Below are 46680 nucleotides of genomic sequence, written 5' to 3'. Positions count from 1 at the left end.
GGCATGACGGGGTTAATTCATCATGCACTGGCTTTTAGCACACTGTTGAGTTCTCAAGAAACGGACGCGTACACCAGACCACCAGCACCAACCGGCCCTGGCACCTGGGGCGCACCTCAGCGGTTCGACTCTACCAGACCTGTCCAGTCCGGGGCAAACCACCCCAACCGGGACACCTGCCACAAACCAGCCAAGATCCGGAAGAATCAGACCTACCTCCTTGGTAGGCAACCTCTAAACATACCCCGCTCGTGACCGAAATGCGAATCGATCAACGAATCGGGATCGTTCAAGAGGTTGGCCGGACCCGACCAGCGTCGTCCCAACTTGGATCTTGATCCAGGTGGTGGGATTCGCGCCGGTCCCTGCCGACGTCCAAAACAATATCAGTTCCCCGGATGGGCTCTCGCCAATCCAGGTAACGATCGAGACGCGTCTCCCGCGCATCTGAGGGATCGATCACCGTGGGGGTAGGAGAGGACCCGTGACTGAGCAGCGGATACCCCGTGCCCTGTCGGTCCTTGTGGGCGTGGCGGCGGCGATCGTGGTGCTCGCGGGCGTTCGCGAGACCTCTTCCATCGTGGGCCCCGTCGTGCTGGCGCTGGTCCTGGTGATCGCCGTGTCCCCGGTGCGCGAATGGCTCACCCGGCGGCGGGCCCCGACCTGGGTGATCGTCGCGGTTCCCCTCGCCCTGGTCATCGTGTTCCTGCTGGGCATGGTGGCGGTGCTCACGGTGTCGGTGGCGCAGCTGGCCGCCCTCATCCCGACGTACTCCGACCAGCTCGACCGGCTCGTCGCCGACGCGCAGGCGTTGGCGACGCGGCTGGGGTATGGCAATGCGGAGATCAATCGGGCTCTGGAGTCGCTGGACCCGGGACAGTTGCTGCAACTCGCCCAGCAGTTCCTGTCCGGTCTGCTCGGGGTGCTGTCGAGTCTGTTCCTCATCGTGGTGCTGCTGCTGGCGATGAGCCTGGACGCTCCGGTGTTCGCCCGGGCCCTCGCCGGCCTCGGAGGCAATCGGCCTCGCCTGATCGAGGCGCTCACGAACTTCACTTACAGGGTCCGGCGGTACTTGATCGTCTCGACGATCTTCGGCATCATCTGCGCGGTTTTGGACATCGGCGCGCTGTATCTGCTCGGTGTGCCCCTGCCGCTGTTGTGGGGCGTTCTCGCACTGATCACGAACTACATCCCCAACATCGGCTTCATCATCGGGCTGGTGCCTCCGGCGCTGCTGGGACTCCTGGAAGGCGGGCCGCGGACGATGATCCTCGCGATCGTCGCCTACATGGCGATCAACGTGGTCATCCAGTCCTTCATTCAGCCCAAGTTCCTCGGCGACGCCGTGGGGCTCTCCACGACGGTGACGTTCCTGTCGCTCATCCTGTGGACCTTCGTGCTCGGCCCGCTGGGGGCGCTCCTGGCCATTCCGCTCAGCCTGTTCACCCGCGCGCTGCTGGTGGACAGCGATCCGGCGGCGCTATGGGCCGGAGCCCTGATCTCCGGCGAATCGCCCGCCGAGGTCGCCGGGCCTCCCGTCACGCCGGAGGCGCGAGCCGACCGTTCGGAAGCGACGCCTTCGCCGTCCGCCGATCGCGGCGCGAGCGGCACGTCTTCTCCTCTAGAGGCGGAACGTCATCCAGAGGCGAAACGGCCGGACTGATCATCGGTGCGAAAACCTTGTGATCCGGGGACCCGCGTTCACGGACGACCTTGTTCACGGCGGTCGTCCTGGCGCCGGGCGACCCCGTCGCCCCGGGCGTGGACGACCGCGGCGACGCGGGCTCAGGCAGGTCTCGGCTCGCTGACGGCGTCCGGCTCCGCCAGGTCTTTGCCGTCGTCGCGGCGTGTCCGCTCCTCCCACGCCCGGGAGCCGGCGCGCATGCGCTCCCACGGCAGGGCCGCCGCCAGGATGGGCAGCAGGATGATCGAGCTCTTCGCCCATGGCGAGTGCAGGGCCGCCCAGTCCGCGCCGATGTACTGCGTCAGATATAGGTAGCCCGCTCCCGCCCACAACGAGCAGCCGATGATCGCCGGCCAGGCGAACCTCGTGGGCCGGGCGACGAGGAACGGCATGAACCACAGCAGGTACTGCGCGCCGAGGCGGGGCGTCACGACCATGAACGCCAGCAGCAGCGCGGTGGTGAGGTCGATCGGATCGGCCTTGCGCCACAGGAACAGGACCACGAGAAGCGTGCCGTAGATCAGGTACTGGCCGATGCGGGCCAGTCCGGCGTCGAGCGTCCACTGGCCGTCGACGGCGATGGCGGTCCAGCCCCACTCGCCGACGATCGGGCGCACGTCGCCGATGATCCTGATCACCTCGGGGATCTCCGACAACGCCGTGCCCGCGCCGATCGGCAACGTCACCAGGAAGAAGATCGGCGCCACGCCGGTGGCGACGAGCGCGTACGCGCGGGCCCGGGACGCGTAGGCGTACGCGTACGCGCGGCCGAGGAGCGTGGGCGAGCCGACGCGCGGGCCGGGCGAGGTGGGCAGGGTGGGCAGGAACAGGAGCATGCCGGGCACCAGCCAGATCGGCCAGCTCTTGGCGCACAGCGCCAGGCCCATGAGCAGCCCGGCGAGGATGGCGTTGCGCACGGGCCGCTCGGTGCGGGCGTTGCGGGCCACGACGAACGCCGCCACCCCGAACACCAGCGAGACCGGCTCGACCTGCCCGTGCACGGAGGCGACGAGGACGGCCAGCGGGTTGCAGGCGTACTGGAAGGCGCGCAGCGAGGCCTTCTCGCCGCCGGCGAGCTTGCCCACCAGCGGGATCAGGATGACATCGCAGACCACGGTGACCAGCCGACCGGCCCACTCCCACGGGATGCCGGTCCACAGCAGCAGCGCGTACACGTAGGGGATCGTCGGCAGGAAGTGCCAGCCGTGATTGCCTTCAAGCACCGGATCGCGCCGGGCGAGCACCGCCTCGCCGGCCGGTTGGAAACTCTGCACGAAGTCGACCGGTTGCCAGGTGTCGAGGGCCGACATGGCCATGACCAGCACACGCAGGCCGATGCCGACGCCCAGGATCACCACCCAGGAGGGGTTCCACCCCTTTCTCTGCGCGACGAGGGCGAGCACGACACCGGTGACGAGGAGGATCCCCGTGGGAATTGCGTAGTCCATGGCCCCACTAGCCTGCCGGATCTCGGGAGCGCTCAGCCACTCGACGCCCGGATTCACAGGGACGCCCCGCCCCGGCGCCGGTCGGCGGTGAGATGAGCGGCGAGATGAGCGGCGAGATGAGCGGTGAGATGACACGCGCGTAATCCCAAGGGCGTGGTGGCTGATTTCCCAGCGATTCACTGGTATTACAAAGGGTATGTGTGTGATCACGCACTGCTGATACCGGTCGGCCCGCAAGCGGGCCTGCGCGGCGGACTTTACGGGGGGCAGTGGTCATGGCCACGGAGACTCAGGTCAAACAACTCATCGGGTGCAAGATCATAGGTATAAACGGGGAAGAGATAGGAAAGGTCGGTCAGGTCTACCTGAACGACGCGTCGAGGCAACCCGAGTGGGTGACCGTGCGCACCGGGCTGTTCGGCATGCGGGAGAGCTTCGTCCCCCTGCGCAACGCCCGGCACGTCGGCGAGGAACTGCACGTGCCGTACGACAAGAACCTGGTGAAGGACGCGCCACACCTCGACGTCGGCCAGCACCTGTCGATCGAGGAGGAGTCCCAGCTCTACCGGCACTACGGCCTCGGGCAGCCCCGGGTGCCCGCCGCTGCGCCGCCGCGGCGGCGGGGCGACGCGCTGGACGCGGTGCGCGGCGAGGGCCTGCCCGGACTGCCGGGTACGGCTGACGCGCGCCACCCGCTCGCCGGGCTCGGCCGCCCGCGGGGAACCGGCCATGTGGTGCCCGACCTGGAGGTTTACGAACCCACGCCCGGCTACGACGCGACGACGGCCGGGCACGATCCGGCGCTCCGCTATGATCCCGCGCTGGGGTACGACCCGGCGCTCGGCTACGATCCGGCCCTGAGCGACGCCCGGCCGAGCGGCGACGCCCAGGGCGAGTTGACGATCACCCGCTTCGAGGAGCGGCTGCGCATCACCAAGGAGTGCCGGGAGGCCGGGCGGGTCCGCGTCCGGCGGTACGTCGAGACCGAGGAGTCCGAGGGCACGATCCAGCTCATCCGCGAGGAGATCGTCGTCGAGCGCGAGAAGATCACCGACCCCGCCCTCGACGAGGTCCGCGAGATCGGCGAGGACGAGCAGGAGATCATCCTGCGCGAGGAGCGGCCGGTCGTCACCGCCGAGGCGTATCCGGTGGAGCGCATTCGCGTCCGCGTCAAGCAGGTTCCGGTCGAGGAGACGGTGCGCGGCGAGGTCCGCAAGGAGCGGGTCGAGGTGGACGAGGACGACGTCACCTACGCCGGCTCCCCGCGCGGCGAACGCGAAACGCCGATGATCTGATTCGTCCAGGGCGGGGTTTCCCACGGCATGACGCGGTCGGCTGCCGTCAGGCCCGCTCGGCGGACGGCGTGTCCCGCAGCGGCACGGGGCGGGGCCGTTCGCACGCGGCGGAGACGGTGACCGCCTTGCCGGTGTGCGCCGAGGCGAGCAGCGACTCCATGACGTCGAGCACATGGAACGCGAGGACGCCGCCCGCCCGGGGCTCCTCTCCCTCCGGCGTCGCCGCGAGGTCGGCGAGGCCCACACCCCGCCCGGCCTCGGTGTAGCCCGCCGTCACGGGCAGGTCCCGCCACTCCCGCTCCCCCGCCGCCGCCAGGCGGACGGGCCCGTCGAACCGGTTCGGATCCGGTACGGCGAGCGACCCCTCGTCGCCGTGCACCTCGATGCTCGGCGCCCTGGTCGCCTCGCCCTCGAAGCTCATCACCAGCGTGGACAGCGCCCCCGAGGCGTGCACGAGGACTCCGGTGACGTGGGTCTCGACCATCACCGGGATCTGCTCGCCCTTGCGCGGACCGGACGCGATGGTACGCCGGTCCCTGCCGCGGGCGGCGGCGCCGAAGACCGTCGCCACCGGGCCGAGCAGCGTCACCAGGGCCGTGATGTGGTAGGGGCCCATGTCGAACAGCGGACCGCCGCCGGGCAGGTAGTAGAAGTCGGGGTCGGGGTGCCAGCGTTCGTGCCCCGGCGTCACCATCGTCGCGGTGGCCGCCATCGGCCTGCCGATGAGGCCGTCGTCGATCGCCTTGCGCGCCGTCTGCGTGCCGGTGCCCAGCACCGTGTCCGGCGCGCACCCCAGCCGTACCCCGGCGTCCTCGGCCTCCCGCAGCACCCGCGCCGCCTCGGTCGTGGTGGCGGCGAGCGGCTTCTCGCCGTAGACGCTCTTGCCGGCCTCGATCGCCCGCAGCGCGATCTCGGCGTGGGCGGCGGGAACGGTGAGGTTGAGGACGGCGTCGACGCGCGGGTCGGCGAGCAGCTCGTCCACACCCAGCGCCTCGGCCTCCGGGTGGGAGCGTGCGGCCGTGCGCGCACGGCCGGGGTCCAGGTCGGCGACGGCCACCAGCCGCAGCTCCGGCAGGCGTTCGATGGTGCGCAGGTACTGGGCGGAGATGGCGCCGCACCCCACCATGCCGACGTTCAGCGGGCGGCCCACAGCATGCCCCTTTCGATCACGGTGCGCACGCTGTCGTGCTCCAGGACGTCGAGGCTGTGCCCGGGGGTCGTGACGAAGATCCGCCCCTTTCCCCAGCGGCGGGTCCAGATGGCCGGGGAGGTGACCTCCCGGTGCCACGGGTCCCAGGGTCGGATCTTCTGCGTCGTGGTCGCGAGCACGTCGATGTAGTCGTCGGTGAGCACCCAGTACTGCTCGGTGACGAGGTCGAAGTCCGTGATGCCGGCCGTGATGGGGTGGTCGGCCGCCTCGGGGAGCATGGTGACCGTGTACGGGACGAAGTTGTGCTCCTGGGTGCCCGCGCCCGGCGCGGCCGGATCCTTGCCGGGGTGGCAGGCGAACTGGCCGCCGATCAGGTGCAGGTAGTCGGAGGAGTTGCGGAAGGAGTCGGCGATGCCGCCGTGCCAGCCCGCCATTCCGGTGCCGGCGCGGATCGCGGCCTCCAGGCCGGACAGTTCGTCCCGCTCGATCGTGCCCATCGTGTAGCACTGCACGACGAGGTCGACGCCGGCCATGAAGTCCGCGTCCGCGTACGGGGCCGGTGAGTCCGCCCGGTGCACTTCGAACCCGTGCTTTTCCAGGTGGGGTACGAAGAGCTCGGTGGCCGCCACCGGGGCGTGCCCCTCCCAGCCGCCTCGTACCACCAGTGCCCTCCGGCCGTGTTCTCGTGGTTCTCCTGCCATCCGCGCCTGCCAATCGTGAGAGGAACCCTTGACCTGATGTCCGCCGCGAAGGTGTGGAAAACGTCCCGCTTTGAACGATTTTGTGCCTCGGCGAGCCCTCGCCGCCTCACCGTGGGCCCTCACCGTGAACGGCCGGGCGACCGCTTCCGGCGTCGGCGACCCGTCCGGATGTGCCGCCCGCCGGACGTTCCCGGTCCGGGCGGGCGCGAGACCCTCCGCTCCCAGCCTTCAAGGATTCCGCGTACGGCCCCCATGACCGTCGAACACCCCGGCCCTAAATAAGTGGCGGGCGCACACGGCCATCGTTACCGTCATATTCGTGCCGGCGAGCGAACGGAAAGTCGCTTTACCGGTGCCTGGAGCAGGGCCCGGCGATCGACCGAAAAAATCGCTTGGCATCCCGGCGGGGATAACCTACTCTAGGAAATGTCAAGACCAACCGGCGAGACCGACCACGAGGAGCAGGCGATGCGCGCGTACGAAGCCGCCTGGCACGCGTCCGAGCGACGCGAGCCCGGTCTGCGGCGCGTCCGCTGTGGTGGCGGGCTCGCGCCCCCGGTGGCATCCGTGTAGTCACTCCGCGCACGGAAGCCGCCCCGGGAACCACCCGACGGGCGGCTTCGTCGTTCCGGAGATTATTTCCACCTTTCACCACGCGATATGGGTGTGCGCCAACGGCCGGCGACCGGTCTCCAAAACCGGCGTATGTGGGTTCGAATCCTACCGCCCATGCGAACGCCCCTTCACGCCTTCGGGCGGAATCGACGGGCATGCTGTTTTGACAACTCCACAGTGGAAGACACGTATTTTCCGAGCTTTTCGGAACGCTGCCTTTCCTACTCGGATACCCGCTCGCGCTACCTGGCGGGGCCCGCCCGCCGGCCACCGCGGGCGGGCGGCAGAGCCCGTGGGCCGTCCCTTGCGGACGGCCGCGACGGGCACATCCTCGGGCTGATGGTGAAACGGGATCACGCCTGCCTTGCAAGCAGGAGTTCAGGGTTCGATTCCCTGTTGGTCCACGAGGCGTCTCACGCGCGGCGACGGGGCCGCGCGATCCACCGGGTGTGGGGCAGCTTGGTCAGCCCGTCTGCCTTGGGAGCAGAAGATCGCAGGTTCGAATCCTGCCACCTGGACGCGAGACGCCTTGAACACGCCGCAGAAGCCGAAGTGGTAAGGCGGCTGGCTTCCACCCAGTCGGACGGGGTTCGACTCCCCGCTGCGGCTCTGCCCTGAAAGAAGAGGGCACCGGGAAGGGCGGCCGAACCGGACGAGGCCGGGACGCGACGAGCGGTCCGGCGTACGCGAGGTGCGGGAAGCCATCCTGGTCGAACAGGTCCGGTACTCGGCGGCGGGAGTGGCGACCCCCGCCCGGTTCGCGGTCCGCTCGCGTCCGTACGGCCCACGCCATCCGGCCGGACGCGCGGCCTGGGCATCGACGCCCAGGCCCCCGTGGGTGAAGTGTCACCGGCTGCACGCGACCACGCCACGGTCGTAGAGCGGGTTCGAGTCCCGCCACCCACTCGCCGCTCTGGCCCAACTGGCAGAGGCGCCGCGTTCAGGGCGCGGAGGTTCCGGGTTCGAATCCCGGGGGCGGCACGTGGCACATCGCCGGGAAGGCGTCCGGTTGGTCGAGGAGCGCCGTTGGAAGCGGCGTACGCGGCGGGAACGCCGTGGCCGGGTTCGAATCCCGGGCCTTCCGCTCAGGTCGCGACCGGGCAGGACCGATCATGAAAAGCCCCGAACGTGCGCCCGAACGGCGGGCGGTGCCGCGGACAGCAGGTTCAGTCACGCCCCAAGCCCCGTTGGTCCATTGGCAGGACGCCAGCCTCTCGATCTGGAGACGACCGGTTCGATTCCGGTACGGGGTACGCGCGCCGCCGGTCACGGCGGCCCACGGCGGCGGCTCGCTCTCGGCGAGCCGTACGACGCCGTACGACATGGCTCGTTGGTCTAGGCAGGTCCAGGACGCCTGGTTCTCACCCAGGAGGACATCGGTTCAAATCCGATACGAGCTACTTCACAACCTTCGCCCCGTTGGTCTAGCGGCTAGGACGTCAGGTTTTCACCCTGAAGACGACCGGTTCGATTCCGGTACGGGATACGCGCGCCGCCGGTCACGGCGGTCCCCGGCGGAGCTGAGCGGTTCGGTCGCTGAGGGCAGGGCGTACAACTCCTCGACGTTGACATATTGACCGCAGGTCAGTATTAATGACCTGAAGTCAAAAACGTCGCACCCCCGAAGGAGCCTCCGATGTCCCAGGCGATTGAGAGCGAGGCCTCTGGTCTCCACCTGGTGAGCCGATTGCTCGACCCGGCATCGAGGCCCGACCCGTACCCGATCTACGCCGAGTTCCGCGCGCGTGGCCCGGTCTGGGTCGAGGAGATCAACGCGCTGGTGGTGACCGGTTACCGCGACTGCGAGACATTGCTGCGCGATCCGCGGCTCAGCTCCGAGCGCTGGCGGCACTTCGACGACGAGCGGCCGGCGGACCCCTACCCGGCGGACGCCCCGTCCTCGGTCAGGCAGCCCTGGTTCCTGTCCATGGACCCCCCGGACCACACCCGGCTGCGCCGCCTGGTCAGCAGCGCGTTCACGGCCCGTGCCGTCGCCGGGATGGAGGGCTCCATCGCGAAGCTGGTCGACGAGCTGCTGGACGGCGTGCGGGAGGGCGAGGCGTTCGACGTGCTGTCCGGGCTCGCCTACCCGTTGCCGGTGGCGGTCATCTGCCGCATGCTCGGCATCCCACCGGGCGACGAGCGGCTGTTCCACCGGTGGTCGTCCGAGCTCACCCGGCTGGTCGACGGCTTCACCGACCCCGACAAGGGCGAGCCCGCGTGGATACCCGGCATGGTCGAGATGCACCGGTACGTCAACGAGCTGGTCGCCGAACGGCGCAGGAGCCCGCGCGGCGACGACCTCATCTCCGACCTGCTGGCCGCCGAGGACGGCGGCGACGTACTCGGGCACGACGAACTGGTCTCCACGATTGTGCTGCTGCTGGTGGCGGGACACGAGACGACGGTCAACCTGATCGCCAACGGCGTCCTCGCCCTGCTGCGCCATCCCGAGCACCTTGCCGCGCTGCGCGCCGATCCCGGTCTCGCGCCCGCCGTCGTGGAGGAGGTCCTGCGCTACGACCCGCCCGTTCAGCTCACCGCCCGCGTCGCGCTGGAGGGCATGCGGGTCGGGACGGTGGAGGTGCCCAGGGGCGCCCTGGTCATCCTGCTGCTGGCCGCGGCCCATCGCGATCCGGAGGCCAACCCGGAGCCCGGCGTGTTCGCCCCGGACCGTGCACAGGTCCGGCACCTCGCCTTCGGCTTCGGGTCGCACTTCTGCCTCGGCGCGCCGCTGGCCAGGCTCGAAGGACGGCTGGCCCTGGCCGCGTTCGCCCGGCGGGTGCAGTCGCCCGTGCTCGCCGCCGAGCCGCCGTACCGGGAGCACATCAACCTGCGCGGCGTCAGCGAGCTTCTCGTCGCGCACACGGGAGTGACCAGGTGAGCAGGGGCCCGCGAAGGCGCGGGCATGTCCACTAATCTGGGGCGGTGGCCACCTCCAGGAGCCGCCGCCGGCTCTCGCCCGAAGCCAGGCGCGGCGAACTCATCGACGCCGCCATCCGGCTTCTGGAGTCCGGCAAGGACGTGACCAACTGGGTCCAGGCCGTCACCGCCGAGGCCGACGCCGCCAAAGGCACGTTCTACGTCTACTTCTCCTCCTGGGACGACATGCTCGCCGCGGTACGCGACCGCGTGCTGCGCGACTACGTGGAGCGCTTCGACCGGATCGCCGAGACGACCGAGCCGACCGACTGGTGGGCCACCCTCGACGCCGAGTGCGCGGCGGTCATCGAGCTGATCGCCCGGCCGGGCGGTCTGCACGCCGCCCTCTTCCACCCCGGTCCCGTGCATGTGTCCGAGAACGAAGGACTGCGGGCCGCTATCGACGCCAGCGCCAGGGTACTGCGCCGCGGCATGGACGAAGGGGCGTTCCGCCAGGTCGATCCGCACACCACGGCCACGATCCTGTTCGCCGCCCTGCACAGCGCGGGTGATGCGATCGGCGCGGGTGAGCGGCCGGAGCGGTGGCTGGAGGCCGTCCGCGACCTGACCCGCCGCTGGCTCGGCCCGCCCCCGCAGTAGCGCTGACGCCCGAGTACGCGCGGGATGCGGGCGCGTCCCGCGCGGTCGGAACACGAGGCGGGTTCGCAGTGGCACCGTTTCGACCTCCTCGCCCGGGACGAGATCGCCGGTCCCGGATGCTCGTGTAGCTCAATCGGACGAGCGTCACCCCGTCACGGTGAGAGGTGCGGGTTCGAGTCCCGTCACGAGTGCGGAGCCGTGCCGGCTCCCAAGGCCCCATAGCTCAATGGAGAGAGCGCCGGTTTACGGAACCGGGTCCGGTGCGGGTTCGAATCCTGCTGGGGCTGCCACGACACGACGAACGGCCCATAGCTCAGATGGAAGAGCGCCGGTCTTACAAACCGGATGTCGCGGGTTCGAATCCTGCTGGGCCGACCGTGGATGATCCCGAAGTGGTCGAGGGGCCGGATTGTGGTTCCGGTGGCGTATGCCGAGCGGGTTCGAGTCCCGTCATCCACCCCGGGTGAGAGGCGACTGCCGGATGGTCGCACCGGTCTGTAAAACCGGAGCCCTTCGGGGCCGTCGCAGGTTCGACTCCTGCCTTGCCCACCCACCCCTAGCCCACCCATTTTGTCCACAGCGGACGGCCGCACGATCGCCATGCGCCGCCGTCCGTCACGCGGCCGTCTCTGGCCGTCTTGGCGCGGTTCGCCGGTGCGGGGGCGGGCCTGCAAAGCCCGCAAAGGAGGGTTCGACTCCCTCCCGCGTCTCCACGCCCCTCGGCAATGGATGTGCAGCCGGGTCTCCGAAGCCCGGCCTCCCGGTTCGATTCCGGGCGGGGGGACTGTCAACGGACACGCCGAGATGTCTTCCACTGTGCGAGGTGATCGGGTGCGCTCGGACGGGCCACCCGCGTCCGCCGATGAAACCGAGTGGAAAGCGATGACATGGCACGGATAACGTGGAGTTTCCTCATCGTCATCATTTGTGCCATCGGAAACGGTGAAGCATGTTCTTCGGCATCAACAACCTGTGGACCTACGTCATCGGCGCGTTCTTGATCATCTTGTTGCCGGGGCCCAACTCCCTGTTCGTGCTGGCGACCGCCGCGCGGAACGGGGTGCGGCAGGGGTATCGCGCCGCCGCCGGGGTCTTCGTCGGGGATACGGTGCTGATGGTGCTGTCGGCGGCGGGGGTCGCCTCGCTGCTGAAGTCGAACGCGGTCCTGTTCGCGATCGTCAAGTACGCGGGTGCGGCGTACCTGGCCTGGATCGGCCTGCAGATGCTGCGCTCGGCGTGGCGGGCCTGGCGGGCGCCCGCGGCCGAGGCGGCGACGGAGGTTGCGGCCGGTTCCGCGGAGGCGTCCGGGCGAGCGCTCGCCGACGCCGGCGAGAAGGAGGCGGGCGGGGATCCGTTCCGCAAGGCGCTCATGGTGAGCCTGCTGAACCCCAAGGCGATCCTGTTCTTCGTGTCGTTCTTCATCCAGTTCGTGGATCCGGCGTACGGCGCGCCCGCGCTGTCGTTCCTGATCCTGGGGGCGATCTGCCAGTTCTTCAGCGTGGCGTACCTGAGCGTGCTGATCTTCAGCGGCACGTTCCTGGCGACGCAGTTCCGGCGGCGGCGCAAGCTGTCGGCGGGGATGACGTCCACGGTGGGGGCGCTGTTCCTGGGGTTCGGCGCGAAGCTGGCCACCGCCACCCTGGGCTGATCACTCACCACGTCGAGTGTGGATAATTACCGTTTAGCGCTGCCAATTGTGGCCAAACCGTGATGGTAGACGGTCTTCTGTCGTAAGGTAACGGAGGCACGTCGCCCGTGAGCCGCGTTTGCCACTTTTGATAATCCAGCATCGGGGTAGGCGACGAAGCCTTAGCGTCGGTCCTCCGTCGTCTCGTTGGAGCAGCAGCACTATGAGCCACCCGTCCTTCGCCCTTCCTCGGATGACCGCGCTGATCAAGCAGGCCACCCCCCGGCTGCTGGAAGGCGTGGTGGCGCCGCTGGCGGTCTTCTACACGGCCTTCGCGGTGCTGGGGCTGACCGGCGGTCTGGTCGCGGTGCTGGCGTGGGTGTACGGGGGCATCGGGTGGCGGCTGATCCGGCGCAGGCCGGTGCCCGGCACGATGCTGGTCGCCGCGATGGCGATCACGGCGCGGTCCGCGTTCGGCTGGTGGACGGGCAGCCACGTCGTCTACTTCATCCAGCCCGAGCTGGGCACCATCTGCATCGCGATGGCCTTCCTCGCCTCGGTACGGCTGCGCCGCCCGCTGGTCGAGCGGCTCACGCTCGACTACATCCACCTTCCGGCGTTCGTCCTGCGGCACGAGCGGGTGCGCCGGTTCTTCGCGCGGATCACGTTGCTGTGGGCCTTCGTGCTGCTGGTCAACTCGACGATGAGCATCTGGCTGCTGCTGCACGAGTCGGTCGGCACCTACCTGCTGGTCCGCACCAGCGCCGTCGCCGTGGTGAGCACCCTGGCCGTCACCTTCTCGGTCATCGCCTTCCGCCGCGTGCTGCGCCGCCTGCACGCCGAGACTCCGCCCCCGAAGGCCCTGGCGCCCGCCGCGTAGTGCGGGTGTCCGCGAACCTTCAGCCGACCGGACGCCGTCCCTATGGCGCCGGTCGGCACCGTGTATCCGCGCCCCGCTGCGGTGCCTTGGGAACAATGACCCGGCGAAGCGATGTGGTCGCCGCACTGGCTGCGGTATGACCGCAGCCGTCATCGCAGGCGGTCATCACGGATCATCATCGCAGGCCGTGATCGCGGGCCGTCACCTCGGGGCGGAGCGGGTGCCGCCGAGCAGCGCGATGACGTGGTCGGCGGCCTCCTCCAGGGTGCGGGACGCCCCGGCGCGGGTGGCGCGGGACAGCTCCGCCTCGGTGAGGCGGGCGCGGACCGCGTCGAGGGCCTGCGTCATGCGGCCCGCCTCGGCCCCGTACGGCTCCGCGGGCGCGGCCCGGCCCAGGGTCGCGGCCAGCGCCGCCGCCTCGTGGTCGCGTGCCGTACGGGCGAGCAGGGGCACCAGGTTGCGCAGGGCGGTGACGAGCAGGGTGCGGTTGCCGAGCCGCCGCCACCGCAGGATCGCCTCGCGGAACAGCTCCGTCGCGGGTGCGGGCGGCCCGTGCCGGCCGCGCAACGCCACCCGGGCGCTGAGCGCCAGGCAGGCGACGAACGGGTTGCCGACCCGGGTGGCGACGTCCTCGGCCTCGACCAGGGCGGCGTCGGCGTCGCCGGGCCGCAGGTCGGCGAGCACCTCGCCCTCGGTGAAGCGGGTGAAGCAGATGGCGGTGGGGTTTCCCGACCGGGCCGCCAGGTCCGCCGCCGCCACCGCCAGGGCGTGGGCCGCGGCGTCGTCGCCCGCGTAGGAGTGCGCCAGCGCCTGGTTGCCCATGCCGATGGCGCGCTCGACCGGATCGTCGCCGGCGAGACGGGTCTGGGCGCTCGACGCCGCGAGGGCGGCGTCGAGGTCGCCGCGCACGAGCATCACGTCGCTCAGCGCCTCCAGGGCGGTGGCGGCGCGCGGGGAATCGTCCCCTCCCCCGGCCTCCACACCGCGCCGGGCCAGCTCAAGCGCGCGGTCGAGGCGGCCGTCGACGTACGCCGCGCCCGCCGCGGCGGCGTACGCCCGGGCGATCCGCGGGTGCCCGGCCACGGCGGCGTCGGTGGCGGCGGCCTCGACGACGGCGCTCCCCCAGCCGAGGATGTCGGTACGCACCCGCCAGTAGCCGTATCGGGCGAGGGCGGCGGCGAGCCGTACCATCAGGTCGGCGTCCGCGGCGTCGCGCGCCCAGGTCCAGGCGGCGCGCAGGTCGTCCATGCGCTCGTCGATCGCGCGCACCCAGTCGAGTTCGTCCCGCCCGGTCAGGCCCCGCTCGGCGCGCTCGGCGAAACGGGCCATCATCTCCGCGTGCCGCCGCCGGATCCGCCGCGCCTCCTCCGGGGCCAGGCGGGCGGCGGCGTACGCGCGCAGCGTCTCCAGCATCCGGTAGCGGCCCACCCCCGCGTCGCCGGGCCGGGTCAGCATCGACCGGTCGACGAGCCGCGCCATCAGGTCGGCGACCCGCTCGCGCGGCACGAGGCACGGATCCGCTGCGCCGTCGGGCGCGTCGTCGACGGCGACGGTCTCGGCGGCGGACAGGTCGAAGGCGGACGCGAACACCGACAGGCGCAGGAACAGGCGCTGCTCGGCCGGGCCGAGCATGTCGAAGGACCAGCAGACGACGGCGTCCAGGGTGCGGTGCCGGTCCTCGCCGTGGCCGCGGCGCAGCAGGGAGAAGCGGGCGTCGAGGCGGGCGGCGAGGTCGTCGGCGGTGAGGGTGCCGATGCGGGCGGCGGCCAGCTCGATCGCGAGCGGGAGGTGGTCGAGGGCGCGGCAGATCAGCTCGATGGTACGCAGGGACTGCGGCTCCGGGGCGTACCCGGCGAGCGGCACGCGGTCGCGGAACAGCTCGACCGCCTGGTCCTCGCGCAGCGGCGGCACGTCGATGACCCGCTCGCCGGGCAGGCCGAGGCGTTCCCGGCTGGTGGCGACGACGCGCAGCGCGGACCGGGTGGTCAGCAGGCGTTCGGCGACGGCGGCGGAGGAGGCGAGCACGTGCTCGCAGTTGTCCAGGACGAGGGTGCCCTCGGCCGCGGCGGCCCAGCCGTACAGGGCGTCGGCGATGGTGCCGCCGGGCTGCTGCGTCAGTCCGGCGGCCTCGGCGACGGCGCGCACGACCGCGTCGGGGTCGGCGCCCGGGGGCAGGGGGGCGAGGTCGGCCCACCAGGTGGCCCGGCAGGCGTGCTCGGCGAGCCGGGTCTTGCCGACGCCGCCGGGGCCGACCAGGGTGATGAGCCGCTCCTGCGCGAGGGACTTGCGCAGCATGCGCGATTCCTCGTCGCGCCCGATGAAGGAGGTGGGCCGGGCGGGGACGCGCGGCCCGCGCCGGGCGCCGCCGGTCAGGGGGGCCTGGGCGAGTTCGCCGCGCAGCACCCGCTGGTGCAGCGCGCGCAGCTCGGGTGAGGGGTCGAGGCCGAGGTCCTCGCGCAGGCGGTCGCGGTGCCGGGCGCAGGCGGCCAGGGCCTCGGGGGTACGGCCCGCCCGCGCGAGCGCGGTGACCAGCAGCAGGACGGCGCGTTCCCGCCACGGCTCGGCGACGGTGAGCGCCTCCAGGTCGGCGGCGGCGGAGGCCGTGTCGCCGAGGTCGAGCAGGGCGGCGGCGCGCTCCTCGCGGGCGCTCAGCCACAGCTCGGTGAGCCGCGCCGCCTCGGCCTGGGCGTACGGGAAGCCGAATTCGGCGAGCGCGGGGCCGCGCCACAGCCCGAGCGCCTCCTCCAGCAGGGCCAGGCGGTCGCCGGCGGCGACGCCGCGCTCGGCGGCGCGGGCGATCAGAGCGCCGAAGCGCGTCGCGTCCACCGCGTCGGGCGGCAGGTCGAGGAGGTAGCCGGGCGGGCGGGTGAGCACGCCGTCCGCGCCCAGCGCCTGGCGCAGGCGGGCCATGTAGGTCTGCAGGGCGTTGCGGGCGTCGCGGGGCGGTTCGTCGCCGAACACCTCGTCCACCAGCCGGTCGAAGGGCACCACCGTGCCCGCGCGCAGCGTCAGCGCGGCGAGCAGCGCGCGCTGGCGCTCGCCGCGCACCTCGATCGGCCGTCCGTCGCGGCTGACGACCAGGGGTCCCAGAATTCCCAGCTCCACAAGGCGACTGTGCTTCGCGGTCGCCCGCCGATCCACGCACAAATACCCATAGGCGCATAGCAGCGGAGCTTGGCGTACAAAACGCGTACAACGGGGGCGGCGGACCAGGGCGGCCTGCGCGGGGGCGCGCTCGCGACACGTGCTCCACGGCTCCGCTCTCACTTGTCTCACTCGCGTCCGCGAGAGGGCACCAGTGCTCGGCGGAGTGCCGCCGTGTGAGAGGCACCGATGGTGCCTGGTCGGTCAGCACCGTGAAGGCCTTCCGCGTGAAGGTGCACCACCCCATCGCGCAGGAGGAGCCGGAGGTCCCGGCGGGGCGCCCTCCGACCGATCGCGTTCTTCGTGGCGAGCACCACGAACGGCCTCGGCGGCGGATGCCTACGGCCCGCGCCTCGCGCCGGGAGGCCGACCGCGCCCGGCGCACACGGCGAGCGCGGCCCGCCGCCGGAACGTGGGTCGGCGATGGAAGGTGACCACAGCGGCCGAACGGCGCGTCGTCCCCGCGTGCGGGCGGTTTCGGCAGGCGTACAACGCGCTGTACGCGGCGTGAAGGCGGCCTTTGCGACGCTCGGCGCGAACGCCGGGCGACAGGTCCGGCTTTGGCGCGGGTTCGCCGGATACGCGTGGAGATGGCGTCTCGGCGGCCCGCTGAGTGAAGCAAGGAGATGCGAGATGACCGTCACCGATCCCCGCGAAGCGTTCGCGGACAAGCTGATCAGCGATCTCACCACGTCGCTTGAGACGTTCAGTGTGTTCCTCGGCCTCGAACTCGGCCTGTACGCGGCGATCGCCGAGCACGGGTCGGCGAACGAGACGGAGCTGGCCGCGCGGGCCGGGATCGCCCGCCGGTACGCCCGGGAGTGGCTGGAGCAGCAGACGTCGGCGGGCTACCTGCTGTGCGACGAGGTGTCCGCCCCGGCGCAGGAGCGGCGTTACCGCCTGGCCGAGGGCCACGCCGAGGTGCTGCTCGACGGCGACAGCCCGTTCCACGCCGCGCCCGGGATCGTGATGCTGGCCGGGATCGCGAAGGTGCTGCCGGACCTGCTGGCCGCCTACCGCACCGGCGGCGGCGTGCCGTACCACGCCTTCGGGCGGCACATCCGGCACGGGATCGCGCACTTCAACCGGCCAGCGTTCCTGCACGAGTACACCGCGAGCTGGCTGCCGGCGATGCCCGAGGTGGACGCGCGGCTGCGGGCCAACCCGCCGGCGCGGGTGCTCGACCTGGGCTGCGGGCTGGGGAACTCGTCGATCGTGCTGGCCCAGGCGTACCCGCGGGTGCGGGTGCTGGGCGTGGACCTGGACGAGGAGTCGGTCGCCGAGGCGCGTGAGGCGGCGGCGAAGGAGGGCGTGGCCGACCGGGTGTCGTTCGTCGTCGGGGACGCGGCGGCGCCGCGCGAGGGCGAGACGTACGACCTGGTGACCGTGTTCGAGGCGCTGCACGACATGGGCGACCCGGTGGGGACGCTGCGGGCGGCCCGGTCGGTGCTCGCCGAGGGGGGCTCGGTGCTGATCGCGGACGAGCGCGTCGCCGACGAGCTGACCCCGGAGGCGGATCTGCTGGAGCGCATGCAGTTCGGGTTCAGCGTGCTGCACTGCCTGCCCGCGACGATGGCGGAGAAACCGGTGGAGGCGGCGGGCACGATCCTGCGCGCCCCGACCGTGCGGCGCTGGGCCGAGGAGGCGGGGTTCACGGGCTTCGAGCTGGTGCCGATCGACTTCCCGTTCTGGCGTTTCTACCGCCTGTCGGGGTGAATTCCTGAGTCTCCCCTAGGGGATCCGGGGGCACGGGCATGGGCGAATCCGGGTGATCCCGAATGGTCGCGGCGGTTCCGGCGGCGGCACAGTGAGGTGAAGCCGCCGGGATGGCGCCTCCCGGTCCGACATCGTCATCGATCTGACCGGAGTGCAGCCATGTCCCAGGCCATTCTCGACTTTCTGGAACAGGCGATCACCTCGCCGTGGGTGTACGCCGCCATCGCGCTGGTGGCGGCGGTGGACGCGTTCTTCCCCGTGGTGCCCAGCGAGACCGCGGTGATCACGGCCGGTGTTTTCGCGGCCTCGACGGGCGTGCCGAACGTTCCGCTGGTCATCGCCGCCGCGACCGTGGGGGCGTTCGCCGGCGACCACGTGGCGTACCTGCTCGGCAGATCGTCGATCGGGCGGCTGCGCGACCGGCGTGGGGCGCGGCCGGTGTTCGACTGGGCGGGCCGGGCGCTGCGCGAGCGCGGCGGGCTGGTGCTGGTGATCGCCCGGTACATTCCGGGCGCGCGCACGGCCACCACGGTCACGGCGGGGGCGGTGGGCTACTCGCGGCGGCGTTTCGCGTTCTTCGACGCGATCGCGGCGACCTCCTGGGGCTGCTACGCCACGATGATCGGCTATGTGGGCGGGGCGGCGTTCGAGCAGGATCCGCTCGGGGGGCTGCTGCTCGGGTTCTGCATCGCGATCGGGGTGACGGTCGTGGTGGAGGTGGTTCGGTACGTCCGGCGACGCCGGGCCGGGGGCGAGGCGGCCGGGTCGGGCGCGGGGGCGGAGTTCGCGGCCGAGCCGTGAGCGCCGGGCACGGGGAGCGCGGGAGGTAGTGAGCGCGGGGAGCCGCATGGACAATTAGGGGCGAATCTCTACCAATGGGAGGAAAAGGATGGGATGCGCCCTTGTCACCGGTGCCTCGCGCGGGCTCGGCGCCGTCATCGCCGAACGGCTGGCGGCGGACGGCCGGACCGTCGTGGTGAACTACGCCCACGACTCCGCGGGGGCCGCCGCCGTGGCCGAGCGCATCGCCTCCCGGGGACATTCCGCCCATGTCGCCCAGTTCGACGTGACCGACGAGGAGTCGGTACGCCAGGGCATCGACGAGATCCGGCGGAACGCCGGGCCGATCGACGTGGTGGTGAACAACGCGACGGGCCCGCAGCCCGAGATCCCCCTGGAGAAGCAGACCTGGCAGGACCACCTCGACCAGCTCCGCTTCTTCGTCAAGGCGCCGCTGCTGATCCTGCAGGCCGTGCTGCCCGACATGCGCGCGGCGGGCTCCGGCGTCATCATCAACGTCGGCAGCGAGGTCACCGACCTCGGCAACGCCGAATTCGGCCACTACGTCTCGGCCAAGGCCGCCATGCACGGCCTCACCCGCTCCTGGGCCAGGGAGCTCGGGCCGCTGGGCATCACCGTCAACACCGTGGAGCCCGGCTGGATCCCGGTCGAACGGCACGCCGGAGCCGACGTGACCGCCTACCGGGAGGGCGTCCTGCTCGGCCACATGGGCGAGCCCATCGACGTGGCGGAGGCCGTCGCGTTCCTCGCCTCCCCCGGCGCCCGGTTCATCACCGGGCAGCGGCTGGCCGTCAACGGCGGCAAGACCATGACCTGACCCCGCTGGCCTCCGGCCTGACGGCCCGGCCTCAGCTGGAGGCACGGATGCGGGGGGCCGCCGGCCGGCCCGTGGCTTCAGCTACCGGCCAGCGGCAGGGGGTGGCTCGACGGTGAGCGTGGTCAGGCCGTGGGGTGGCGGGCCGAGGTCTCGGGTCCGGTCGGGGATCCGGCCGAGGGGCCGGTGACGGGCTCGGCGTGCAGGTCGATGTCGCGGGTCTCCGGTGCAATGGCGAGGCCGGCGACGGTGATCAGGAGGGCGGCGACCACGTACAGGCCGATGGCGAGGGTGGTGCCGAAGGCGTCGAGCAGGGAGAGCGCGATGATCGGGGCGAGCGCGCCGCCCAGGATGCCGGCCACCTGGTAGCCCATCGAGGCGCCGCTGTAGCGCAGGCGGGTGCTGAACAGTTCGGCGATGAACGCGGCCTGCGGGCCGTACATGGCGGCGTGGAACAGCAGGGCGACGACGGTCGCGAGGACGATCAGGGCGGTGGAGCGGGTGTCGAGCAGCGGGAAGAAGACGAACACCCAGACCCCGGCGCCGACGGCTCCGGCCAGGTAGACCGGGCGTCGGCCGTACCGGTCGGACAGGGCGCCGAACAGCGGGATCAGCACGAGCTGCAGGGCCGAGCCGATGAGGACCGCGTTGAGGCCGACGGTGCGGTCCAGGCCGAGGGTGCCGGTGATGTAGGTCAGGATGTACAGGGTGAAGGTGTAGAAGACCACGTCGGTGCCGATGCGGGCCGCCATCGCCGACAGCAGCGAGCGCGGATGCGTCATGATCACTTCCAGGATCGGCACGCGTGCTTTCCGGTTCGCCTGCTCGACCTCGGCGAACAGGGGCGACTCGGCGATGGTCACCCGGATCCAGAGCCCGACCAGGACCAGCGCGCCCGACAGCAGGAACGGCACGCGCCAGCCCCAGGACAGGAACGCCTCCTCGGCCATCGTCGCGGAGAGCACGCCGAGGACCCCGGCGGCGAGCAGGTTGCCGGCCGGCACTCCCACCTGCGGCCAGCTCGCGTTCAGCCCACGTCGATCGGCGCCCCCGTGCTCGATCGACATCAGGACCGCGCCGCCCCACTCGCCGCCGAGGCCGATCCCCTGCAGGAAGCGCAGCGTGACCAGCAGGATCGGCGCGGCGACGCCGATCGCCTCGTAGGTGGGCAGCACGCCGACGAGGAACGTGGCGATGCCCATCAGCAGCAGGGTGATCACGAGCACGCCCTTGCGGCCGACGCGGTCGCCGAAGTGGCCGAAGACGACGCCGCCGAGGGGGCGGGCCACGAATCCCACGGCGGTGGTGGCGAAGGCGAGCAGGGTGCCGACGAGCGGCTCGAAGTCGGGGAAGAACAGCTTGTTGAACACCAGCGCGGCGGCGGATCCGTAGAGGAAGAAGTCGTACCACTCCAGGGATGTGCCGATCAGGCTGGCGGCGATCACGCGTATGGGGGAACCGGTGGGCGGTGCCGGGCTGGGGGATGTACTCATCGGCGTTCCTTTCGTGGGTTCGTGATCCTTTTCGCCGTCGTAGGGTCCTCTCGCGGTGGTATTACGAGTCAACATAAGGATTGTTCAACGATCCTTCAAGGCTATTGTGTGATAACTTTTCGTCATACGGTCGGGAGGGGATACGTGAGCACACCGTCGCTGGCCGATCTGGAGCGTGATCGCGCGCTGCTCGGTCGCAGCAGTACGGCGGAGCGCGTCGCCGAGATCCTGCGTGAAAGGATCACCGAGGGTTTCTTCTCCCCAGGTCAGCGGCTGTCGGAGGAGGCGATCGGCGGCGCGCTGCGGGTGTCGCGCAATACGTTGCGCGAGGCGTTCCGGCTGCTGGTGCACGAGCGGCTGCTGGTGCACGAGCTGAACCGCGGCGTCTTCGTACGCACCCTGACCGCCGACGAGGTGGCCGACATCTACCAGCTGCGGCGGGTGATCGAGTGCGCGGCCGTGCGCCACGCCCGGCACATCCCGCCGGCGGTGCTGGACGATCTGCGCCAGGCGCACGCCGACGGCCGGGAGTCGGCCGAGCGCGGGGACTGGCACGCGGTCGGCACCGCCAACATGCGCTTCCACCGCGCGCTCGTCACGTTGAGCGGCAGCCGTCGCCTCGACGAGATCATGCGTCAGGTCTTCGCCGAGTTGCGCCTGGTGTTCCAGCGCGCCAACGACGCCAAGGCGCTGCACGCGCCCTTCGTCGGCAGGAACGGCGAGTTGCTCGGCGTACTGGAGTCCGGCGACGCCGAGCTAGCCGAGCGCATGCTCGCCGACTACCTCGACGACGCCGAACGGCTCCTCGTCGAGGCCGCGCGCACGGCCGGCCCCGCTTCCTGAATCCACGGCCCCTCCTGCGAATTCCGCCGCCGGACGGCGTCCGCTGGGACATCGCCCGCTCGGGCTGAGGATCCCCGCAGGTCCGCCACCAGGTGATCGCCCTGCCCTGCCCGCGGGAAGGACCGGCACACCCGTCGGCGGGAACGCGGTCCGCCGAACGCGCCTCACGGCGCGGTCATGAGGCCGCCGACCTGGACGTTTTCGAAAGCGCTGCCCGTCGAACGTGCCTGCGAGCCGCCGGACGGGGTGATCCGGGCCACGGGCCCGTCCTGGCTTACGGCGCGGCAGGCCCGGCGGCTACCCCTCCGGCTCCGCGCGCACCTGCGCCGTGGGCGTGAGCCGCGCCGGGAAGCGCTTTCATGGCAGGTCACGCGCCGCATGACGGCGCCGCCCGTGAGACGTATGGCACATTAATTCATCAACTGTTGATATTCGTGTAAGACTGCGTTTTGATGGCATGAATCACAAGGTGAACCCTCCGAGAGGCGCGGCCATGCTCACCGCCGATTCCAGAACGCCGTCACGCACACCCCTGGTCGTGACGTTCGACGACATCACCGCCGACATGCTCCCCCTGGTCGGCGGCAAGGCCCTCAACCTGGGCGTGATGACCAGGGCGGGATTGCCGGTGCCACCGGGCGCCTGCCTGACCACCGAGGCCTACCGGCGGGTGGCGGGGCGGGCGAGACTGGAGGAGGTGCTCGACCGTCTCGCCGGTACGCCCGCCGACGACGTCGCGGCCCTGGCCGGGCTCGCGGCGCGGGCCCGTGAGCTGGTGGCGTCCGCGCCGGTGCCCGACGACATCGCCGACGTCGTGCGCCGCCTCGCCGACGGGCCGGTGGCGGTGCGCTCGTCGGCGACCGCCGAGGACCTGCCGCACGCCAGCTTCGCCGGGCAGCAGGACACCGTCCTCAACGTCGTCGGGCCGGACGCGGTGCTGGAGGCGGTACGCCGCTGCTGGGCGTCGCTGTGGACCGACCGCGCCGTCGCGTACCGGGCCGCCAACCGCATCGACCACCGGGCGGTACGGCTCGCCGTCGTCATTCAGCGCATGGTCGACGCGGAGGTGGCCGGGGTGATGTTCACCGCCGATCCGGTGACGGGGACGCGCCGCCAGACGGTGATCGACGCCGCGCCGGGGCTGGGCGAGTCCGTCGTGTCCGGGTCGGTGGACCCCGACCGGTTCGTGGTCGCGCCGGACGGGCGGATCACGGAGCGGCGGCCGGGCGGCGGAGGCGTGGCCGTACGGGCGGTGGCGGGCGGCGGCACCGAACACATCGCACGGCACAGTGCACCGCGCATCGCAGGGCACGTCGAAGGGCACATCGAAGGGCACATCGAAGGGCACACCGAAGGGCACACGGCACCCGACGGGGAGGTGTGCCTCACCGACGACCAGGTGCTGCGGCTCGCCGAGCTGGGCGCGCGGGTCGAGGAGCACTACGGCGCGCCGCAGGACACCGAGTGGGCCATCGACGCCGACGGCCGGCTGTGGCTCACCCAGGCCCGGCCGATCACCACGCTCTACCCGCAGCCGGAGAGCGAGCTGGCCCGCCGCGACCCCGGCGGGCTGCGGGTCTACTTCTGCTTCAGCCTCGCCCAGGGGCTGCACCGGCCGATCACCCCGATGGGTGTGGCGGCGACCCGCCTGATCGCCACCTCGATGGCGGAGTTCGTCGGGCTGCGGCTCGCGGACCGCACGGCGGGTCCGCCGATCATCGCCGAGGCGGGGCAGCGGCTCTTCTTCGACCTGACGCTCGTGGTCCGCAGCCGGATGGGCCGGATCATCGCGCCGGTGGTGCTCGACCTCATGGAGAAGCGGTCGGCGGTCGTGCTGCGCAGGCTGTTCGACGATCCGCGCCTGAGCGTGACGCTCCCCCGGCGCGGGCCGGTGGTCCGCGGGATGCTGCGCGTCGCCGTACGCAACCACATCCCGCCGCGGCTGATCCACTCCCTGATCGAGCCCGCCTCGGCGTACCGGCAGGCCGACCGCATGCGGGCCTGGCTGTCCCGGCGTTCCGCGCTCCCTGGGGGCGCGACCGCCGCCGAGCGTCTCGACCACGTCGAGGACCTGCTGACCCACGTCATGGGCGCGATGGTGCCGGTGCTCTTCCCCGGCGCGGCCGCCGGCGGCCTGGCGCTGGCCCTGGCCACGCGGCTGCTGCGCGGGCACGTACGGCCGGGCGAGATCACCAGCGTGCTGCGCGGCCTGCCGCACAACGTGACCACCGAGATGGACCTGGCCCTGTGGGAGGCCGCGACCTGCGTGCGCGCCGACGAGGAGTCCGCCCGGCTGGTCGCCGAGACGCCGCCGGAGGAGCTGGCCCGGCGCCGCGGCTCGCTGCCCGCCGTGCTGGAACGGGAGCTCGACGGGTTCCTCTCCGCGTACGGTCACCGGGCGGTGGCCGAGATCGACCTGGGCATGCCGCGCTGGTCCGACGACCCCACGCAGGTGCTCGGCGTCATCGCCAACTACCTGCGCCTGGACGACCCCGCGCTCGCCCCCGACGCGGTGTTCCTGCGGGGCGCCAAAGAGGCCGAGGCCATGATCGAGGAGCTGGCCCGCCGGGTGGGCGGCGCGCGGGGCCGGGTGGTGCGCTGGGCGCTGCGGCGGGCGCGGCTGCTCGTCGGGCTGCGGGAGATGCCCAAGAACATCATCATCCTCGCCTTCGCCGCGGCCCGGCAGCAGCTCCAGGCGGTCGGCGCGGAACTCGCCGCGCACGGCCGCATCGAGCGGGCCGACGACGTCTTCTTCCTCACCTTCGCCGAGGCCCGCGCCGCCGTGCGCGACGGCGCCGACCGGCGGGCGCTCGTGGCGGAACGCCGCGCCTCCTACGAGCGGGAGCTGTACCGCAGGCACGTCCCCCGCCTGCTGTTGTCGGACGGCACCGAGCCCGAGGCGGTCGCCACCGCCCCCGCCGGCGGGGCCATCACCGGCACCCCGGCCTCGGCGGGCACGGTCACCGGACCGGCCCGCGTGGTCCTCGACCCGGTCGGCGCCCACCTGGAGCCGGGCGAGATCCTCGTGGCCCCGTCCACCGACCCCGGCTGGACGCCGCTGTTCCTCACCGCCGGCGGGCTGATCATGGAGATGGGCGGCTCGAACTCGCACGGGGCCGTCGTCGCCCGCGAGTACGGCATCCCGGCCGTGGTCGGCGTGCCCGAGGCCACCCAGCGCATCGCCACCGGGCAGATCATCACCGTCGACGGCACCTCCGGCGCGATCACTATCGCCGACGTAGAGGCCGATGGGGAGGCCGAGGAGAAGTAGGCTGCGCACGAGCACGGCCACGCCGCCGGGTCGCGCGGGTCGTCATAGGAGCAGTGCCATGACCGGCCGCCTCGGGTCGTCGTACGCCCGCTCGGCCGAGGTGCCGTCGGCGCCTTTGCCACAGCGGGGCCGGGCGTGCAGGTTTGATCTCCGTTGCCTGCTCGTCCGGGTCGTCGGTGATCCCGCTCGCCGACCCGTCCTTTGGGTAGTCGAGCGTTATGGCCGGTGACAAGCTAGACCCCTACCGTGGCAAACGCGACCGGAAGCGTACGCCGGAACCCATCCCCGAGAACGCGCCCCTTCCCCAAGGGAACGACGACACCTTCGTCATCCAGGAGCATCACGCGCGGCGGCTGCACTGGGATCTGCGGCTGGAGCGCGACGGGGTGCTGGTGTCGTGGGCGGTGCCCAAAGGGCTGCCGCGCGACCCGAGTACCAACCATCTGGCGGTGCACACCGAGGATCATCCGCTGGAGTACGCCGCGTTCGAAGGGGAGATCCCCAAAGGCGAGTACGGCGGCGGGCGGGTGCTGATCTGGGATCGCGGCACGTACGAGACGGAGAAGTGGACCGAGCGCGAGGTGAAGGTCGTGCTGCACGGTTCGCAGGTGTCCGGGCGGTATGTGCTGTTCCAGACCGACGGCAAGAACTGGATGGTCCACCGCATGGACCCGCCGCTCGATCCCGCCGAGGAGCCGCTCCCCCGCGTCCTGCTGCCCATGCTCGCCTCCCGGCGCTCCCGCCTGCCGTCCGCCGCGGACGGGTACACGTTCGAGTTCGCGTGGGGCGGCGAGCGCACGCTGGCGTACGTGGAGGGCGGACGGGTGCGGTTCACCGACGCCACCGGCGCGGACGTGACGGGCGACCACCCGCGTGCCCGCGCGCTCGGGGCCCAACTCGGCGCCCGCCCGGCCCTGCTCGACGGGGAGATGACGGACCTGGAGGGCACGCCCACCTACGTGATCTTCGACGTCCTCCACCTGGACGGCCGCCCTCTCCTCGCCGAGCCCCACCACCGCCGCCGGGCCGTTCTCGACCGGCTCGGCCTGTCCGGCGCGCACTGGCAGAACGCCCCGAGCTTCCCCGGCGAGGGGGCGGCGGTACGGCGGGTGGCCCGCGATCGCGGCCTTCCCGGCGTCATCGCCAAGAGGCGCGACTCCCCCTACGTGCCGGGCACCACCTCCGACGCCTGGCTGCTGATCCCCACGTGACGCTGCCCGACCAGGAGGCACCAGGAGATCAGCCGGGCAGCGTCTCGCCGCCGATGGGGGCGAGGATCTCGCCGGTGTAGTACGAGGAGAGGCGTTCGGCGGCGAAGAACACGTACGAGGGGGCGATCTCGTCCGGCTGGGCGGGGCGGCCCATGGGGGTCTGCTCGCCGAACTTGCCGACCTTGTCCTCGTCGAACGTGGCGGGGATCAGCGGCGTCCACACCGGGCCGGGGGCGACGGCGTTGACGCGGATCCGGCGGTCCATCAGGGTCTGCGCCAGCGAGTACGTCAAGGCGTTGATCGCGCCCTTGGTGGCGGCGTAGTCGATCAGCGACTTGTTGCCGCGCAAACCGTTGATCGAGGAGGTGTTGACGATGGCGGCCCCGTCCGGAAGGTGGCGGAGCGCGGCCTTGGTCACCCGGAAGTAGCTGTGGATGTTGACGTCGAAGGTGTGCTGCCACTGCTCGTCGGAGAGCTCCTCCAGGGACTGCACCGGCTGCTGGTAGGCCACGTTGTTGACGAGGACGTCGAGGCCGCCGAGCTCCTTGACGGCGGTCTCGACGGCCTCGACGCAGTGGTCGGCGTCGGCGAGGTCGCCCGCGATCGTGACGCACCGGCGTCCCTCGGCCTCGACCAGGCCCTTGGTGTGCTCGGCGTCCTCGTGCTCGTCGAGGTAGGCGATGGCGACGTCGGCGCCCTCCTTGGCGAAGGCCGCGGCCACCGCGCGGCCGATGCCGGAGTCGCCGCCCGTGATCAGCGCGCGTTTGCCCGCCAGCAGGCCGCTGCCGGTGTAGTGGCGCATCTCGTCGGTGGGCTCGGGGGTCATCTCCCCCGTCCGCCCGGGGTACGGCTGGCTCTGCTCCGGAGGCGTGGATTCCCGCTGTTGCGACATGCCGCCCGCCTACCCGCGTCGTCGCGCGAGTAACGGCCGGGCGCCGTTCAGCAGGTGAGCCGGATCAGGCTCCAGGAGGCGGCCGGGAGCCGGGCGTGCAGGGTTCCGCCGTCCACCCGCAGGTCGGCGAGCGGGCGGGGGACGACGCGCGCGGGGGCGTCGCGCTCGTTGACGCGGTGCGGGTCGTCCTCGGCGATGGCGAGGGCGAAGTCGAGCGCGGGGCGGCCCAGGGCGCGCAGGTCGGCGGCGAGGTCGAGCGGCTCGCCGGGGTCGCGGTTGACGGCGAGGAGCGTGACGCCGTCGTCGTCGCGGGTGGCGACCGCGGAGAGCCGCGGCACCTCGCCGTACCGGTCGGTGTCGAGCGGCGGGGACGTCGGCTCGACCCGGAGCACGGTGCCGCGGGCGTGCCGGGAGGTGAGCGCGAACGGGTGGAAGATGGTCTGCCGCCACGCCGGGCCGCCGGGCTCGGTGCGGATCGGCGCGATGATGTTGGCGAGCTGCGCCTGACAGGCCACGGTCACCCGGTCGGCGTGCCGGAGCAGGGTGATCAGGAAGTCGCCGACCACGACCGCCTCGGCCGCGGTGAAGGTGTCCTCGATGAGCCGCGGCGCCTCCTCGTACGGCGAGCCGGCCCGGTCGGTGAAGTCCGCCTGGTTCCACACGTTCCACTCGTCGAACGACAGATTGATCTTCCTGCGCCGCCGGAGCTTCGCGGCCACGTGGTCGGCCGTGGACACCACCGCCTCGATGAAGCGGTCCATGTCGACGGCGCTGGCCAGGAACCCGGCCAGGTCCCCCTTCTCCTCGTAGTAGGCGTGCAGCGAGATGTAGTCGACCGCGTCGTAGGCGTGCTCGAGCACGGTCGCCTCCCAGGCGCCGAACGTCGGCATCCCGCTGTTGGAGCTCCCGCACAGCACGAGTTCCACGTCCGGGTCCACCAGCCGCATCGCCTTGGCGGTCTCGTTGGCGAGCCTGCCGTACTCGTCGGCGGTCTTGTGCCCGACCTGCCACGGCCCGTCCAGCTCGTTGCCCAGGCACCACAGCCGGATCCCGTACGGCTCGGCCGCCCCGTGCTTGATGCGCAGATCCGACCAGTACGTGCCGCCGGGATGGTTGGCGTACTCCAGCAGGTCGCACGCCTCCTGGATGCCCCGGGTGCCGAGGTTGACGGCCATCATCGGCTCCACTCCGGCGACGCGGGTCCAGGTGATGAACTCATGCAGCCCGAACCGGTTCGTCTCGATCTGCCGCCAGGCGAGATCGAGCCGGGTGGGCCGGTCGGCGACGGGCCCGACGCCGTCCTCCCAGCGGTATCCGGAGACGAAGTTGCCTCCCGGATAGCGCACCACCTCGACGCCGAGCTCCCTGGTCAGCTCCAGCACGTCGGTGCGGAAGCCGTGCTCGTCGGCGGCGGGGTGGCCCGGCTCGAAGATGCCCGTGTAGACGCAACGGCCCATGTGCTCGACGAACGAACCGAACAGCCTGCGGTTCACCGGCGCGATGGTGAACGCCGGGTCCAGGGTGATTCGGGCGGTGGTCACGTGGCGGTCTCCTGTTCCTCGACGGTGTCGGCGTGCGCGGGCGGCGTGCCCGCGACGTGCGCGTTCGTGATCCTCGTGGGCCGTGGTTTCGGGGGCCTTGGTTTTCGGGGGCCTTGGTTTTCGGGGGCCTTGGTCTTGTGGGTGGTCGTCGGCTTCCGCGGCCCGGGGCGTACGCCGCGATCCCCATGGCCGTGGTCTTCGGCCGCCGAAGGGCCGTCACCGGGGGTGCGCCAGTCGGTGGACGCGGAAATAGTCGAACTCGGCCGCCACGGCGGGCTGGGCTCCCCCGTGGGCGACCAGGCCGATCCGCGGCGTCGTGTCCGGAGGGAAGGTCCACACGCCGCCCCAGGTCCAGTTCCGCCCGTCGCGGCTGGAGGCCGCCCGGAACTCGTGCTCCCCGGTGGCCGGATCGACGCGATGGGCCAGCCGCAGCCAGGTCGTCGCCGCCGGGGTGCCCACGATGGTGCCGCCGTAGGACAGCCGGTCGGCGAAACGCAGTTCCCGGCCGTACTCCACCTGGCGGGTGTTCCAGATCGCCACCTGGGACAACCGGGCGAAGTCATCATCATCGACATAAGCGACAAGACCGGCCTGCTGGTAGTTGCGCACCTCATCCTCGCCCAGGGCGAGCGTCACCTTGGTCTCCACCAGGTAGTCCCCGGACGGGGCGTCCCGCAGCAGCACGCTCGCCCGGTTCGCGTCGCCCACCAGCTCGGCCCCCTGTACCGGCCAGCGCAGCCCCCCGTCGGCGACGGTGGCTGCCGTGTCCTCGCGCACCCAGCCCCAGCCCGGCCGCAGCGGCCCGCCGCACTCCTCGGCGAACACCAACCGGCCCGGCTCGGGCACGGGGACGGCCCCGGTGATCGGCCGATACAGCCGGGCCGCGCTCACGTTGTCGGCCTCGACCTCGCCGCCCACGCCGAGCACCCCCGTCGCGCCGCCGAGGGCGCGGGGCGCGGTGAGCCGCACGCTCGCCAGTTCGTCGCCGAGCCGTGCCTGGCTCAACCGGGCGACCAGGGTACGGCCGCGCACCTCGGCCGCGAGGTTGTGCCAGGTCCGGGCGTCGAACCCGGACGGCAGCGCGGCCTCGGCACGCGTCCCCGCCGCCTCGGCGATCAGGCGGTTCCCGGCGATCCGGACCGTCGCCTGGTCGGCGACGCGCAGCCCGGCGGCGCCGTGGCCGCCGGACGGTATCCGCAGGTCCGCCTCGACCCGGCGCTCGTCCGGCACGCTCCCCTTGGCGATCAGCTCGCCCCGGCCGCGCAGGCGCCCGTCCGTCACGCGCCAGCCGGCGGGGTTCCGCCAGGCGTCGCGCAGGTCGCGGTCGTCGAAGCCGTCCTGGACGGGGGCCCGGGTCACCGGCGCGGGCTCGGGCCCGTCGGAGGCCCAGGCGCCGGCCCGCACCGTGGGCCAGCCGTCGATCCAGTCCAGCCGGTCGATCAGCATCGGCCGCTCGTTGATCCCGTACGGCTCGCTGAGGAACGGGTCCGCCCGGTCGATCGCGTGATAGACCAGCCAGTCCTGCCCGGACAGGTCGGTGAGCAGCCCGTTGTGCCCGGTGCCGATCCACCGGTTGCCGTTGGGGGCGACGACCGGCGTCCCGCCCGCCCGCGACACGTCCAGCCGCAGCCCGTCCCTGTCCAGGAACGGCCCCTTGGGGCTGGTGGCACGGCCGACGAAGACGGCGTACCCGGTCGTGGGACCGGCGCAGCAGTTGGCCGAGGAGGCGAACAGGTAGTAGTAACCGTCCCGGCGGACGACGTGGCCGCCCTCGAACTTGTTGTCGATGGCGACCATGACGGGCTCGCCGACCGCGCGCAGGCCGTCCGGCGACAGCTCGGTCACCCACACCCCGCCGAAGTAGCTGCCGAAGTACAGATATTTCCGCCCGTCGACGTCGGTGAACTGGGCCGGGTCGATCGTCCACCAGTAGGAGTCGCCGCGCGGCCGGGGCGGCACCACGAGCTCGGGCGCGGGCGTCCACGGCCCCGCCGGGCTCGGCGCGGTGGCCGCGCCGATGCCGAAGTCGGAGCCTTGCGCCGAGACGGTGGTGTCGGTGACGGCGAAGTACATGACGTACCGGCCGTCGAGGTAGCGCACGTCCGGCGCCCAGAACATGCTGCCGGGCGCGGCGTAGGGCGGAAGTCCGTCGCCGCTGAAGGCGTCCCCGACGTGGGTCCATCGCGTCAGGTCGGCGGATTTGGCGATGGGGATGCGGTGGGACTCCGTCGAGCCCTCTCGCAGCGGGTCAGAGGTGCCGTAGGCGTACCAGAAGCCGTCGCGCCCGCGGATGATCACGGGGTCGGCGAAGGTGTCGGCGAAGCCCGCCGACACCGGGTTGGTGTAACGGCCCGCCCCGCCGGATGTACTGGATATATCGGGCGCGGACGCGCCGCGGGGCGCGGCGTGGGCCGTGAGGGCGGGGGTGGCGAGCAGGCATGCGGCGAGCGTCGTGAGCAGGGCACGCTTCACGTGATCATCCCTTCAGGCCGGTGCGGGAGACGCCCTCGATGACGTAGCGCTGGGTGGCCGCGTACAGCAGCAGCACGGGAACGGAGGCGATCACCGCGCCCGCCATGACCACCGGGTAGTGGATGGTGTAGGCCCCCTGCAGGATCGACAGGCCCGGCGGCAGCGTGAAGTACTCCGGGCTGAAGATCACGTAGATGGGCCAGATGAAGTCGTTCCAGTTGGCCAGGAAGGTGATGACCGCGAGCGTGGCCAGGGCGGGGCGCGACAGCGGCAGCACGATCCGGGTGAAGATGTGGAAGTGGTTGGCCCCGTCGAGCAGGGCCGCCTCGTCCAGCTCGTGCGGCAGCCCGAGGAAGAACTGCCGCAGGAAGAACACCCCGAAGGCGCTCGCCGCGCCCGGCACGATCAGCGCCCACAGGCTGTCCAGCCAGCCCAGGCCGTCCACGATGAGGAAGTTCGGGATCAGCAGCGTGAAGCTCGGGATGAGCAGCGTGCCCACGATCACCGCGAACATCGCCCGCTTCCCCCGGAACTCGAGCCGGGCCAGCGCGTACGCCGCCGCCGACGCCGTGACCAGCACCAGCACGGTCTGCCCGGTCGCCGCGAGCACGCTGTTGAGCAGCCAGCGCAGCACCGGCGTCTGCGAGTTCCCGGCGAACACGGTCTGGTACGCCTCGACGGTGGGCCGCTCCGGCAGCAGCGTCGGCGGGAAGGCCGTCGCCTCGGACTGGGTCTTGAACGAGGTGAGGAACATCCACAGCAGCGGCGCGAGGAACACCAGGGTCAGCGCGAGCAGCAGGGTGTACCACGCGAACACCCGCGCCCGGGGCCGCCGGCCGTTCATCGCGCCTCCCGGGTGCGGAAGAGCCGGAAGTTGACCACGCTCAGGATGATCAAGACGAAGGTGAACACATAGCTCATCGCCGCCGCGCTGCCCATCCGGTAGTCCTTGAGCCCCTCCTCCGCGATGTACATGATCACCGTCCGGGTCTCGACGCCCGGCGCGCCATCGGTGAGCAGATACGCCTGGCCGAACATGTTCGCCGAGGCGAGCAGGGTGTTGATGACCACGAACAGCAGCACCGGCCGCAGCCCCGGCAGCGTCACGTGCCGCAACTGCGCCCACCGGCCGCCGCCGTCCACGCGCGCCGCCTCGTACAGCTCGCGCGGGATGTCCTGCAGCCCGGCGAGGTAGATGACGGCGTTGAAGCCGAGCGTCCACCACACCGTGATCCCGACCAGGGAGATCCACGCCCACGGCAGGTCGGTCACCCACGGGATCGAGTCGGGCAGGCCGAGCGCCCCGAGCAGGTAGTTCACCAGCCCGTTGGCAGGGTCGAGCAGGATGCGCCACAGCACGCACACCACCGCGACGCCCAGCACGTACGGCGCGAAGTACACCGCGCGGAAGAACGTGCGCCCGGGGAACCGCCCGTTGAGCAGCAGCGCGACGCCGAACGGCACCACGACCAGCAGCGGCACGCTGAGCAGCGGAAGATCCCGGTCGCCCGCATCGACGCCCAGAAGAACTCGAAGACCGTGGAGGTGGAGTCGAACAGGTTGGCGTAGTTGTCCAGGCCGACGAACGGCTTGCCCGGAAGCAGGTAGTCGTAGTCGTGCAGGCTGATCCACAGCCCGTAGACCGCCGGGGCCCCGACGAACGCGGTGAACAGCACCAGGTTGGGGGGCGAGGAACAGGTACGGCGTGAGCCGCCCGGCCCGCCGCGCCGCCGCCGAGCCGCCGGAGGCCCGGCCGCCCCTCCTCGCGACCGCCGCCGCCCCCGTCGTGCACGAGGGCACCGCCCGCACCCAGTCCGAGACCGAGAAGCCCACGCCGATCGATCAGCGGTCCGGCCATGGTCAATCACTCCTCCCAGTGGCGTCGCCGTCTTTGTACATCGTTGGTACCAACGTTGTAAACGGGGTATGGCCGGTCCGTTACATCGTTGTAAAGCCCGGCCGCGGCAGGCGGTAGAGTGCCGGTGACCAGGCGAAGCGAGGGAGGCGGCAGCGGATGCGACCCCGGTTGAAGGACGTCGCCGAGCGGGCGGGCGTCTCCATCAAGACCGTGTCCAACGTCGTCAACGGCTATCCGCACGTCAGCGCCGACACCCGGGCCCGGGTCGAGGCGGCGATCCAACAACTGCAGTACCGGCCCAACCTGTCGGCCCGCAGCCTGCGCCAGGGCCGCTCGGGCGTGATCGCGCTGGCCGTGCCCGACCTGGCCATCCCCTACTTCGCCGAACTGGCCAAAGGCGTGATCGCCGCCGCCGACCGGCGCGGCTGGACGGTGCTGATCGACCAGACCGAGGGCGACCGCGCCAAGGAGCGCCTGGTGGTCTCCGGCATCCGCGCCCAGCTCATCGACGGCCTGCTGTTCAGCCCGCTCGCCCTCACCGCCGCCGACCTGGTCGGCCGCTCCGACCGCACGCCGATGGTCCTGCTCGGCGAACGCACCGGCCGCGACCGCGCCCCGTACGACCACGTCGCCATCGACAACGTCGCCGCCGCCAAGGAGGCCACGGCGCACCTGATCGAACTGGGCCGCCGCCGCATCGCCGCCATCGGCGCCCAGCGCACCGCCTCAGGCGCCACCGCCCGCCTGCGCCTGCGCGGCTACCGCCAGGCCCTGTCCGCCGCCGGCCTCCCCGAGCACGCCGTCGCGCACGTCGCCGACTTCGACCGCGCCGACGGCGCCGCCGCGATGGCGTCCCTCCTCGCCGCCCCCGAACCCCCGGACGCCGTCTTCTGCTTCAACGACACCCTCGCCCTCGGCGCCCTGCGCACCCTGCTCTCCCGCGGCCTGCGCGTCCCCGAGGACGTCGCCCTCGTCGGCTTCGACGACATCGAGGACGGCCGCTACTCCACCCCCACCCTCTCCACCGTCTCCCCCGACAAGTCCCAGATCGCCGAGGTCGCCGCCGACCTGCTCGCCGCCCGCCTGTCCGGCCGCCCCGCCGGACCTCCGCAGGAGATCCGCGCGGGCCACCGCTTCGTCCCCCGCGAAAGCACGCTGGGCCGCTGACCAGGTCAGGCGTTGATCGCGCCGGTGGTGTCGCGGAGGGGTACGGCCTGGCGGCCGGAGAGCACGCCGAGGATCTCGGCGCAGACGGCCAGGGCCGTCTCCTCGGGGTTGCGGGCGCCGAGGTCGAGGCCGACCGGGCCGCGGATGGTGGCGATCGCCTCGTCGGACACGCCGTCGGCGCGTAGCCGTTCGGCGCGGGACGCCTGGGTGTGGCGGGCGCCGAGGGCGCCGACGTACGGGATGCCGGCCGCGAGGGCCGCCGACAGGGCGGGGGTGTCGATGGCCGGGTCGTGGCTCAGGACGATGAGGCAGGTGTTGGCGGCGTAGCGTTCGGTGGCCTCGGAGGCGGTCTCCACGGACTCGGCCTCCCAGTTGAGCAGGGCCGCCTGGCGGGTGAGCGCGGCGGCCAGGTCGCCGCCGCCGACAACGACCAGGTACGGGGCGGCGCCGCCGGTTTCGAGCAGGTAGTTCGCGCCGGCGATTTCGACGATCTCCCGGGAGCCGCGGTTTTTCGCCAGGCGTCGGCGGGCGAGGTTCAGGGCGTCGGCGGGGATGTCGGCGTCCTTCGCGCCCGGGTGGGCCGCTCCGTCCGGGGTGATGGCCGTGCTCGGGCCGAGGTCCGGGGCGAGCGGGGTGACGAGGGCGGCGCCCTGGGGGCGTTCGATCGCCTCCCACCAGGCGGCGGGCAGGTCGACGATCGGCTGGAGCAGCAGGCGGGCCCGGCCGCCGCAGGCGAGGCCCGCGCGCACCGCCTCGGAGTTCGACAGTTCGATGTCGAGCAGCCTGGGGGTTCCCTCGGCGATGACCTCGCGGGCGGTGGCGGAGATCGCCTCGTCGGCGGCGCCGCCGTACAGGCCGCCGGCCCGCTCGCCCTTGGCGCTGATCGCGAGGGCGGCGTCGGCGCGGCGCGTCCCTATGCCGCTCTCCTCGATCGGGCGCACGACCGCGCCGGTCACCTCGTCGTCACGCCAACGTCGTACGGTGTGAACAATCTCACGCATTGGCCCATTATCCGTGCCTGGGGCGCGGGCGCGGCAGGGGGACCGGGTCACGGCCGGGGCGTGCCCGCGCCTCAGGGCTGTTGCGGATTGGAGCGCTCCTCGCGGGCTACATGGCGGGCTACATGAAGGACTTGAGCAGCGCGCGGGTGCGGGGCCGGTCGTCGCCGGTGGCGAACTCCAGGGCGGCGAAGTCGGTGACGCCGGCCTTCGCCAGTTCGTCGAGCTTGGCGGTGACGGTGGCCTCGTCGCCGATGATCGCGACGTCGCCGGGGGTCTTCGCGCCCTCGCGGTCGAGCACCGCGCGGTAGGAGGGCAGCTTGCCGTAGCGTTCGAAGACCACGTCGACGCGGGCGCGGACGGCGGCGGGGTCGTCGGTGACGCAGACCGGGAGCTCGCACACGATCCGGGGGGCGGGGCGTCCGGCGGCCTCGGCGGCGGCGGTGATCGTGGGCGCGATGTGCTCGGCGACGGTCTTGGGGCCGGTCATCCACAGCACGGTGCCGTCGGCGCGTTCGCCGGCGATTTTGAGCATGCGTGGGGCAAGTGCGGCGAGCAGGACGGGGAAACCGGTTCCCGGGGTTGTCAGGGACAGGTTGGCGGCGACGGTCTCGCCGTTGAAGTGCACGGGCTCGCCGCGGGTCAACGGGAGCAGCACCGACAGGTACTCGTCCATCTGGCGGCCGGGGCGGTCGAAGCGGTAGCCGTACATGCCCTCGACGGTGACCTTGTGGGAGACTCCGATGCCGAGCACCAGACGGCCGCCGAGCGCGGCGTTGACGGTGAGCGCCTGCTGGGCGAGGGCGGCCGGGTGGCGGGGGTAGATGGGCACCACGGAGGTGCCGAACTCGATTCTGGGCACTCCCCTGGCCGCCGCGGCGAGCGCGGTCAGCGCGTCGATGTCGAGAATGTGCGGCAGCCAGACCGAGGTGAAGCCGTCTTGCTCCGCCTGGACGATCTGTTCGCGCAGGGTGTCGATCACATTGGGATCCGATTGCGAGTCACCGAGAAACAGGCCGATGCGCATCGTCTTTCCCCCTCCAACTAAACGACTGTCCCCCAATGATCGCACACCCGAGTTACATATCCGATTATGTATCCGGGTTACGGAGGGGTGTTACGAGTCGAAGCCGAGGCCCATGCGGTCGAGCAGCCGCAGCCAGAGGTTACGGCGGCCCTGGTGGGCGTCGGCGCGGGCCAGCGACCAGCGGGTGAGCTGGATCACCGCCGACCTGGCCGGTTCGGGCGGGAACGGCAGCGGCTTCTCGCGGACCATGCGCAGCCGGGTGCGCTCGGTGTCCTGCCCGGTGAGCAGGTCGAGAACCACGTTCGCGCCGAAACGTGTGGCGCCCACGCCGAGGCCGGTGTATCCGGCGGCGTAGGCGAGGCGCGAGCCGTACGCGGTGCCGAAGAAGGCGCTGAAGCGGGCGCAGGTGTCGATCAGGCCGCCCCAGCGGTGGGTGAAGCGGACGCCGTCGAGTTGCGGGAAGGTCGCGGAGAAGTTCGCGGCGAGCCGTTCGAAGGTGGCGTCGCGCTGGTCGTAGGCGCGGCGGACGCGTCCGCCGTTGTAGTAGACGGCGTCGTAGCCGCCCCACAGGACGCGGTTGTCGTCGGTGAGCCGGTAGTAGTGGAACCGGTTGCCGGAGTCGCCCACGCCCTGCCGGTTGCGCCAGCCGATCTCGGCCAGCCGGTCGGGCGGCAGTGGCTCGGTCATCAGGGCGTAGTCGTACACCGGGACGAGGAAGTGCCGCAGCCGTCGCAGCAGCGGCGGGAACGCGCCGGTGCCGAGCGCCACCCGGGCGGCGTCCACGCGGCCGGCGGGGGTGTGCAACCGCAGCACCGGGCCGGGGTCCTGCAGGCGTGTCACCGGGGTGTGCTCGTACACGCGCACGCCGAGTGACAGGCAGGCGGCGCGCAGACCCCAGGCCAGGCGGGCCGGGTCCACCAGGGCGCAGCCGGTGCGGTCCCAGACGCCGCCGAGGTAGGTGGGCGAGTTCACCTCGGCGCGGACCCGGTCGCGGTCGAGCACCTCCAATTCGACGCCGAGGCCGCGGGCGGCGGCGACCGTGGCGGCCAGCCCGTCGAGCTGCCACGGCTCGGCGGCGACCGACAGCTCGCCGGTGCGCTCGTAGGAGCAGTCGATGCCGTACCGCAGCAGGGTGGCCTCGATCTCGTCGAGGTTGCGGCGGCCGAGCCGGTGCAGGACGGGCATCTCCTCGGGCCAGCGCTCCATGCCGTTGCCGAGGCCGTGGGTGAGGCTCGCCGAGCAGAAGCCGCCGTTGCGGCCGGACGCGGCCCAGCCGACCCTGTCCCCCTCCAGGAGGACGACGTCGAGGGACGGGTCGCGTTCCTTGGCGAGCAGGGCGGTCCACAGGCCGGTGTAGCCGCCGCCGATCACGGCCAGGTCGGCGGTGGTGTGGCCGATCAGGCGCGGGCTCGGCTCGGGCGCTTCGGGGCTGTCCAGCCAGTACGGCTTGCGCTCGGCGTCGGCCAGGGCCTTACGCGGGTCCACGGTCACCACGTTCCGGTGCGTCCGCTCCGTCGTCCCCGCGGCGACGGAGCGCGAGCTTGGTCGGCACGGTCGGTACGGTCCAGCTGGTGGGCGTGATCGGCGTGATCAGCATGGTCATCCGCGGTTCGCGCGCCGCCTGCCGCCGAGGGCGTTGGCGACGGCGAGCAGCACGCCGGCGGCGAAGATCAGCGTGCCCATGACGTTCACCTGCGGCGGGATGCCGACGCGGGTCGAGCCCCAGATCCACAGCGGGAAGGTGACGGTGTTGCCCGAGGTGAAGTTGGTGATCACGAAGTCGTCGATGGAGAGCGCGAAGGCGAGCAGCGACCCCGCCAGCACCCCAGGGAAGATCATCGGCAGGGTGATGAGGCGGAACGTCTGCCAGGTGCTCGCGCCGAGGTCGCGGGCGGCCTCCTCCAGCGAGCGGTCGAGCGTCATCACCCGGGCCCGCACGGTGACGGCGACGAACGACACCGAGAACATCACGTGCGACACGACGATCGTCCAGAAGCCGAGTTGCACGGCGAGCGTGACGAACATCGACAGCAGCGACGCGCCCATGATGATCTCCGCGCAGGAGATCGCGGCGAACATCACCAGGTTCGTCAGCCCCGACCCGCGGAACCGGTACCGGCCGAGGGCCAGCCCGAGCAGCGTGCCGAGCGCCCCGGCGATCACCATGGTGAGCAGGGCGATCAGCAGCGAGTTGACCAGCGCCTCGGTGAGGTCGTCGATGGCGAACAGCTCGGCGTACCAGCGCAGGGTGAAGCCCTGCCAGGACTGGTTGTAGCGGCCCCGGGTGTCGTTGAACCCGAACAGGATCATCACGGCGATCGGCAGGCAGAGCCAGGCGATGACGAGCCAGGTCCAGATCTGCAGCAGTCGCCCGCGGAAGAACGCGCCGCGGCGGGGGCGAGGGCTCTGCGGCGCGGGCGCCGTCTCGACGGGCGGTTTCTCGACGACCGTGCTCATCGGGCCGCCACCTCCAGGACGTCCTCGGTGCCGAGCGCGCGGGCGTAGGCGAAGATGCCGACCAGCAGCAGCGCCATCAGCGTGAACGACAGCGCCGCCGCGACGGGGTAGTCCTGGGTGACCAGGTACTGGTTCTGGATCACGTTGCCGATCATGGTGTTGCTCGCGCCGCCGAGGATCGAGGCGTTGACGTAGTCCGAGGCCGCCGGCACGAACGTCATCAGCACCCCGGCGAACACCCCCGGCAGCGACAGCGGCAGCACCACCCGCAGGAAGGTCTGCACGCGGCCGGCGTACAGGTCGGTGGCCGCCTCCAGCACCCGGGGGTCGATGCGCTCCAGCGCCACGTAGATCGGCAGCACCATGAACGGCAGGAAGTTGTACGCCAGGCCGAAGATGACGGCCGTGCTCGTGGCGAGCAGGTGGAAGTCCTCCGGCAGCAGGCCCGCGCTCTTCAGCGGGCCGAGCAGGATGCCGTTGTCGGCCAGGAAGAACTGCCAGGAGATGGTCCGCAGCACGAACGACACCAGGAAGGGCAGCAGGAGCAGGAACAGGTACATGCTCTTGCGGCTGCCGCCCCTGAAGGCGATGTAGTACGCCATCGGGAAGCCGATGACGATCGTGATCACCGTGGCGGCCAGGCCGTACACGAGGGACCGGATGATCTGATCGTGGTAGTTGGACAGCCCGTCGAGGTAGGTCTGCCAGTGCCAGGTGAGCTGGTAGCCGTCGGTGATGTTGCCGGTCTGCAGCGACAGCGACACCATCACCACCATCGGCACCACGAAGAAGATCGCGAGCCAGAGCCCGCCGGGGAAGATCAGCGCGTACGGCGTGAGCGCGGCGCGCAGCCTGCTGCCCTTCATCGCCCGTCCCTCATCAGGCCGTGGTGATCGGCTGGAAGATCTGCTCGTACTGCTTCTGCTCGGCGGCGTTCTTGAACGGCCGGTAGGTGTGCAGCCTGGCGTAGTCGGCCTCGCTGGGGAACACCAGCGGGCTCGTGGCGACGGCGTCAAGCAGCTTCTTGTCCTCGCCCTTCGCCTCGGCGGCGTGCTTTTTGATGATGTCCTGGGCGGCGGGGACCGGCGTGATGTAGTTGATGTACTCGGCGAGGGTGGCCGCGACCTCGGGGTCGTAGAAGAAGTCCATCAGCGTGATCGCGTCGACGGGGTTGGCGGCCGTCTTGGGGATCATCATGTTGTCGGTCCAGATCGTGGCCCCCTCCTCGGGGATCACGAACTTCAGGTCCGTGCCGTCGGAGACGTTTTTCTGGAAGATGTCGCCCGACCAGGCCTGGCACATCCAGATGTCGCCCTTGCCGAGCGGGTCGATGAAGTTCTGGTCGTAGTACTTGCGCACGATGCCGGAGTCGCGCTGCTCGCGCAGCTTCTCGGCGGCCTTCTCCCAGTCGGCCGGGGTCGACTTCTCCGGCTCGATGCCGAGCAGCATCATGGCGAAGTTGCCGATCTCCTGGGTGTCCGACATCATGCCGACCTTGCCCTTGTACTTGGGGTCCCAGAGCGCGGCGTAGCTGGTCGGCGGGGTGTCGATGTACTTGGGGTTGTAGGCGATGCCGGTGATGCCGGACGCCCACGGGATGCTGTACACGTTGCCCGGGTCGAACGCCTCGCGCTTGTACGCCGCGCCCGCGTTGGCGGCGAAGTTGGGCAGCTTGGAGTGGTCGAGCGGGACCAGGTAGCCGAGCTGCACGAGCTGGGTGAACTGGATGCCGTTGGTGACCACCATGAGGTCGTAGTTGATCGACTGGCCGGCCGCGAGCAACGGCTGGATCTTGGCGAACCAGCTTGAGTTGTCCTGGATGACCTCCTTGTAGGTCACCGTGATGCCGGTCTTCTCGGTGAACAGCTTGAGCTCGGGCTTCTTGGGGTCCATGTACAGCGGCCAGTTGGCGAAGTCGACGTGGCCGTTCTTGGTCTTGCCCGACCAGTACTTCTCCACGTCCGACTGCTGCGGCGGGGCGGCCTTCTTGCCCTGCACGCCGCACGCGGCGAGGGCGAGGCCGGCCGCCGACAGCCCGGCCATGCGGAACAGGTCACGACGGCCGGGGGCGAGGCGGCGGCTCGTCATGCCGCGAAGCAGGGCCGGGTCGTGAGGGGGGGTAACACTCATGGATGGTTCAGCTTCCTATCGCGTACGAGTGGTGTGGCTGCCACGACAACCACACGGAGTCCCCGCGCTCCGCCGTGCTCGTGCTGTCGTTCGCGTTCTGTTCGAAGACGGTCACCTCGGCGCCACTGTCCAGGGTCACCGCGTAACTGTTGTAGGTGCCGAGGTAGACGACCTCGGAGACGGTGCCGGGCACCGCGCTGACCTGCCCGTCGGGCTCGCCGAGCAGGATCTTGATCTTCTCGGGGCGGACCGTGATCCGCACGGTGTCGCCCTGGCGGCGCGAGGCGCCGTTCACCAGCACCCGGCCGCGTTCGCCGAGCCGTACCGTCGCCAGGTCCCCCGAGGTGGCGACGACCTCCCCCGAGATCAGGTTGGAGGTGCCGATGAAGCCGGCGACGAACGCGGACGCCGGACGCTCGTAGATCTCGCGCGGGTCGGCGAGCTGCTCGACCACGCCGTCGTTCATGACGGCGATGCGGTCGCTCATGGTGAGCGCCTCGCTCTGGTCGTGGGTGACGTAGACGAAGGTGATGCCGACGTCGCGCTGGATGCGCTTGAGTTCGATCTGCATCTGCTGGCGCAGCTTGAGGTCGAGCGCGCCGAGCGGCTCGTCGAGCAGCAGCGCGCGCGGGCGGTTGACCAGGGCGCGGGCGAGCGCCACCCGCTGCTGCTGGCCGCCGGACATCTCGCGGGGGCGGCGCTTCTCCCGGCCCTTGAGGTCGACGATCTCCAGCATCTCGCCGACGCGGCGTTTGATCTCGGCGTCGGGCACCTTCTTGCGCTTGAGCCCGAAGGCGACGTTGTCCCACACGTTCATGTGCGGGAACAGCGCGTACGACTGGAACACCATGTTCACATCGCGCTTGTTGGGCGGTACGTCGGTGACGTCCCGGCCGTGCAGGCGGACCGTGCCGCTCGACGGCTCCTCGAAGCCGGCGATCATGCGCATGGTGGTCGTCTTGCCGCAGCCGGACGGTCCGAGCAGGGAGAAGAACTCGCCTTCCGCGATGGACAGGGTGACGTCCTTGACCGCCCTGACCGTCTCGCCGTGGGAGAGATACTCCTTGGAGACCGCGTCGAGTTCTATGGCGGGAACCTCGGGCCGATCACCGGATCGGCCGGCGGCGGCCGTGCCGGCCGCCGCCTCGCCCGCCTGGATATCCGTCATCCCAGGCCACCTTTTCTTGCGGGGGTCCTCCGCACGGCTCCCGAGAATAGGAGCTCGTTTGGGAAGCTTTATCACCTCATCAAGCACTTAATACACAGATATAGGGCTTGTATTGCCGGAGCGTTACTCGCCGATGTAGTGCATCACGTGCTTGACGCGGGTGTAGTCGTGCAGGCCGAAGACCGACAGGTCCTTGCCGTACCCCGAGTGCTTGAAGCCGCCGTGCGGCATCTCGGAGATGAACGGGATGTGGGTGTTCACCCACACCACGCCGAAGTCGAGCCTGTTGGAGAAGCGCATCGCCCGGCCGTGGTCCGTGGTCCACACCGAGCCGGACAGGCCGTACTTCACGCCGTTCGCCTTCGCCAGCGCGTCGGCCTCGTCGGTGAAGGTCTGCACGGTGATCACCGGGCCGAACACCTCGGTCTGGATCATCTCGTCGTCCTGGCGCAGGCCGTCCACGACCGTCGGGGCGAAGAAGTAGCCCTTGTCGCCGACGCGCTGCCCGCCGGTGAGCACCTTGGCGTGGCCGGGGGCGCGCTCGAAGAAGCCCTCGACGCGGGCGAGCTGGGTCGCGTTGTTCAGCGGGCCGTACGCGGCGTCCTCCATCTCCAGGCCGCCGGTCTTGGTGCTCGCCGCGGCCTCGGTGAGCGCGGCGACGAACCGCTCGTGCAGGCTCTCGTGCACCAGCACGCGGCAGGCCGCCGTGCAGTCCTGGCCCGCGTTGTAGAAGCCGGCCTCCGCGACGGACGCGGCGATGCCGGCGACATCCTTGACGTCCTCGAAGATGACGACCGGGGCCTTGCCACCGAGCTCCAGGTGCACCCGCTTGAGGTCGTCGGCGGCCGACTTGGCCACCTGCATGCCCGCGCCGACCGAGCCGGTGATCGCCACCATCTGCGCCGCCGGGTTGGCCACCACCAGCGCGCCGGTGCCGCGGTCGCCGACGACCACGTTGAACACGCCGGGCGGCAGGATCTCGCCGCAGATCTCGGCGAGCTTGACGGTGGAGACCGGGGTGGTGTCGGACGGCTTGAGCACGACCGTGTTGCCCGCGGCGAGCGCCGGGGCGATCTTCCACACGGCCATCATCAGCGGATAGTTCCAGGGAGTGACCTGCCCGACGACTCCGATCGGCTCATGCCGCACGATAGAGGTGTGATCGGCCAGGAACTCCCCCGCCGTCGGCCCCTCCAGCGTGCGCGCCGCGCCCGCGAAGAAGCGGAAGTGGTCGGCGGCCACCGGCATCTCGTCGTCGGCCATGAGCCGGCGCGGCTTGCCGGTGTTGCGGCACTCGATCTCCACGAACTCGGCGGCGTGCTCCTCGATCGCGTCGGCGATCTTCAGCAGGAGCGCGGCCCGATCCGCGGGGGTGGTGACGCCCCACGATTCGAACGCGGCGGCCGCGGCGGCGTAGGCCGCGTCGACGTCCTCCTGCCCCGATACCGGCGCCTCCAGGTAGGCCTCGCCGGTCGACGGGTCGATCACTTCGGAGAACCGGCCGCTCTTGGCGTCAACAAGCTCGCCGTTGACGTAGTTCTGCAGACGGCTGGTCATCGTCGACCTCCTCGTGAGGTGGCTGAACTGTCGCGACTCTGGCAGAGAGCCCGATTCGTGACAATAGATTTCGTGGCGAACATATCAAAAACCTACGGAATCGCTTGACAGAGGCCGTTGGGCTGACACCATGTCGCACCAAGGCCGCAACCTACTCGGAACGCCTGCGTAACAGGCATCGGCTACGAGCCGGGCCGTTCGGGGGACGGAAGGGAACGCGATGACGACGCCGCCCAGGGGAGCGCGCCACCAGGACGGGGCGCGATCGGGCCCGGTGGTGCTTGACGACATCTCCAAGCAGATCATCGAGCAGTTGCAGACGGATGGGCGCAAGCCGTACGCGGCCATCGGGAAGGCGGTCGGCCTCTCCGAGGCCGCGGTGCGGCAGCGGGTGCAGCGCCTGCTGGAGGCGGGCGTGATGCAGATCGTCGCGGTGACCGACCCCCTCATGCTCGGGTTCCCCCGCCAGGCGATGATCTCCATCAAGTGCGAAGGCGACCTGGAGCGGGTGGCCGACGAGCTCGCCACCATCGCCGAGATCGACTATGTCGTCCTCACGGCCGGGTCGGTCGACATCATCGTCGAGGTGGTCTGCGAGGGCGACCAGCACCTTTTGGAGATACTTGGGAAGATTCGGGCGATTCCCAGTGTGCGCGCCACGGAGACCTTCGTCTACCTCAAGCTCCGCAAGCAGACCTACTCCTGGGGGACGCGCTGATCGCCGCCGGGGCGCGGCGCTCCCGCTCAGCCCAGGCGGGCCACTGCCCGTACGGGTGAGCCGTCGGCTCCGAACAGGCGCAGCGGCAGCAGGGAGACCTCGATGGGCACGCCCGCCGACTGCGCCTCGACGAGCGCGTCCAGGTTCGCCAGGTTCTCGGCGATCACCACGCCCGCGCCGCACAGGGCGTGGTGGGCCGGAAGCTCCTCGGCGGGCGTGGCGTCCACGCTGAGCGCGTCGATCCCCACCGTGGGCACTCCGGCGCCGGCGAGCAGGCGGGCCGCCTCGGGGCTGAGATAGGGGTGGGCGTGGTAGTCCTCGGCGCCCCAGCGGGCCGACCATCCGGTCGCCACGAGCACGATCATGCCGAGGTGGGCGACGTCCGCGAACAGGTCCGGGCCGAGGGGCGTGCGCGGCGGCCTCCCCCGGGCGTCGACGACGACGGCCGGGCCGACGAAGTGGTCGAGCGGCAGCTCGTCGAGCGTCGACAGCCGGTCGTCGACGTGGCGGGGCGCGTCAACGTGCGTGCCGGTGTGCGAGCCCAGGCGCAGACCGAGCACGTTGCAGCCGTCCTCGGGGACGGTGAGCGCCGGCCGGAGCTCCACCTCCGGATCGCCTGGGTAGACGGGCATGCCCGTGGCGATCGGCACCGACAGATCGACGTACGCGCTCGTGGCTCCTCCACGGACTCGGCCTCGCGCCCTCCCCGGGGCGGGGAGAGAGAGGGCGGATCACCATCGTAGAGGCCGCCGCGGGCGCGCCGCCGCAGGCCGCCGCCCTGGGTCAGGGCTTGCCGGAGGTGTAGAGCCAGGCGTCGAACAGGTCGTCCAGCTCCTTGCCGGACATCTTCTCGGCGAGCGCGATCAGGTCGGCCGTCGAGGCGTTGCCGCCGCGATACTTCGCCGTCCAGGCCGGGAGCAGCTTGAAGAACGTCTTGTCGCCGATCTCCTTGCGCAGCGCGTGCAGCGTCATCGCGCCGCGGATGTAGACGAGGTTGTAGTCGAACATGTGGTCCCGGCCCGGGTCGCCGACCTTGCGCTGCCAGAACCTCTTGGCGTCCTTCTTGCCGGGCATGGCGGCCCGGAAGGTCTTCTCCGCGGACGGGCCGCCGTGCTGCTCCGCCCACAGCCACTCGGCGTAGGTGGCGAAGCCCTCGTTGAGCCAGATGTCCTTCCACGACTTGGGGGTGACGATGTCGCCGAACCACTGGTGCGCCTGCTCGTGCACGATCGTGAGCTTGTCGGCCGCCTGGTCGTACACCGGGCGGGACTGGGTCTCCAGGGCGTACTCGACGTCCAGGTCGTCCACGATGCCGCCGATGGAGCCGAACGGATAGGGGCCGAAGACCTTGCTCTCCCAGGCGACCGCCTGGGCGGTCGTCTTGTGCAGCCCCTTGGCGCCGTCCGCGACCCGGGGGTCATAGGCGGTGAGGTTCCACCGGCCGCCGGACTCGCTCTCCTTGACCTTGTAGTTGCCGATGGCGACCATCGCCAGGTAGCTGGCCATCGGCTTGCGCATCCGCCAGGTGACCGTGGTCTTGCCGTTCTTGACCAGGTTGAGCTTGTCGCGCTCGCCGTTGGCGAGGGCGGTGACGCCGGTGGGGGTGGTGATGTGGAAGGTGTAGGTGGCCTTGTCGGCGGGGTGGTCGTTGACCGGATACCAGGTACGCGCGCCCGTCGGCTCGCCCAGCGCCACCGCGCCGTCCGAGGTGTTGACCCAGCCGCAGGTGCCGAGGGCCTTGGTTGTGATCGGGGTGGGCTTGCCCGCGTACTCGACCTTGACGGTGAACTTCTCGCCCTCGGGCAGACCTCGGTGAGGAGTGATGATCAGCTCTTGGCCGTCGCGGCGGTGCTCGGCCCGTTCGCCGTTCACCCACACGCCGTCGATCTTGGGACCGGAGTAGTCCAGGTCGAACCGGGACAGGTCCTGGGTGGCCCTGGCCGTGATCCGGGCGACCGCCTTGAGGCGATGCGTGGCCGGGGTGAAGTCGAGCGTGAGGTCGTAGTGCTTGACGTCATATCCGCCGTTGCCCGCCTTGGCGAAGTACGGGTCACCGAGACCCGACGCACCCGGTTTGTAGGGGGGCGCGGAGGCGTACGCGTGGGCGGGGGCGGGGATCGCCAGGGTGACCGCGACGGCGAGGCCGACGGCGACCCGTGGGGAACGTCTGGAAAGCATGCGGGCTATCGTCCTATATCCGGCCATACCGCCGCAGCCGTGACATCAAAAGCGTTGCGGCACGCTCCGTACCGTGACCGCGTTGCCTCACCGGGTCCGGCCTTCCGGGTGCCACGACGACGCGCGATACACGCCACCGGTCCGGCAGCCAGCGCTCGACCCGGCACGCGTTGGTGAAAGTTACACACGTGCGGTGACCACATCGCCCCTGAACCCGGCCTTCCAGGCACCGCGACGACACGCGACACACGGCACCGGCAGCCGGTGTCCGGACTGACGCACGTTCGCGGACATCACGCACT

General features: G+C 71.2%; 35 protein-coding genes and 15 tRNA genes. 30 read left to right on the top strand and 20 right to left on the bottom strand.

From position 1 onward, the window contains the following. Positions 1-484: 484 nt before the first annotated feature. Entirely contained in the window at positions 485-1663 is a 1179-nt protein-coding gene (locus AB0K60_RS06570; RefSeq protein WP_364049261.1) for an AI-2E family transporter, read from the top strand. Positions 1664-1785: 122 nt separating this feature from the next. Here the strand turns inward: AB0K60_RS06570 and AB0K60_RS06565 are convergent, their stop codons facing one another. After that, the gene (locus AB0K60_RS06565) at positions 1786-3132 is read right to left on the bottom strand and encodes a hypothetical protein (protein WP_364049259.1); all 1347 of its coding nucleotides are present in this window, start codon (positions 3130-3132) and stop codon (positions 1786-1788) included. 275 nt (positions 3133-3407) lie between these two features. Here AB0K60_RS06565 and AB0K60_RS06560 point away from each other — a divergent pair, with 275 nt between their 5' ends. Further along, positions 3408-4427 carry a PRC and DUF2382 domain-containing protein gene (locus tag AB0K60_RS06560; RefSeq protein WP_364049257.1) on the top strand — a complete coding sequence of 340 codons (1020 nt, stop codon included), beginning with the start codon at positions 3408-3410 and terminating at the stop codon, positions 4425-4427. A gap of 46 nt (positions 4428-4473) precedes the next feature. On the opposite strand, the gene AB0K60_RS06555 is transcribed toward AB0K60_RS06560, so the two are convergent. Both AB0K60_RS06555 and AB0K60_RS06550 read right to left on the bottom strand, forming a co-directional pair. Further along, positions 4474-5577 (bottom strand): Gfo/Idh/MocA family oxidoreductase, encoded by a 1104-nt coding sequence (locus AB0K60_RS06555; RefSeq protein ID WP_364049255.1) that lies wholly within the window; start codon positions 5575-5577, stop codon positions 4474-4476. Then, positions 5562-6239, bottom strand: a complete 678-nt coding sequence (locus AB0K60_RS06550; protein WP_364049253.1) for a ThuA domain-containing protein — start codon at positions 6237-6239, stop codon at positions 5562-5564. Before AB0K60_RS06550 ends, AB0K60_RS06555 begins: the two co-directional genes overlap by 16 nt. A gap of 465 nt (positions 6240-6704) precedes the next feature. On the opposite strand from AB0K60_RS06550, the gene AB0K60_RS06545 reads away from it, so the two are divergent. From AB0K60_RS06545 to AB0K60_RS06450, 20 genes are all read left to right on the top strand, one after another. Continuing rightward, on the top strand, positions 6705-6851 hold the full coding sequence (locus AB0K60_RS06545) for a hypothetical protein (protein ID WP_364049251.1): 147 nt from the start codon (positions 6705-6707) through the stop codon (positions 6849-6851). Between the two features lie 87 nt (positions 6852-6938). Further along, positions 6939-7010, top strand: a tRNA-Trp gene (locus tag AB0K60_RS06540). A gap of 216 nt (positions 7011-7226) precedes the next feature. Next, a tRNA-Ala gene (locus AB0K60_RS06535) sits at positions 7227-7297 on the top strand. A gap of 39 nt (positions 7298-7336) precedes the next feature. Beyond that, positions 7337-7411 (top strand) — tRNA-Pro (locus AB0K60_RS06530). A 19-nt stretch (positions 7412-7430) separates the two neighbouring features. Further along, a tRNA-Gly gene (locus tag AB0K60_RS06525) sits at positions 7431-7502 on the top strand. A 298-nt stretch (positions 7503-7800) separates the two neighbouring features. Then, positions 7801-7874 (top strand) — tRNA-Leu (locus AB0K60_RS06520). 15 nt (positions 7875-7889) lie between these two features. Next, positions 7890-7977 (top strand) — tRNA-Ser (locus AB0K60_RS06515). 97 nt (positions 7978-8074) lie between these two features. After that, positions 8075-8146 (top strand) — tRNA-Glu (locus tag AB0K60_RS06510). 71 nt (positions 8147-8217) lie between these two features. After that, a tRNA-Glu gene (locus AB0K60_RS06505) sits at positions 8218-8293 on the top strand. Between the two features lie 13 nt (positions 8294-8306). Beyond that, a tRNA-Glu gene (locus AB0K60_RS06500) sits at positions 8307-8379 on the top strand. Between the two features lie 150 nt (positions 8380-8529). Continuing rightward, the gene (locus tag AB0K60_RS06495; RefSeq protein WP_364049249.1) at positions 8530-9777 is read left to right on the top strand and encodes a cytochrome P450; all 1248 of its coding nucleotides are present in this window, start codon (positions 8530-8532) and stop codon (positions 9775-9777) included. 44 nt (positions 9778-9821) lie between these two features. Next, positions 9822-10415 (top strand): TetR/AcrR family transcriptional regulator, encoded by a 594-nt coding sequence (locus AB0K60_RS06490; RefSeq protein ID WP_364049247.1) that lies wholly within the window; start codon positions 9822-9824, stop codon positions 10413-10415. A 118-nt stretch (positions 10416-10533) separates the two neighbouring features. Continuing rightward, positions 10534-10606 (top strand) — tRNA-Asp (locus AB0K60_RS06485). 21 nt (positions 10607-10627) lie between these two features. Beyond that, positions 10628-10705: transfer RNA gene (locus AB0K60_RS06480), tRNA-Arg, on the top strand. Between the two features lie 12 nt (positions 10706-10717). Beyond that, positions 10718-10790: transfer RNA gene (locus AB0K60_RS06475), tRNA-Val, on the top strand. Positions 10791-10792: 2 nt separating this feature from the next. Next, a tRNA-His gene (locus tag AB0K60_RS06470) sits at positions 10793-10874 on the top strand. Positions 10875-10876: 2 nt separating this feature from the next. Next, a tRNA-Tyr gene (locus AB0K60_RS06465) sits at positions 10877-10964 on the top strand. 91 nt (positions 10965-11055) lie between these two features. Beyond that, a tRNA-Cys gene (locus AB0K60_RS06460) sits at positions 11056-11128 on the top strand. A 236-nt stretch (positions 11129-11364) separates the two neighbouring features. After that, positions 11365-12063, top strand: coding sequence for a leucine efflux protein LeuE (leuE, locus tag AB0K60_RS06455; RefSeq protein ID WP_364049245.1), 699 nt, complete (start codon positions 11365-11367; stop codon positions 12061-12063). A gap of 202 nt (positions 12064-12265) precedes the next feature. Further along, positions 12266-12922, top strand: a complete 657-nt coding sequence (locus AB0K60_RS06450) for a VC0807 family protein (RefSeq protein WP_364049243.1) — start codon at positions 12266-12268, stop codon at positions 12920-12922. A gap of 201 nt (positions 12923-13123) precedes the next feature. Here the strand turns inward: AB0K60_RS06450 and AB0K60_RS06445 are convergent, their stop codons facing one another. Continuing rightward, on the bottom strand, positions 13124-16027 hold the full coding sequence (locus AB0K60_RS06445) for a BTAD domain-containing putative transcriptional regulator (protein ID WP_364049241.1): 2904 nt from the start codon (positions 16025-16027) through the stop codon (positions 13124-13126). Positions 16028-16699: 672 nt separating this feature from the next. Between AB0K60_RS06445 and AB0K60_RS06440 the strand changes: the two genes are divergently transcribed. From AB0K60_RS06440 to AB0K60_RS06430, 3 genes are all read left to right on the top strand, one after another. Continuing rightward, complete coding sequence (locus AB0K60_RS06440; RefSeq protein ID WP_364049239.1) at positions 16700-17782, top strand: methyltransferase domain-containing protein; 1083 nt, start codon at positions 16700-16702, stop codon at positions 17780-17782. 159 nt (positions 17783-17941) lie between these two features. Then, entirely contained in the window at positions 17942-18583 is a 642-nt protein-coding gene (locus AB0K60_RS06435) for a DedA family protein (protein WP_364049237.1), read from the top strand. Between the two features lie 88 nt (positions 18584-18671). Then, complete coding sequence (locus AB0K60_RS06430; RefSeq protein WP_364049235.1) at positions 18672-19400, top strand: SDR family oxidoreductase; 729 nt, start codon at positions 18672-18674, stop codon at positions 19398-19400. 122 nt (positions 19401-19522) lie between these two features. Here AB0K60_RS06430 and AB0K60_RS06425 read toward each other — a convergent pair whose 3' ends face one another. Continuing rightward, positions 19523-20890, bottom strand: a complete 1368-nt coding sequence (locus AB0K60_RS06425) for an MFS transporter (RefSeq protein ID WP_364049233.1) — start codon at positions 20888-20890, stop codon at positions 19523-19525. 144 nt (positions 20891-21034) lie between these two features. Here AB0K60_RS06425 and AB0K60_RS06420 point away from each other — a divergent pair, with 144 nt between their 5' ends. The 3 genes from AB0K60_RS06420 (at position 21035) to AB0K60_RS06410 (ending at position 26215) form a co-directional block, all read left to right on the top strand. Further along, entirely contained in the window at positions 21035-21733 is a 699-nt protein-coding gene (locus tag AB0K60_RS06420; protein ID WP_364049231.1) for a GntR family transcriptional regulator, read from the top strand. Positions 21734-22271: 538 nt separating this feature from the next. Then, positions 22272-25004, top strand: coding sequence for a PEP/pyruvate-binding domain-containing protein (locus tag AB0K60_RS06415; RefSeq protein WP_364049229.1), 2733 nt, complete (start codon positions 22272-22274; stop codon positions 25002-25004). Positions 25005-25222: 218 nt separating this feature from the next. Continuing rightward, positions 25223-26215: a DNA polymerase ligase N-terminal domain-containing protein gene (locus AB0K60_RS06410; protein WP_364049227.1), complete on the top strand. Its 993-nt coding sequence runs from the start codon at positions 25223-25225 to the stop codon at positions 26213-26215. Between the two features lie 28 nt (positions 26216-26243). Here the strand turns inward: AB0K60_RS06410 and AB0K60_RS06405 are convergent, their stop codons facing one another. From AB0K60_RS06405 to AB0K60_RS06385, 5 genes are all read right to left on the bottom strand, one after another. Further along, positions 26244-27107, bottom strand: coding sequence for an SDR family oxidoreductase (locus tag AB0K60_RS06405; RefSeq protein ID WP_364049225.1), 864 nt, complete (start codon positions 27105-27107; stop codon positions 26244-26246). 47 nt (positions 27108-27154) lie between these two features. Then, the gene (locus AB0K60_RS06400; protein WP_364049223.1) at positions 27155-28648 is read right to left on the bottom strand and encodes an alpha-N-arabinofuranosidase; all 1494 of its coding nucleotides are present in this window, start codon (positions 28646-28648) and stop codon (positions 27155-27157) included. A gap of 216 nt (positions 28649-28864) precedes the next feature. Further along, positions 28865-31120 (bottom strand): family 43 glycosylhydrolase, encoded by a 2256-nt coding sequence (locus AB0K60_RS06395; protein ID WP_364049221.1) that lies wholly within the window; start codon positions 31118-31120, stop codon positions 28865-28867. Positions 31121-31124: 4 nt separating this feature from the next. Next, positions 31125-31964 carry a carbohydrate ABC transporter permease gene (locus AB0K60_RS06390; RefSeq protein WP_364049219.1) on the bottom strand — a complete coding sequence of 280 codons (840 nt, stop codon included), beginning with the start codon at positions 31962-31964 and terminating at the stop codon, positions 31125-31127. Continuing rightward, positions 31961-32602, bottom strand: coding sequence for a sugar ABC transporter permease (locus tag AB0K60_RS06385; protein ID WP_364049217.1), 642 nt, complete (start codon positions 32600-32602; stop codon positions 31961-31963). Before AB0K60_RS06385 ends, AB0K60_RS06390 begins: the two co-directional genes overlap by 4 nt. A 532-nt stretch (positions 32603-33134) precedes the next feature. Here AB0K60_RS06385 and AB0K60_RS06380 point away from each other — a divergent pair. Further along, the gene (locus tag AB0K60_RS06380) at positions 33135-34145 is read left to right on the top strand and encodes a LacI family DNA-binding transcriptional regulator (RefSeq protein WP_364049215.1); all 1011 of its coding nucleotides are present in this window, start codon (positions 33135-33137) and stop codon (positions 34143-34145) included. Positions 34146-34150: 5 nt separating this feature from the next. Here AB0K60_RS06380 and AB0K60_RS06375 read toward each other — a convergent pair whose 3' ends face one another. The 8 genes from AB0K60_RS06375 to AB0K60_RS06340 form a co-directional block, all read right to left on the bottom strand. After that, complete coding sequence (locus AB0K60_RS06375) at positions 34151-35146, bottom strand: XdhC family protein (protein WP_364049213.1); 996 nt, start codon at positions 35144-35146, stop codon at positions 34151-34153. Positions 35147-35264: 118 nt separating this feature from the next. Next, entirely contained in the window at positions 35265-36170 is a 906-nt protein-coding gene (locus AB0K60_RS06370; protein WP_364049211.1) for a TIGR03564 family F420-dependent LLM class oxidoreductase, read from the bottom strand. 90 nt (positions 36171-36260) lie between these two features. After that, positions 36261-37655, bottom strand: a complete 1395-nt coding sequence (locus tag AB0K60_RS06365; RefSeq protein ID WP_364049209.1) for an FAD-dependent oxidoreductase — start codon at positions 37653-37655, stop codon at positions 36261-36263. 114 nt (positions 37656-37769) lie between these two features. Further along, positions 37770-38627: an ABC transporter permease gene (locus AB0K60_RS06360; protein ID WP_364049207.1), complete on the bottom strand. Its 858-nt coding sequence runs from the start codon at positions 38625-38627 to the stop codon at positions 37770-37772. Beyond that, positions 38624-39493 carry an ABC transporter permease gene (locus AB0K60_RS06355; RefSeq protein WP_364049205.1) on the bottom strand — a complete coding sequence of 290 codons (870 nt, stop codon included), beginning with the start codon at positions 39491-39493 and terminating at the stop codon, positions 38624-38626. Before AB0K60_RS06355 ends, AB0K60_RS06360 begins: the two co-directional genes overlap by 4 nt. A gap of 13 nt (positions 39494-39506) precedes the next feature. Next, the gene (locus AB0K60_RS06350) at positions 39507-40757 is read right to left on the bottom strand and encodes a spermidine/putrescine ABC transporter substrate-binding protein (protein ID WP_364049203.1); all 1251 of its coding nucleotides are present in this window, start codon (positions 40755-40757) and stop codon (positions 39507-39509) included. A gap of 7 nt (positions 40758-40764) precedes the next feature. Next, positions 40765-41925 (bottom strand): ABC transporter ATP-binding protein, encoded by a 1161-nt coding sequence (locus AB0K60_RS06345; RefSeq protein WP_364049201.1) that lies wholly within the window; start codon positions 41923-41925, stop codon positions 40765-40767. A gap of 123 nt (positions 41926-42048) precedes the next feature. Then, positions 42049-43482 (bottom strand): gamma-aminobutyraldehyde dehydrogenase, encoded by a 1434-nt coding sequence (locus tag AB0K60_RS06340; RefSeq protein ID WP_364049199.1) that lies wholly within the window; start codon positions 43480-43482, stop codon positions 42049-42051. A gap of 220 nt (positions 43483-43702) precedes the next feature. Between AB0K60_RS06340 and AB0K60_RS06335 the strand changes: the two genes are divergently transcribed. Next, on the top strand, positions 43703-44200 hold the full coding sequence (locus AB0K60_RS06335) for an Lrp/AsnC family transcriptional regulator (protein WP_364049197.1): 498 nt from the start codon (positions 43703-43705) through the stop codon (positions 44198-44200). Between the two features lie 26 nt (positions 44201-44226). On the opposite strand, the gene AB0K60_RS06330 is transcribed toward AB0K60_RS06335, so the two are convergent. Next, a complete protein-coding gene (locus tag AB0K60_RS06330) occupies positions 44227-44850 on the bottom strand; it encodes a cyclase family protein (protein WP_364049195.1) in 624 nt (207 codons plus the stop codon). Positions 44851-44983: 133 nt separating this feature from the next. Then, positions 44984-46378 (bottom strand): M1 family metallopeptidase, encoded by a 1395-nt coding sequence (locus tag AB0K60_RS06325; RefSeq protein ID WP_364049193.1) that lies wholly within the window; start codon positions 46376-46378, stop codon positions 44984-44986. Positions 46379-46680: the final 302 nt, after the last annotated feature.

The organism is Thermopolyspora sp. NPDC052614 (assembly GCF_040678635.1).
Lineage (GTDB): Bacteria > Actinomycetota > Actinomycetes > Streptosporangiales > Streptosporangiaceae > Thermopolyspora.
Note: the sequence above shows the minus strand (reverse complement) of the source record. Positions and strands in the feature narration are given on the sequence as shown.

Bases quoted from the DNA above. Each gene is read 5' to 3' on its own strand.
- AB0K60_RS06545 (WP_364049251.1), top strand. From the start codon at position 6,705: ATGTCAAGACCAACCGGCGAGACCGACCACGAGGAGCAGGCGATGCGC.
- AB0K60_RS06355 (WP_364049205.1), bottom strand. From the start codon at position 39,493: ATGAAGGGCAGCAGGCTGCGCGCCGCGCTCACGCCGTACGCGCTGATC.
- AB0K60_RS06435 (WP_364049237.1), top strand. From the start codon at position 17,942: ATGTCCCAGGCCATTCTCGACTTTCTGGAACAGGCGATCACCTCGCCG.
- AB0K60_RS06430 (WP_364049235.1), top strand. From the start codon at position 18,672: ATGGGATGCGCCCTTGTCACCGGTGCCTCGCGCGGGCTCGGCGCCGTC.
- AB0K60_RS06450 (WP_364049243.1), top strand. From the start codon at position 12,266: ATGAGCCACCCGTCCTTCGCCCTTCCTCGGATGACCGCGCTGATCAAG.
- AB0K60_RS06350 (WP_364049203.1), bottom strand. From the start codon at position 40,757: ATGAGTGTTACCCCCCCTCACGACCCGGCCCTGCTTCGCGGCATGACG.
- AB0K60_RS06440 (WP_364049239.1), top strand. From the start codon at position 16,700: ATGACCGTCACCGATCCCCGCGAAGCGTTCGCGGACAAGCTGATCAGC.
- leuE (WP_364049245.1), top strand. From the start codon at position 11,365: ATGTTCTTCGGCATCAACAACCTGTGGACCTACGTCATCGGCGCGTTC.
- AB0K60_RS06425 (WP_364049233.1), bottom strand. From the start codon at position 20,890: ATGAGTACATCCCCCAGCCCGGCACCGCCCACCGGTTCCCCCATACGC.
- AB0K60_RS06375 (WP_364049213.1), bottom strand. From the start codon at position 35,146: ATGCGTGAGATTGTTCACACCGTACGACGTTGGCGTGACGACGAGGTG.
- AB0K60_RS06345 (WP_364049201.1), bottom strand. From the start codon at position 41,925: ATGACGGATATCCAGGCGGGCGAGGCGGCGGCCGGCACGGCCGCCGCC.
- AB0K60_RS06340 (WP_364049199.1), bottom strand. From the start codon at position 43,482: ATGACCAGCCGTCTGCAGAACTACGTCAACGGCGAGCTTGTTGACGCC.
- AB0K60_RS06380 (WP_364049215.1), top strand. From the start codon at position 33,135: ATGCGACCCCGGTTGAAGGACGTCGCCGAGCGGGCGGGCGTCTCCATC.
- AB0K60_RS06370 (WP_364049211.1), bottom strand. From the start codon at position 36,170: ATGCGCATCGGCCTGTTTCTCGGTGACTCGCAATCGGATCCCAATGTG.
- AB0K60_RS06325 (WP_364049193.1), bottom strand. From the start codon at position 46,378: ATGCTTTCCAGACGTTCCCCACGGGTCGCCGTCGGCCTCGCCGTCGCG.
- AB0K60_RS06360 (WP_364049207.1), bottom strand. From the start codon at position 38,627: ATGAGCACGGTCGTCGAGAAACCGCCCGTCGAGACGGCGCCCGCGCCG.
- AB0K60_RS06335 (WP_364049197.1), top strand. From the start codon at position 43,703: ATGACGACGCCGCCCAGGGGAGCGCGCCACCAGGACGGGGCGCGATCG.
- AB0K60_RS06405 (WP_364049225.1), bottom strand. From the start codon at position 27,107: ATGTCGCAACAGCGGGAATCCACGCCTCCGGAGCAGAGCCAGCCGTAC.
- AB0K60_RS06410 (WP_364049227.1), top strand. From the start codon at position 25,223: ATGGCCGGTGACAAGCTAGACCCCTACCGTGGCAAACGCGACCGGAAG.
- AB0K60_RS06495 (WP_364049249.1), top strand. From the start codon at position 8,530: ATGTCCCAGGCGATTGAGAGCGAGGCCTCTGGTCTCCACCTGGTGAGC.
- AB0K60_RS06560 (WP_364049257.1), top strand. From the start codon at position 3,408: ATGGCCACGGAGACTCAGGTCAAACAACTCATCGGGTGCAAGATCATA.
- AB0K60_RS06390 (WP_364049219.1), bottom strand. From the start codon at position 31,964: ATGAACGGCCGGCGGCCCCGGGCGCGGGTGTTCGCGTGGTACACCCTG.
- AB0K60_RS06565 (WP_364049259.1), bottom strand. From the start codon at position 3,132: ATGGACTACGCAATTCCCACGGGGATCCTCCTCGTCACCGGTGTCGTG.